The organism is Salinibacterium sp. SWN1162, assembly GCF_015864675.1.
In the GTDB taxonomy this organism is placed as follows: domain Bacteria; phylum Actinomycetota; class Actinomycetes; order Actinomycetales; family Microbacteriaceae; genus Rhodoglobus.
Genome location: NZ_JADYWT010000003.1, coordinates 230,687 through 286,821, shown reverse-complemented (window position 1 = coordinate 286,821; position 56,135 = coordinate 230,687). Strand labels below are relative to the sequence as shown.

58 protein-coding genes and 2 tRNA genes (2 of these 60 running past the window's edge) are annotated in these 56,135 nt (G+C 62.7%); 42 read left to right on the top strand and 18 right to left on the bottom strand.

Features of this window, described 5'->3' with window-relative positions:
- A protein-coding gene (locus I6E58_RS12765; protein WP_197134312.1) for an ABC-F family ATP-binding cassette domain-containing protein crosses the window boundary here: on the top strand, positions 1-1,596 show its 3' portion. 237 nt of this gene lie to the left of the window's left edge; only the last 1,596 of its 1,833 coding nucleotides appear in the window; its start codon lies off the left edge, out of view; its stop codon occupies positions 1,594-1,596.
- Here I6E58_RS12765 and I6E58_RS12760 read toward each other — a convergent pair.
- Both I6E58_RS12760 and I6E58_RS12755 read right to left on the bottom strand, forming a co-directional pair.
- A complete protein-coding gene (locus tag I6E58_RS12760; RefSeq protein WP_197134309.1) occupies positions 1,593-2,735 on the bottom strand; it encodes a cell wall metabolism sensor histidine kinase WalK in 1,143 nt (380 codons plus the stop codon). The two genes, I6E58_RS12765 and I6E58_RS12760, sit on opposite strands and share 4 nt — an antisense overlap.
- Positions 2,732-3,430, bottom strand: coding sequence for a response regulator transcription factor (locus I6E58_RS12755; RefSeq protein WP_197134306.1), 699 nt, complete (start codon positions 3,428-3,430; stop codon positions 2,732-2,734). Before I6E58_RS12755 ends, I6E58_RS12760 begins: the two co-directional genes overlap by 4 nt.
- 162 nt (positions 3,431-3,592) lie before the next feature.
- Between I6E58_RS12755 and I6E58_RS12750 the strand changes: the two genes are divergently transcribed.
- The gene (locus I6E58_RS12750) at positions 3,593-4,060 is read left to right on the top strand and encodes a DM13 domain-containing protein (RefSeq protein WP_129073219.1); all 468 of its coding nucleotides are present in this window, start codon (positions 3,593-3,595) and stop codon (positions 4,058-4,060) included.
- Complete coding sequence (locus tag I6E58_RS12745) at positions 4,057-4,560, top strand: DoxX family protein (RefSeq protein ID WP_197134303.1); 504 nt, start codon at positions 4,057-4,059, stop codon at positions 4,558-4,560. Before I6E58_RS12750 ends, I6E58_RS12745 begins: the two co-directional genes overlap by 4 nt.
- 48 nt (positions 4,561-4,608) lie before the next feature.
- On the opposite strand, the gene I6E58_RS12740 is transcribed toward I6E58_RS12745, so the two are convergent.
- The gene (locus tag I6E58_RS12740) at positions 4,609-5,685 is read right to left on the bottom strand and encodes a YeiH family protein (protein ID WP_197134300.1); all 1,077 of its coding nucleotides are present in this window, start codon (positions 5,683-5,685) and stop codon (positions 4,609-4,611) included.
- Entirely contained in the window at positions 5,678-6,169 is a 492-nt protein-coding gene (locus I6E58_RS12735; protein ID WP_197134296.1) for a MarR family winged helix-turn-helix transcriptional regulator, read from the bottom strand. Before I6E58_RS12735 ends, I6E58_RS12740 begins: the two co-directional genes overlap by 8 nt.
- Before the next feature lie 149 nt (positions 6,170-6,318).
- On the opposite strand from I6E58_RS12735, the gene I6E58_RS12730 reads away from it, so the two are divergent.
- The 5 genes from I6E58_RS12730 (at position 6,319) to I6E58_RS12710 (ending at position 11,355) form a co-directional block, all read left to right on the top strand.
- Positions 6,319-6,390 (top strand) — tRNA-Gln (locus tag I6E58_RS12730).
- 312 nt (positions 6,391-6,702) lie between these two features.
- Positions 6,703-7,038: a hypothetical protein gene (locus I6E58_RS12725; RefSeq protein ID WP_197134291.1), complete on the top strand. Its 336-nt coding sequence runs from the start codon at positions 6,703-6,705 to the stop codon at positions 7,036-7,038.
- 92 nt (positions 7,039-7,130) lie between these two features.
- A complete protein-coding gene (glmU, locus tag I6E58_RS12720; protein WP_197134288.1) occupies positions 7,131-8,567 on the top strand; it encodes a bifunctional UDP-N-acetylglucosamine diphosphorylase/glucosamine-1-phosphate N-acetyltransferase GlmU in 1,437 nt (478 codons plus the stop codon).
- Positions 8,568-8,608: 41 nt separating this feature from the next.
- Positions 8,609-9,586, top strand: a complete 978-nt coding sequence (locus I6E58_RS12715; RefSeq protein WP_129073225.1) for a ribose-phosphate diphosphokinase — start codon at positions 8,609-8,611, stop codon at positions 9,584-9,586.
- A gap of 65 nt (positions 9,587-9,651) precedes the next feature.
- Positions 9,652-11,355, top strand: coding sequence for a long-chain-fatty-acid--CoA ligase (locus tag I6E58_RS12710; RefSeq protein ID WP_197134285.1), 1,704 nt, complete (start codon positions 9,652-9,654; stop codon positions 11,353-11,355).
- On the opposite strand, the gene I6E58_RS12705 is transcribed toward I6E58_RS12710, so the two are convergent.
- Positions 11,352-11,723 (bottom strand): hypothetical protein, encoded by a 372-nt coding sequence (locus I6E58_RS12705; protein ID WP_197134283.1) that lies wholly within the window; start codon positions 11,721-11,723, stop codon positions 11,352-11,354. The two genes, I6E58_RS12710 and I6E58_RS12705, sit on opposite strands and share 4 nt — an antisense overlap.
- 120 nt (positions 11,724-11,843) lie before the next feature.
- The gene (gene gndA / locus I6E58_RS12700) at positions 11,844-13,301 is read right to left on the bottom strand and encodes an NADP-dependent phosphogluconate dehydrogenase (RefSeq protein ID WP_197134280.1); all 1,458 of its coding nucleotides are present in this window, start codon (positions 13,299-13,301) and stop codon (positions 11,844-11,846) included.
- Positions 13,302-13,476: 175 nt separating this feature from the next.
- Between gndA and I6E58_RS12695 the strand changes: the two genes are divergently transcribed.
- Positions 13,477-13,794: a putative quinol monooxygenase gene (locus tag I6E58_RS12695; RefSeq protein WP_197134276.1), complete on the top strand. Its 318-nt coding sequence runs from the start codon at positions 13,477-13,479 to the stop codon at positions 13,792-13,794.
- 46 nt (positions 13,795-13,840) lie between these two features.
- Here the strand turns inward: I6E58_RS12695 and I6E58_RS12690 are convergent, their stop codons facing one another.
- Positions 13,841-14,266, bottom strand: a complete 426-nt coding sequence (locus tag I6E58_RS12690) for a pyridoxamine 5'-phosphate oxidase family protein (RefSeq protein WP_129073228.1) — start codon at positions 14,264-14,266, stop codon at positions 13,841-13,843.
- Between the two features lie 211 nt (positions 14,267-14,477).
- Between I6E58_RS12690 and I6E58_RS12685 the strand changes: the two genes are divergently transcribed.
- Genes I6E58_RS12685 through I6E58_RS12670 form a run of 4 tightly spaced genes read left to right on the top strand, consistent with a single transcriptional unit; the run spans position 14,478 to position 18,315 of the window.
- Positions 14,478-14,999: a gluconokinase gene (locus I6E58_RS12685; protein WP_197134273.1), complete on the top strand. Its 522-nt coding sequence runs from the start codon at positions 14,478-14,480 to the stop codon at positions 14,997-14,999.
- Positions 15,000-15,022: 23 nt separating this feature from the next.
- Positions 15,023-16,432, top strand: coding sequence for a GntP family permease (locus I6E58_RS12680; protein ID WP_197134270.1), 1,410 nt, complete (start codon positions 15,023-15,025; stop codon positions 16,430-16,432).
- Positions 16,433-16,441: 9 nt separating this feature from the next.
- The gene (locus tag I6E58_RS12675) at positions 16,442-17,215 is read left to right on the top strand and encodes an SDR family oxidoreductase (RefSeq protein WP_197134267.1); all 774 of its coding nucleotides are present in this window, start codon (positions 16,442-16,444) and stop codon (positions 17,213-17,215) included.
- A gap of 56 nt (positions 17,216-17,271) precedes the next feature.
- Positions 17,272-18,315, top strand: a complete 1,044-nt coding sequence (locus tag I6E58_RS12670) for an L-idonate 5-dehydrogenase (protein ID WP_197134264.1) — start codon at positions 17,272-17,274, stop codon at positions 18,313-18,315.
- Between the two features lie 106 nt (positions 18,316-18,421).
- On the opposite strand, the gene I6E58_RS12665 is transcribed toward I6E58_RS12670, so the two are convergent.
- The gene (locus tag I6E58_RS12665; protein ID WP_197134261.1) at positions 18,422-19,138 is read right to left on the bottom strand and encodes a FadR/GntR family transcriptional regulator; all 717 of its coding nucleotides are present in this window, start codon (positions 19,136-19,138) and stop codon (positions 18,422-18,424) included.
- A 314-nt stretch (positions 19,139-19,452) separates the two neighbouring features.
- On the opposite strand from I6E58_RS12665, the gene I6E58_RS12660 reads away from it, so the two are divergent.
- The 3 genes from I6E58_RS12660 to mfd all read left to right on the top strand — a co-directional run bounded on the left by I6E58_RS12660 (position 19,453) and on the right by mfd (position 24,488).
- Entirely contained in the window at positions 19,453-20,073 is a 621-nt protein-coding gene (locus tag I6E58_RS12660; RefSeq protein ID WP_197134258.1) for a 50S ribosomal protein L25/general stress protein Ctc, read from the top strand.
- Between the two features lie 26 nt (positions 20,074-20,099).
- The gene (gene pth, locus I6E58_RS12655; RefSeq protein WP_100389665.1) at positions 20,100-20,681 is read left to right on the top strand and encodes an aminoacyl-tRNA hydrolase; all 582 of its coding nucleotides are present in this window, start codon (positions 20,100-20,102) and stop codon (positions 20,679-20,681) included.
- A gap of 120 nt (positions 20,682-20,801) precedes the next feature.
- On the top strand, positions 20,802-24,488 hold the full coding sequence (gene mfd / locus I6E58_RS12650) for a transcription-repair coupling factor (RefSeq protein WP_197134255.1): 3,687 nt from the start codon (positions 20,802-20,804) through the stop codon (positions 24,486-24,488).
- 20 nt (positions 24,489-24,508) lie between these two features.
- On the opposite strand, the gene I6E58_RS12645 is transcribed toward mfd, so the two are convergent.
- The 3 genes from I6E58_RS12645 to I6E58_RS12635 form a co-directional block, all read right to left on the bottom strand.
- Positions 24,509-25,438 carry a CPBP family intramembrane glutamic endopeptidase gene (locus I6E58_RS12645; protein ID WP_197134252.1) on the bottom strand — a complete coding sequence of 310 codons (930 nt, stop codon included), beginning with the start codon at positions 25,436-25,438 and terminating at the stop codon, positions 24,509-24,511.
- Positions 25,439-25,516: 78 nt separating this feature from the next.
- Positions 25,517-26,167, bottom strand: a complete 651-nt coding sequence (locus I6E58_RS14490; RefSeq protein WP_197134249.1) for a thermonuclease family protein — start codon at positions 26,165-26,167, stop codon at positions 25,517-25,519.
- A gap of 82 nt (positions 26,168-26,249) precedes the next feature.
- Entirely contained in the window at positions 26,250-27,062 is an 813-nt protein-coding gene (locus I6E58_RS12635) for an SGNH/GDSL hydrolase family protein (RefSeq protein ID WP_307842139.1), read from the bottom strand.
- Between the two features lie 99 nt (positions 27,063-27,161).
- On the opposite strand from I6E58_RS12635, the gene I6E58_RS12630 reads away from it, so the two are divergent.
- From I6E58_RS12630 to I6E58_RS12585, 10 genes are all read left to right on the top strand, one after another.
- Complete coding sequence (locus I6E58_RS12630) at positions 27,162-27,818, top strand: YabN family protein (protein ID WP_197134247.1); 657 nt, start codon at positions 27,162-27,164, stop codon at positions 27,816-27,818.
- A gap of 288 nt (positions 27,819-28,106) precedes the next feature.
- A complete protein-coding gene (locus tag I6E58_RS12625; protein WP_231595631.1) occupies positions 28,107-28,706 on the top strand; it encodes a TetR/AcrR family transcriptional regulator in 600 nt (199 codons plus the stop codon).
- A gap of 36 nt (positions 28,707-28,742) precedes the next feature.
- Entirely contained in the window at positions 28,743-30,032 is a 1,290-nt protein-coding gene (gene hisS, locus I6E58_RS12620; protein ID WP_197134244.1) for a histidine--tRNA ligase, read from the top strand.
- 27 nt (positions 30,033-30,059) lie between these two features.
- Positions 30,060-31,016 (top strand): CPBP family intramembrane glutamic endopeptidase, encoded by a 957-nt coding sequence (locus I6E58_RS12615; protein ID WP_307842138.1) that lies wholly within the window; start codon positions 30,060-30,062, stop codon positions 31,014-31,016.
- Positions 31,017-31,076: 60 nt separating this feature from the next.
- Entirely contained in the window at positions 31,077-32,357 is a 1,281-nt protein-coding gene (gene eno / locus I6E58_RS12610; RefSeq protein ID WP_129073241.1) for a phosphopyruvate hydratase, read from the top strand.
- Between the two features lie 30 nt (positions 32,358-32,387).
- The gene (locus I6E58_RS12605; protein WP_231595629.1) at positions 32,388-32,894 is read left to right on the top strand and encodes a septum formation initiator family protein; all 507 of its coding nucleotides are present in this window, start codon (positions 32,388-32,390) and stop codon (positions 32,892-32,894) included.
- The gene (locus I6E58_RS12600; RefSeq protein ID WP_197134241.1) at positions 32,891-33,460 is read left to right on the top strand and encodes a DUF501 domain-containing protein; all 570 of its coding nucleotides are present in this window, start codon (positions 32,891-32,893) and stop codon (positions 33,458-33,460) included. The genes I6E58_RS12605 and I6E58_RS12600 overlap by 4 nt, the downstream gene beginning before the upstream one ends.
- A complete protein-coding gene (locus tag I6E58_RS12595) occupies positions 33,457-34,707 on the top strand; it encodes a S8 family serine peptidase (RefSeq protein ID WP_197134239.1) in 1,251 nt (416 codons plus the stop codon). The genes I6E58_RS12600 and I6E58_RS12595 overlap by 4 nt, the downstream gene beginning before the upstream one ends.
- A 39-nt stretch (positions 34,708-34,746) precedes the next feature.
- The gene (locus I6E58_RS12590; RefSeq protein WP_197134236.1) at positions 34,747-36,063 is read left to right on the top strand and encodes an NAD(P)/FAD-dependent oxidoreductase; all 1,317 of its coding nucleotides are present in this window, start codon (positions 34,747-34,749) and stop codon (positions 36,061-36,063) included.
- Between the two features lie 39 nt (positions 36,064-36,102).
- Positions 36,103-36,176, top strand: a tRNA-Leu gene (locus I6E58_RS12585).
- Positions 36,177-36,239: 63 nt separating this feature from the next.
- On the opposite strand, the gene I6E58_RS12580 is transcribed toward I6E58_RS12585, so the two are convergent.
- Entirely contained in the window at positions 36,240-36,662 is a 423-nt protein-coding gene (locus I6E58_RS12580; protein WP_197134231.1) for an arsenate reductase ArsC, read from the bottom strand.
- Positions 36,663-36,725: 63 nt separating this feature from the next.
- The gene (locus I6E58_RS12575) at positions 36,726-37,775 is read right to left on the bottom strand and encodes a metalloregulator ArsR/SmtB family transcription factor (protein WP_231595627.1); all 1,050 of its coding nucleotides are present in this window, start codon (positions 37,773-37,775) and stop codon (positions 36,726-36,728) included.
- A gap of 66 nt (positions 37,776-37,841) precedes the next feature.
- Between I6E58_RS12575 and I6E58_RS12570 the strand changes: the two genes are divergently transcribed.
- Both I6E58_RS12570 and I6E58_RS12565 read left to right on the top strand, forming a co-directional pair.
- Complete coding sequence (locus I6E58_RS12570) at positions 37,842-38,528, top strand: MIP/aquaporin family protein (RefSeq protein WP_197134228.1); 687 nt, start codon at positions 37,842-37,844, stop codon at positions 38,526-38,528.
- A 42-nt stretch (positions 38,529-38,570) separates the two neighbouring features.
- Positions 38,571-38,798 (top strand): hypothetical protein, encoded by a 228-nt coding sequence (locus I6E58_RS12565; protein WP_197134225.1) that lies wholly within the window; start codon positions 38,571-38,573, stop codon positions 38,796-38,798.
- On the opposite strand, the gene I6E58_RS12560 is transcribed toward I6E58_RS12565, so the two are convergent.
- On the bottom strand, positions 38,795-39,097 hold the full coding sequence (locus I6E58_RS12560; RefSeq protein ID WP_197134222.1) for a putative quinol monooxygenase: 303 nt from the start codon (positions 39,095-39,097) through the stop codon (positions 38,795-38,797). The genes I6E58_RS12565 and I6E58_RS12560 overlap by 4 nt on opposite strands.
- 210 nt (positions 39,098-39,307) lie before the next feature.
- Here I6E58_RS12560 and I6E58_RS12555 point away from each other — a divergent pair, with 210 nt between their 5' ends.
- The 5 genes from I6E58_RS12555 to I6E58_RS12535 all read left to right on the top strand — a co-directional run bounded on the left by I6E58_RS12555 (position 39,308) and on the right by I6E58_RS12535 (position 44,775).
- Positions 39,308-40,534, top strand: coding sequence for an amino acid deaminase/aldolase (locus tag I6E58_RS12555; protein WP_197134218.1), 1,227 nt, complete (start codon positions 39,308-39,310; stop codon positions 40,532-40,534).
- 46 nt (positions 40,535-40,580) lie between these two features.
- Complete coding sequence (locus I6E58_RS12550) at positions 40,581-41,966, top strand: D-arabinono-1,4-lactone oxidase (RefSeq protein WP_197134215.1); 1,386 nt, start codon at positions 40,581-40,583, stop codon at positions 41,964-41,966.
- Positions 41,967-42,028: 62 nt separating this feature from the next.
- The gene (locus I6E58_RS12545; protein ID WP_197134212.1) at positions 42,029-43,174 is read left to right on the top strand and encodes an FAD-dependent monooxygenase; all 1,146 of its coding nucleotides are present in this window, start codon (positions 42,029-42,031) and stop codon (positions 43,172-43,174) included.
- A 112-nt stretch (positions 43,175-43,286) separates the two neighbouring features.
- On the top strand, positions 43,287-43,853 hold the full coding sequence (locus I6E58_RS12540; protein ID WP_197134209.1) for a LemA family protein: 567 nt from the start codon (positions 43,287-43,289) through the stop codon (positions 43,851-43,853).
- Between the two features lie 37 nt (positions 43,854-43,890).
- On the top strand, positions 43,891-44,775 hold the full coding sequence (locus I6E58_RS12535) for a M48 family metallopeptidase (protein ID WP_197134206.1): 885 nt from the start codon (positions 43,891-43,893) through the stop codon (positions 44,773-44,775).
- 61 nt (positions 44,776-44,836) lie between these two features.
- Here I6E58_RS12535 and I6E58_RS12530 read toward each other — a convergent pair whose 3' ends face one another.
- Positions 44,837-46,069 carry a winged helix-turn-helix domain-containing protein gene (locus I6E58_RS12530; RefSeq protein WP_197134203.1) on the bottom strand — a complete coding sequence of 411 codons (1,233 nt, stop codon included), beginning with the start codon at positions 46,067-46,069 and terminating at the stop codon, positions 44,837-44,839.
- Positions 46,070-46,274: 205 nt separating this feature from the next.
- Here I6E58_RS12530 and I6E58_RS12525 point away from each other — a divergent pair, with 205 nt between their 5' ends.
- The 6 genes from I6E58_RS12525 (at position 46,275) to ilvA (ending at position 52,783) form a co-directional block, all read left to right on the top strand.
- The gene (locus I6E58_RS12525) at positions 46,275-47,387 is read left to right on the top strand and encodes an ABC transporter substrate-binding protein (RefSeq protein WP_197134201.1); all 1,113 of its coding nucleotides are present in this window, start codon (positions 46,275-46,277) and stop codon (positions 47,385-47,387) included.
- Positions 47,388-47,422: 35 nt separating this feature from the next.
- A complete protein-coding gene (locus tag I6E58_RS12520; protein WP_197134199.1) occupies positions 47,423-48,367 on the top strand; it encodes an ABC transporter permease subunit in 945 nt (314 codons plus the stop codon).
- Positions 48,364-49,224, top strand: coding sequence for an ABC transporter permease subunit (locus I6E58_RS12515; RefSeq protein WP_307842137.1), 861 nt, complete (start codon positions 48,364-48,366; stop codon positions 49,222-49,224). Before I6E58_RS12520 ends, I6E58_RS12515 begins: the two co-directional genes overlap by 4 nt.
- A complete protein-coding gene (locus I6E58_RS12510) occupies positions 49,221-50,324 on the top strand; it encodes an ABC transporter ATP-binding protein (protein WP_197134197.1) in 1,104 nt (367 codons plus the stop codon). Before I6E58_RS12515 ends, I6E58_RS12510 begins: the two co-directional genes overlap by 4 nt.
- Positions 50,325-50,388: 64 nt before the next feature.
- A complete protein-coding gene (locus I6E58_RS12505; protein WP_307842136.1) occupies positions 50,389-51,555 on the top strand; it encodes an AI-2E family transporter in 1,167 nt (388 codons plus the stop codon).
- A complete protein-coding gene (gene ilvA / locus I6E58_RS12500; protein WP_231595625.1) occupies positions 51,545-52,783 on the top strand; it encodes a threonine ammonia-lyase in 1,239 nt (412 codons plus the stop codon). Before I6E58_RS12505 ends, ilvA begins: the two co-directional genes overlap by 11 nt.
- 13 nt (positions 52,784-52,796) lie before the next feature.
- On the opposite strand, the gene greA is transcribed toward ilvA, so the two are convergent.
- Together greA and I6E58_RS12490 are read right to left on the bottom strand one after the other, a co-directional pair.
- Positions 52,797-53,288 carry a transcription elongation factor GreA gene (gene greA, locus I6E58_RS12495; RefSeq protein ID WP_197134195.1) on the bottom strand — a complete coding sequence of 164 codons (492 nt, stop codon included), beginning with the start codon at positions 53,286-53,288 and terminating at the stop codon, positions 52,797-52,799.
- Positions 53,289-53,355: 67 nt separating this feature from the next.
- On the bottom strand, positions 53,356-53,811 hold the full coding sequence (locus I6E58_RS12490) for a DUF4307 domain-containing protein (protein WP_307842135.1): 456 nt from the start codon (positions 53,809-53,811) through the stop codon (positions 53,356-53,358).
- Between the two features lie 96 nt (positions 53,812-53,907).
- On the opposite strand from I6E58_RS12490, the gene I6E58_RS12485 reads away from it, so the two are divergent.
- The gene (locus I6E58_RS12485; RefSeq protein WP_197134191.1) at positions 53,908-54,276 is read left to right on the top strand and encodes a hypothetical protein; all 369 of its coding nucleotides are present in this window, start codon (positions 53,908-53,910) and stop codon (positions 54,274-54,276) included.
- On the opposite strand, the gene I6E58_RS12480 is transcribed toward I6E58_RS12485, so the two are convergent.
- Positions 54,257-55,006 (bottom strand): hemolysin III family protein, encoded by a 750-nt coding sequence (locus I6E58_RS12480; protein ID WP_129073261.1) that lies wholly within the window; start codon positions 55,004-55,006, stop codon positions 54,257-54,259. The genes I6E58_RS12485 and I6E58_RS12480 overlap by 20 nt on opposite strands.
- Before the next feature lie 63 nt (positions 55,007-55,069).
- Here I6E58_RS12480 and I6E58_RS12475 point away from each other — a divergent pair, with 63 nt between their 5' ends.
- Positions 55,070-55,855 carry an isoprenyl transferase gene (locus I6E58_RS12475; protein ID WP_129073262.1) on the top strand — a complete coding sequence of 262 codons (786 nt, stop codon included), beginning with the start codon at positions 55,070-55,072 and terminating at the stop codon, positions 55,853-55,855.
- 182 nt (positions 55,856-56,037) lie between these two features.
- Positions 56,038-56,135, top strand: the 5' portion of a protein-coding gene (locus I6E58_RS12470; RefSeq protein WP_374189197.1) for a PhoH family protein. It continues 1,276 nt past the right edge of the window; only the first 98 of its 1,374 coding nucleotides appear in the window; its start codon is at positions 56,038-56,040; its stop codon lies off the right edge, out of view.

Sequence of the window (56,135 nt, the reverse complement as noted above, 5' to 3'; positions counted from 1 at the left end):
GGCACCAAGACCGTGCACGAGACCGTCATCGGCGATATCGATGAGCACGTGTGGGCGGGCGACCCCAAGGTTCGCGACGTTATTGCGGGCCTTGCTGCTGATATCCCGTGGGAGGCCAAGGTTGGCGATCTCTCCGGTGGTCAGCGTCGACGGGTAGCGCTAGCCGCTCTGTTGATTGGCGACTGGGATGTCATCTTCTTGGATGAGCCCACTAACCACCTCGACGTCGAAGGCATTTCGTGGCTCGCGGGCCACCTCAAGCGTCGCTGGTCGACTAACGCCGGTGGGCTGCTGGTCGTCACTCACGACCGGTGGTTCCTCGATGAGATTTGTACCGCCACATGGGAGGTTCACGATCGCCTGATCGAGCCCTTCGAGGGTGGCTACGCGGCCTACATTCTGCAGCGCGTTGAGCGTGACCGCATGGCGGCCGCCTCTGAGTCGAAGCGTCAGAACCTCATGCGTAAAGAGTTGGCATGGTTGCGTCGCGGTGCTCCCGCGCGCACGACCAAGCCCAAGTTCCGCATCGATGCGGCCAACGATTTGATCGAAAACGAGCCGCCAGCCCGCGATAGCGTCTCGCTGTCGTCGATGGCGATGCAGCGACTCGGCAAGGATGTCGTCGACCTCGAGGGCGTCACCGTCACCTACCCAGTAATCGATCCGGCGTCGGGCGTCGCCAGCGAGAAGACGGTGCTCAACGACGTCACGTGGCGCATCGCTCCCGGCGAGCGCACGGGCATCCTGGGCGTCAACGGTGCCGGAAAGTCGACGCTGCTCTCGCTCGTCTCCGGAACGCTCCTGCCGACCAGCGGTCGTGTGAAGCGCGGTAAGACCATCAAGGTTGCCACCCTCACGCAGCAGCTTGCGGAGCTTGAAGACATCTGGAATGAACGTGTTAGCACGGTCATCGGTCGCCACAAGAGCACCTATGTCACGGGCGGCAAGGAGATGACGCCCACCCAGATGCTGGAGCGCGTTGGCTTCACGAGCACGCAGCTCTCCACCCCGGTGAAAGATCTCTCGGGTGGTCAGAAGCGTCGCCTGCAGCTGCTGCTCATTTTGCTCTCGGAGCCGAACGTTCTGATTCTCGATGAGCCCACTAACGACCTCGACACCGACATGCTTGCGGCCATCGAGGACCTACTCGACACCTACCCCGGTACACTGCTCGTCGTGAGCCACGACCGGTACCTGCTCGAGCGCGTTACCGACCAGCAGTACGCGGTGATGGAGGGCGGCTTCCGCCACCTGCCGCGTGGTGTCGACCAGTACCTCGAATTGCGCACGCAGCAGCTCAAGGGCTCCACGGGTGCGAGCGGTGCTGCCGCAGGTGCTCCGGATGCCACAGCCGCGAAGGCGAAGCCGAAGCTGGGTGGCGCTGAATTGCGCAACTCGCAGAAGGAGCACGCTGCTGCCGCTCGCAAGATGAAGAAGTTGCAAGATCAAATTGCAGATCTTCACCAGCGCATGGCGACCCACGACCAGTCAGACTTTGCCGGTTTGGGTGCCCTCGTGGGCGAACAGCAGGCTCTACAAGAGGCTCTCGACACTGTCGAGACCCGCTGGCTCGAACTCGACGAACTGCTCTCTTAGGCTGCAACCGTCGGCAGAGCGACGTTGAGGCGGAACCCTTCGGGGCCGTTCTCGGCGTTGACGCCGCCGCCGTGCGCTTCGACAATGCCGCGCACGATGGCGAGGCCGAGGCCCGCGCCGCTTGAACCGCTCGACTCTTTCTCCGGGGTGCGCGCTTCGGTCGCGCGCCATCCAATCTCGAACATGCGGCTGAGGTCTTCGCTGGCGACCCCGCTGCCCTGATCGAGCACTGACAGCACCAGACTGGTGTCGTCACGTTGGTCGGCGCTGACGAGAATCTGCGAGTGCGCGGGGGCGTAGCGGATGCTGTTGGTGAGCAGGTTAACGACCACGCGCGTGAGCTCGTGGGGGTCGGCCCAGAGCATCCGCCCCTCCACGCCAGCATGCGTGATCTGGATGCCGCGGGCCGCCGCCAACTGGCTGACGTCGGCAACGGCATCCGACACGATATCGAGCAGTTCCACGTTTTCGGGGCGCAGCTTCAGGGTGCCGCTCTGGATGAGCGAGAGCTCGAAGAGATCGTCGACGAGCCGGTTCATCGTGCCCACCTGAGCGCGAATCTGGCGCAGGTAATCGCTGGGGTCGTCCACGACTCCCGCGTCGAGCGCTTCGGCGAGGGCGCTGATGCCGGTCAGGGGAGTGCGCAGGTCGTGAGAGATCCACGCGAAGAACTGGCGGCGCGATGCATCGAGCCGAGCAATTTCATCGCGGGCCGCAGCGAGCTTTTCGGATGCCTCCGAGAGCTGGGTAGAGACCTCGGCGACCTCTTTCCACGTGCCCGCGGTGGGCTCGACCACGTGGCCAGCACCGACCCGCGCCACGGATTCGCGCAGAGCAGCGAACGCCCGCCGCACGGCTCGCCCACTCACGAGCGCGGCCCCGAGACTCATGAGCGCCGAGATACCGACGACTCCGAGCACGATCTGCAGGTCGTGGCTCGTGAAGTGCATTTGGGCGGTGATCACGACGGTGGAGAGCGCGATCGAGAGGATCGCGGCTATCACGACCACCGTGAACTGGAACGCGATCGTGCGGCGGCGATTGAGGCGCAGCACGAGCATCGCGACCAGCATGACCGCGGCGGTGCAGACCGCGGCGGTAGCGAGAATGAGGAGCCATTCGCTCAGGCTGAGAATCATGCGGCATCCTTCACAGTGAAGCGGTACCCCTTGCCCCACTCCGTGAGGAGAAAGCGCGGGTATCGGGCGTCGGGTTCGATTTTCTCGCGCAGCCGGCGCACATGCACGGTGACGGTGGAGGCTTCGCCAAAGCTCCAACCCCACACCTCTCGCAGGATGTCGTCGCGGCTCAGCACTCGCTCGGGGTTTTGCAACAGAAAGAGAAAGAGCTCGTACTCGCGGGTCGTGAGTGTCATTTCGTTGCCCTCGAGCAAGATCGAACGACGCGCCTGGTCGACGCGAAAAGGGCCGAGCGTAAACGGTTCGGATGACACATGCGAGCTGCGTGAGCGGCGCACCATGGCGTCCACGCGCAGTTGCAATTCCCGCAACGAGAACGGCTTCGCGATGTAGTCATCGGCACCGTGTTCAAGACCATCGATGCGTTCTTCCACGGCATCCAGAGCGGTCAGCATGATGATGGGCAGTTGCGCGGATGCGGCGCGCGCCTGGCGACAAAGTTCGTCGCCGCCGACACCGGGCAGCATTCGGTCGAGGATAAGCACGTCGGGGAGGGGACCGCGCAGAGCATCGCGCGCGTCGATTCCGTCGCTAATGCCCGTAACGGAATATCCCTGGCTGCTCAAAAATTTAGAGACCACCGAAAGCACTGTCGCATCGTCTTCCACGATGGTTACGCTCGCCTTGTTCTCCATAGCCCCAGCCTAGAGCGACCGCCCGAGGGAATACCGGTTTCAATTCTTACGCTCTTGAAACATCCGTCACTTTCGCCAAACGCCCGGCTTAGGTTCGTAACCGTCACCGCGTCATCGACTCGCTGGCTTCATCCACACACTACGAACTTAGGAAACTCCCTCATGAGAAAAACAGCTATTCCCGCCGCCGCCATCCTCGCCCTTTCGCTCATGCTCAGCGCCTGCAGCGGTGCAGCCACTGACACAACCAGCAGCGAATCCACTGCCCCGGAATCGTCGACGACGGAGACAGAGGCCGGCACGGACACTGACGCGGAAATGATGCACGAAGAGCACACCGGAACCTTCGAAGGCGCCGGCGAGCACTCGGTCGCAGGAACCGTAACTGTCAGTGGCACGGAGATCGTACTCGAGGGCTACTCCTCAGACGAAGGCCCCGACCTCAACATCTACCTCACCAACGGCAATGACGAGGACGCCGTAGCGGGTGGCATGCAGATCGACGCCGTCGCCTACGACGAAGCCAGCCAGACCTTCACCTTCGACGCTATGGATGTTTCCGGTTACGACACCGTCGTCATCTACTGCGACAAGGTCAAGGCAATCTTCGGATCAGCACTCCTCTCATGATGAACCGTGCGCTTTCCCTCGTCGCTTCCGTCATCACGGGAGCGGCGAGGGTCGGCCTCGGCATCCTGTGGTTGAACGAAGGTCTCTTCAAGATCAAGGCAGGATTCGACGGCGCCGACATCGGCCTGGTCGTCGACAGCACGGCATCCAACAATCGGGTGGCTGACGGCTTCGAGGCCTTCACCGCCACCTTTCTTGGTGGCGCCCCCGGTTTCTTCGGCTGGGCCATCCCGGCTCTCGAGGTCGGCCTCGGTATCGCGCTCATCCTGGGCGTGCTGACCTTCCCCGCAGCACTGATGAGTGCCGTTACGCTCTTGTCGTACTGGTCAGCCGATCAGCTGATCGAGGAATACCCGATCATGCTGGCGCTCTCGGTGGTTGTGGTGGCGTTCGTGGTTAGTGCTTCTCGGATCTCGGTCACGACGATCATCGAGAAACTCGTGAAGCGAAAGAAGCCCGAGACCCGCTGGTTCTCGGCGCCGGTGCGGCGCTGGCTTTAGCGAGTGCGCTGACTCTGGCGTTCGCTTGCGATTGCGCTCGCGCTGGCGTTAGCCCAGAGCAGCCACTCCTGCGGCGCGGGCAATTTCTACCGCGCCGTAGGAGAGCAGGGCAATAACGGCCCACGAGATGAGCGCGACCACGAGGGCGCGACCACCCGTGCGGATGAGATTGCCAATGCTGATCGAAGCTCCGAGCCCAAAGAGGGCCATGCCGAGAACTAGCTCTTGGCCGTAGCCAGCAGCCTCCAGAAAACCGTCGGGCAGCGGAACGAACGTGCGCACCAGCACCGCCGCCAAGAAGCCGACAACGAACAGGGGCAGGATGGCGGGGCGCTTGACCTCACCGCGATCAGCAGCAGGCTCACCCGCAGCACTCGCGGCCGCAGCCTGCACGCGGTCAGCCCGCGCGGCCACGACGCCAGCGAGCGCAACCATTGGCGCGAGCATGGCGACTCGGGTCAGCTTGACGACAACCGCAACAGCGAGGGCGGTTGCTCCCGCGATTTGAGCCGTAGCAACAACCTGGCCGACATCGTGCACGCTCGCGCCCACCCACATGCCGAACTCGGCAGTATCGAGGCCGAGAAGCGGGCGTAGCGCAGGGAGCAGGGCGATCGCGAGGGTGCCACACAGCGTGACAAGCGCGATCGGGGTGGCCGTGTCAGAGTCCTTCGCGCGCGTAACGCCCGCCATCGCGCCGATGGCCGAGGCGCCACAGATTGAAAATCCGGCTGCTATCAACACCGGCTGCTGGCCAGGCAGGCGCAGCATCCGGCCGAGCCCCCACGTGAAGAAGAACGTGATGACGACAATCGCGACGATCATGCCGAGCACGAGCCAGCCCAGTTCGGCGATGTTCACGAGGCTCAACTTGAAGCCGAGCAAGACAACGCCAATACGCAGTAAGCGGCGAGCGGCGATCGCGAGCCCGGGCTTTACCTCGGCACGCACCGAACCGCGCCACGGGAGAGCGGCGAACAGGATGCCCAGCACCACGCACGCGGTCAGCGTCGGAATAGCCGGCACCAGAAAGCTGATGAGTACAGCGAGAGCGAAAGCGGCAAGTGCTAGACCGAGCCCGGGGGAGTTGCGGCGAAAAGCGGTCGGGACTTGCAGGTTATTCACCGTCGAGGCTCAACTTTCTGAGCAGGGAACTCAATCGTTCTTGTTCTAGCGGAGACATGCGGGCCAGCAGCGCTGTTTCGTCATGCACGAGGGAGGTGATGGCCTCGTCAACGCGCTCGCGCCCGCTCGCCGTCATCATCACGATCACGCCGCGGCCATCGTTGGGGTCGGTGCGACGCTCGACAAGTTTGCGCGTGACCATCCGGTCGATACGGTTCGTCATAGTGCCGCTCGACACCATCGTCTGCTGCACCAAGGCGGTAGGGCTCAACTGGTACGGTGCGCCCGCTTTGCGCAGGGCTGAGAGCACGTCGAACTCCCACGGCTCAACGCCGGCAACAGCGAACGCGGCCTTACGGGCACGCTCGAGATGCTTCGCGAGACGACCGACGCGGCTGAGAACATGCAACGGCGCAAAGTCGAGATCGGGGCGCTCGCGCGACCACGCTTCGACAATTCGGTCGACTTCGTCGCGTTGGGGCATCCGGTTATTATCTCAGCTTCGATGCCCGAATGTGTGCCATAAACGCGCCCCAGAACACCAAAGAAACGTGTGCGAAGCCTCCGAATCGGGCTAAGTGCACGACAGAGTGCCAATGATCTGGCAGAATTGATGCGCGCCTTCGGGTGCGGTCCGCTTTGGTGTAACGGCAGCACGGCAGCCTTTGGAGCTGTCCAGTCTAGGTTCGAATCCTAGAGGCGGAGCTTTATGAGGTTCTAGAAACCCAAGCGCTCCTATTGTCGAAAACCTTTTTGAAGGGTTTCAGGGCAAAGAAAAAGCCGGAACCCGACGTCACGTCGACGTTCCGGCTTTTTGCTTTCCCAGGCCGGTCGGGCGACCTGCGGCGTTTGCTGGGTCGAGGACCGTGCATCCGGCTGCTTCAGGGGTTGCATTGGGGTTGTTGCGCGACCTGCGTTGAACCCTGAGTTGGGGGCTGGCTGATGGCTGAATGCCGCTGTAATCTCTGGATGATTACTGACTCGCTCACCGCTTAAATCCGAGAGGCTTTGCCGCCAATGTATCGCCGCTCTGCTGTTGTCCTGATCGTGGCTGTGCTCGCACTTTCGGGTTGTTCGTCCTATTTCGATAGTCAAGACGGCTATCAACCATCTCCGGAGCCCGTTCAGGCCGAAGGCGAAAACTCCGCAGATCAACAACCCACCGAAAGCGAAGCGAGAGGGGGATGGCTCTGTATCTGGGACCCGACTTATAACGACGACTGGCACGACGACTATGTCTGTTCAAACGGCACAAGCATTGATCGTCCCGACCTGCTTCCGGACGATCCGTTCGTGGAATCGGAGGAGCTCGACGCCGCGGCCGCTGCTTACGAGGACAGCTTGAACCGCTAACCGCGCGAGCCAGAAGAATATCTCGCTTCTCCTCGTTCCCGAGTTTTGGGGCGCGCGTTCTGAGCGCCGCTCATTCAGGGCAGAATAGAACTATGACCGAACACAAACTCGCCGTCATTGTTCTCGCCGCTGGCCAAGGCACTCGTATGAAGTCTGCCAAGCCCAAGGTGTTGCACCGCCTTGCCGGCCGCGAGCTTATCGGCCACGTTGTCGCCTCGGCGCGCGAGCTGAACCCGGATCACGTGATCGCGGTTGTGCGTCACCAGCGTGACGAAGTGGTGGCGACACTCACCGAGCTCATGCCCGACATCCTGATCGTTGATCAAGACGATGTCGCCGGCACTGGTCGCGCCGTTGAGGTCGCGGTCGATTCTTTGCCTGCCGACTTCGACGGGGATGTCGTTGTCGTCAGCGGTGACGTCCCGCTTCTCGATTCGGCCACCCTCGCGGCATTGCTCGAGCAGCACCGCGCGCAGTCGGCCGCAGCTACCGTGCTGTCAGCGATTCTTGATGACGCCACCGGCTATGGCCGCGTCGTGCGTGATGCTCACGGCGGCCTCGATCGCATTGTGGAGCAGAAAGATGCGAACTCTGACGAGCTTTCGATCACTGAGATCAACTCGGGCACGTACGCGTTCCGGGTCGGCCCGCTCCGCGAGCAGCTCGTTCGCATCACGACCGACAACGCTCAGTCCGAGAAATACATCACGGATGTCGTAGGTCTGCTTCGCGGAGTCGGCGCCACCGTGGCGGCCATGCCCGTCACTGCCGGCTGGATGGTCGCGGGAGTCAACGATCGCGTGCAACTGGCCGAGGCCGCTCGCCGCATGAACGAGCTCATTGTGCAGAAGTGGCAGCGCGCGGGTGTCACCATCGAAGACCCCGCCACCACGTGGATCGACGCCGACGTTACGCTCAACCCCGACGTCGAAATTCTGCCCGGCACTCAACTCAAGGGCGCCACGCTCGTGCAATCGGGTGCCATCATTGGCCCAGACACCACTCTGGTCGACTGTGAAGTTGGCGAGAATGCGGTTGTGAAGCGCACGGATGCCACGCTCAGCGTGATCGGCGCCAACGCGTCTGTCGGCCCGTTCGCCTACCTTCGCCCCAACACGAAATTGGGCGTCAACGGCAAGATCGGCACCTTCGTGGAGACCAAAAACTCCACCATCGGCGAGGGCAGCAAGGTTCCTCACCTCAGCTACATCGGCGACACCGAAGTGGGCGAACAGTCCAATGTGGGTGCCGGCACCATCACCGCAAATTACGACGGAGTGAACAAGAACCGAACGGTTGTGGGCGCCCACGTGCGCACCGGGTCGCACAACGTCTTCGTCGCTCCGGTTAGGATTGGTGACGGAGCGTACACCGGAGCCGGCTCGGTCATCCGAAAAGATGTACCGGCAGGCTCCTTGGGCATCACCGTCGCTCCGCAGCGCAATATCAGTGGCTGGGTTGAAACCAATCGCGCGGGCACTGCAGCGGCTCACGCAGCCGCCGCAGCAACCGACGAAAACAACGCCTGACCGAAGTACGCCGTAACCGCGGCAGAGAGCGAGTCCCCCCAGTGGCCAGCATCAAGATCTCCGGTCAAAAACGACTCGTGCTTGTTTCCGGGCGCGCACACCCGCAGCTCGCGATCGACATCGCCGCTGAGCTGGGTAGCGACCTCGTACCCACTGACGCACGCACTTTCGCCAACGGTGAAATCTACGCTCGCTACGACGAGAGCGTTCGCGGTTGCGATGCCTTCGTCATCCAGTCGCACACTGAGCCCATCAATGAATGGCTCATGGAACAGCTGATCATGGTGGATGCGCTCAAGCGTGCCTCGGCCAAGCGCATCACCGTTGTCTCGCCTTTCTACCCGTACGCTCGACAAGACAAGAAGGGCCGTGGCCGCGAGCCGATCAGCGCCCGTCTCATCGCTGATCTCTACAAGGCTGCTGGCGCCGACCGCATCATGAGCGTCGACCTGCACGCTGCCCAGATTCAAGGCTTCTTCGACGGCCCGGTTGACCACCTCTTCGCCATGCCCGTGCTCCTCGAACACTTCCAGAAGCAGCTCGACCCCTCCACCCTCACGGTTGTGAGCCCCGACATGGGCCGCGTTCGCGTCGCCGACATCTGGAGCGACAAGCTCGGCGCTCCGCTGGCCATCATTCACAAGCGCCGCGACCCGCTGGTCCCTAACCAGGTCACGGTTCACGACATCGTCGGTGACGTCGATGGCCGCGTCTGCCTGCTCGTTGACGACATGATCGACACCGGTGGAACGATCGTCAAGGCTGCAGAGGCGCTCAAGAAAGCTGGCGCCCTTAAGGTCGTTGTGGCAGCAACTCACGCCATCTTCTCTGACCCGGCTCCGACAATCTTGCAGAGCGACTTCATCGACTCTGTAGTTGTCACCGACACCCTGCCCGTGCCGGAACACAAGCGGTTCCCCACCCTCACCATTTTGCCGATCGCTCCGCTGCTGGCTCGCGCCATCCACGAAGTATTCGACGATGGATCGGTAACCTCGATGTTCGACGGTGCCGCCTAAATTTCTCGACGTTTTTAGTGCCCCAGATGTAATCGGTTGCACGGTTGGCGGCATACAGTTAAGTCATGACTGAGTTGTCCGATCAACCCTGGTTCTCTAGCTACGCCGAGGGCGTTGCCCACGAAATTACGTTGCCCGAAGGGTCGCTGTACGATCTCGTGGCGGCGACCATTGCGGAGTATCCGCGTGCCGTCGCGCTCGAATTCTTCGGCAACGAAACCACGTACGCCGAACTTGGCGAGCAAATTGACCGGGCGGCTGAAGGGCTGCGTTTGCTGGGCGTGCAGAAGGGCGACACTGTCGCTCTCGTTCTGCCGAACTGCCCCCAGCACATCGTCGCTTTTTACGCCGTGTTGCGCGTCGGCGGCGTCGTCGTCGAGCACAATCCGCTGTACACGCCGCGCGAGTTGCGCCACCAATTTGAAGACCACGGCGCCCGCGTTGTCATCGCGTGGAACAACGTCGTTAACACTCTGCAGGAGATGCCGGTGGATGTCGCGGCCGAGACGATTATCTCGGTCGATGTCACACGAGCCATGCCGCTGAAGACGCGCACTTTGCTGCGCTTGCCCATCGCGAAGGCGCGGGAATCGCGTGCGGCTCTCACCACGACGGTGCAGGGCACCATCGTGTGGGAAGACCTGCTCAAGTCCGAGCGCATCGACGAGCGCATCGCGCGCCCCGTCGCGAGCGATCTTGCGCTCATCCAATACACCAGCGGCACAACGGGCAGCCCTAAGGGGGCGATGCTCAGCCACCTCAACCTCTCGGCCAACGCCGCTCAAGCACGGGCGTGGGTTCCGGCTGTTCCTCGGGGTAGCGCGGTCATCTACGCCGTACTGCCGATGTTCCACGCCTATGGCCTTACGCTCTGCCTCACGTTTGCGATGAGCATGGGCGCGCGTCTCGTGCTCTTCCCCAAGTTTGACCCGGAGCTAGTCTTGGCGGTCATCAAGAAGCGACCGGCCACCTTCTTGCCGGCGGTGCCTCCTATCTTCGAAAGGCTTACAGCCGCGGCGGATGCGGCGGGAGTGTCGCTCAAAGGTATTGAGGTCGCTATCTCCGGAGCAATGCCGCTGTCGCCCTCCGTCGTGCAACCGTGGGAAGCCCGCACGGGCGGCACGTTGGTGGAGGGCTATGGCCTCTCTGAAACGAGCCCCCTTCTCATTTGCAATCCGGTGGGCCCCACACGGCGCCCCGGCTCCATCGGGCTGCCGCTACCGAGCACCGAGATTCGAGTAGTCGACCCGGAGAATCCCACGGTCGACCGAGCACCGGGGGAGGAGGGCGAGTTGCTGGCCCGTGGTCCGCAGGTGTTCTCCGGCTATTGGGATAAGCCAGAAGAGACAGCCGTGGTCTTCGTGAAAGCGACTGACTCAGGCTCAGACTGGTTCCGCACCGGCGACATCGTCACGGTCGACCCGAGTGGGTTCGTCCGGATTGTCGACCGCATCAAAGAGCTCATCATCACGGGTGGTTTCAACGTGGCGCCGAGCGAGGTCGAGGAGGCCCTTCGGCAGCAGCACGGCATCGCCGATGCCGCCGTTGTCGGTCTGCCGAGCGAACACAGTGGCGAAGATGTCGTCGCCGCGGTCGTGCTGGCGCCGGGAGCATCGCTCGACGAGAGTGCCGTGCGCGAGGCGTTGCGACGTAACCTCGCGGCGTACAAGGTTCCCAAGCGAATCGAGATTGTGGATGAACTGCCGCGATCCCTCATCGGCAAGATTCTGCGTCGTGAAGTGCGAGAGCAGCTGCTCGCGAACGATTAGCTGTTGTCTGCCGGGCTCGTCGGAAGAACGGCGGGGCCGGGGATGAGCCCGAGCGAACGCAAGAGTGTCTCGCCACCGTTGAACGATATTGCGTAACACTTCCAACCCGGATCGCCATCTCCCGTGAGCTCGAAGCGAACGTCGTAGGACACGGCTTGGGGCGCAAGGTATTCGGTGTAGACAGCGCACGTTCGATGCGCAGTGTTGTTCGCGGTGCCTGCTGCCGAAACGATGCCGGGAACGACGAGGCCGATGAGGCCAAGAACAACTACGACCCGCATCACGGACTTGAAGGCGCGTGATCGTAGCGGGCGTTCTCCGTGGGGTACGTAGCCGTCGAGTTCGGGGTTTTCGTCAGACAAGCTCATGGTCATGCCATTCTGTCACTGACCGCTGAGGATCGCCCCGCGCGGCCGCTCAGAAACGGGGATGGCGGCGAACCGAGGTTCGCCGCCATCCCCGCTAGTGCAGGTAGTGAGTGAACCCGCTTAGTGCGAGTCCGTCGCTTCGATTTCGCTACGGTCGCCCGACCACAGCGTGTGGAAGGTGCCATCCATGTCGACGCGCTTGTAGGTGTGAGCGCCGAAGAAGTCGCGCTGTCCCTGAACGAGGGCAGCAGGCAGGCGCGGTGCGCGCAGGCTGTCGTAGTAGGCAAGCGACGACGAGAATGCGGGGGTCGGGATGCCTGCGGCGGCAGCGCCACCGACAACACGGCGCCAGGAATCCTGCGTGCCTGCCATCGCGTCGGTGAAATACGGCGCGGTGACCAGAGCCACCAGGCCCGGGTTCTCGGCGTAGGCCTCGGTGATGCGGTTCAAGAAGCGCGCACGGATGATGCAACCACCGCGCCAGATCTTGGCGATCTCGCCCTTCTTGATGTCCCAGTTGTACTCTTCAGCGCCGGCGACGATCGCGTCGAAGCCCTGGCTGTACGCGATGATCTTCGAGGCGTAAAGAGCCTGGCGAACATCCTCAATGAAGGCTGCCTTGTCTTCGATGGCGGGCACCGAACTCGGGCCGGGCAGCGCTGCGGCTGCCGCACGCTGAGCAGGCTTCGACGAGACGGCGCGAGCAAACACAGCTTCGGCGATGCCCGACACGGGCACTCCGAGGTTGAGGGCGGTCTGCACTGTCCACACGCCGGTTCCCTTAGAACCAGCCTGGTCGAGAATGATGTCCACGAGGGGCTTGTCGGTCTTGGCGTCGACCTGGCGCAGAACCTCGGCGGTGATCTCGATGAGGTAGCTCTCGAGCTCGCCCTTGTTCCACTCGGCGAAGATGTCGGCGATCTCGGCCGGGGTCGCGCCGGTGCCCTGGCGGATGAGGTCGTAGGCCTCAGCGATGAGCTGCATGTCGGCGTATTCGATGCCGTTGTGAATCATCTTGACGAAGTGACCTGCACCGTCGGTGCCCACGTGGGTAACGCAGGGCTCGCCTTCGGCAACAGCGGCGATCGACTTGAGGATCGGGCCGAGGGTCTCCCACGCTTCTGCGGAACCGCCGGGCATGATCGACGGGCCGAGCAGTGCGCCCTCTTCGCCACCCGAGATTCCCGCACCGACGAAGTTGATGCCGGTTTCGCGCACTGCCTTCTCGCGGCGGATGGTGTCGGTGAAGAGCGCGTTGCCGCCGTCGACGATGATGTCACCGGGCTCAAACGCTTCGGTGAGAGCGTCGATTACGGCATCCGTGCCCTTGCCGGCCTGCACCATGATGATGGCGGTGCGGGGCTTCGACAGCGACGCCGCAAATTCGGCGTAGTCGGATGCCGGAACGAAGTTAGCTTCGGGGTGCTCGGTGAGCAGGGTCTCGGTCTTCGAGTAGGAGCGGTTGTAGATGGCAACGGTGTTGCCCTCACGGCTCGCGAGGTTGCGGGCGAGGTTAGAGCCCATAACTGCGAGCCCTACTACGCCAATGTTTGCGGATGCTTGCTCAGCAGCGGTCATATCGTTCACTCCTTGACTCTGGGACAAAGTGGCGGGCCGATTCAGAATGGCTGGCTGGCCCAGTGATCAAGCCTAGGGCACACCGCGCAGCAGGCTCGCGGCATCCATTCAGCCTTCCTCGTCGTCGTCATACTTACCTTGCGGAAACGCAGGGGGCGAGGAGTAGCGTGGCACCATGACCCAACCAGTGATCGTTACCGCTATTTTTCACATTCGCCCCGACAGCAGGGATGCGGTTGTTGCCGCGCTCCACACCGCGCTTCCTCTCGTGCACGACGAGCCCGGCTGCGAGCTCTACGCCATTCACGAAGCGGCGGATGGCACTCTCGTCATGATCGAAAAGTGGGAGTCAGAAGCGCTTCTCGACGACCACGGCAGCAGCCCCGCTGTCGCTGCTCTCGTCGGAGAGATTGGTCAGTACCTGACTGCCGAGGTCGCTGTCACTCGCATGACCGCGATTCCGATCGGCTCGACGGGCAAGGGCGCGCTCTAGGTCGCAGCGTGCCGGGCGCCGAGGATGCGGCGCCCACTATCAGCCGCTAGTAGCGCTCGGGCTCCGGCCCGAGCGTGAAGCGTCGCCCAGAAACTTCCGTCGGCGTAATTTCTACCCAGACGTATTTCAGCGTCGGGATCAGCGGTGTCAGCGGTAGTTGGTCGGCGTCGTAAATCTCATCTTGAGATTCGACGATGCGCGCCGTTCCCTTGGCCACCACGCTCCACGCAGTGTGCGGGCCCACGTAGTCGGTCTCGAAAGCGACTCGATCATTGATCGTGAGTTTGAGCAGCTTGGTTCCCTGCGCCGTTCGTAACATCAGTCGATTGTCGACGGCGATGAAATTCACCGGGGTTATCTCAGGCTCTCCCTGAAAGCTCACGGCGATCCTGCCCAGAGTGGCGGTGCGCAGCAATTCCCAGCAGGTCTCCGGTGTGAGTTGCTCCACCGGATCGTTCAGGTTCTCGCTCATAGCAATTCCTTCCCTTGCCTCATTCTCCCACCGCGACCACGGGTAAGCCAGAAGTTTCTGCGGCAGAACCCTGCGGTCGGGCGGCGGTCGGCAGGGCGTCCGAAAGCAATCTTCGGAGATATTTGCTCAGATAGTTTGTAATAAGTCTGTTTTAAGGCACACTGGTCAGATTGATATCAGACGTAACGATGCGTCCAATGTTAGGAAGACCGTGGCTTCACAATTTCCACCCCTCATCGTGATGGGTGTCTCTGGATCAGGTAAGTCGACCGTTGGCGCTGCCCTCGGCGCTGAACTGGGCATGCAGTTCATCGACGGCGACGACCTTCACCCTCGCGCCAACAAAGCGAAGATGGCCGCCGGTCACGCGCTCAACGACGAAGACCGCGCCCCGTGGCTGGAGATCATCGCCGAACGCATCGGCGCCGAACTCGCTGACGGTAACCCCATCATCGTCGCCTGCTCTTCGCTCAAGCGGTCTTATCGCCGCATGCTGACCGCTTACGCTCCCACCACAGTTTTTGTGCACTTGAACGGCGAACGCGAAGTCATCGCCGAACGCCAGTCGCACCGCAACCACGAGTACATGCCCAACAGCTTGCTCGATTCCCAGTTCGACACGCTCGAACCCCTTCAGGACGATGAGCGCGGTGTGCTCGTCGACCTCACCCAGACTCCGGACGACATTGTCCGGTCCATCAAAAAAGACCTCATCGACGCGTTCGTCGCCTGAGCTGCACAAAAGAAGTTAGGACAATGATGACCGACCTCCAACTGCTGTGGGAGTTGCCCACGTGGGGCCTCCTCCTGCTAGCCGCCGGCGCAATTGCGCTGCTGCTGCTGCTGATCATCGTGGGCCGCGTTCACGCGTTCCTCTCGTTGATCATCGTCAGCCTCGTGACTGCCGTGGCTGCCGGTATCCCGACGAACCAGATAATCCCGACTCTCACGTCGGGCTTTGGCGGCACTCTAGCGAGTGTTGCGCTGCTGGTCGGTTTGGGAGCCATGCTCGGGCGGATGCTCGAAATGAGTGGGGGAGCGCAAGTGCTCGCCGACTCGCTGATCGGTCGTTTCGGTGAGAAGCGTGCACCGTTAGCGCTCGCTGTCGCGTCTCTCATGATGGGTTTCCCCATCTTCTTCGACGCCGGCCTTGTGGTCATGTTGCCGATCATCTTCACCGTGGCACGTCGTCTCGGTGGATCGCTGCTCTTCTACGCCTTCCCCTCGGCTGTCGCATTCTCGGTCATGCACATCTTCGTTCCGCCGCACCCCGGCCCCGTCGCCGCCACCGGGCTGCTCGGTGCCGACGTCGGCCTCGTCCTCATCTTCGGTCTCATCGTTGCCCTGCCCACCTGGTACGTCGTTGGTTACAAGTTCGGCACCTGGACCGGTAAGCGCTTCGACATCGCGATTCCCGACATCCTCTTCGGAAGTCAGGATGACGAGAAGGCTGCCCAGTTCAAGTCGAACCCCAAGCTCGGCACGATTCTCTTCCTGCTCCTGCTGCCCCTCGTACTCATCTTCATGAACACGGGTCTTAACGCGCTCGCTACTGCTGGCGTCGTTGATATCGAAAGCCCGCTCGTTCAGGTTCTGCGCCTGCTCGGTGAAACCCCGATCGCACTACTCATCACCGTGGTCTTCGCCATGTGGCTGCTCGGCTGGAAGCGCAACAAGGAGCGCACGCTCATCGAGACGATCGTCGACAGCGCGCTCGGCCCGGTTAGCTCCATCATCCTCATCACCGGTGCCGGTGGAATGTTCGGTGGCGTACTGCGTGCCAGCGGAATCGGCGCCAGCATCGCCACCTCGCTCGAGTCGATTGGCATGCCGCTCATCGTGGCCGGCTTCGTGATCGCTGCGATTATCCGTGTTGCTCAGGGTTCGGCCACGGTCGCGCTCACCACGGCGGCAGCGCTCATCCAGCCCGTTGTTCTGGCCGACGCCAGCCTTAACCCGGTCGAACTGGCAGCCATCGTGCTCGCACTCGCCGCTGGTTCAGTGTTTGCTGGTCACGTCAACGACTCAGGCTTCTGGTTGGTCAGCCGCTTCTTCGGCATGGACACCCAGACCACCCTGCGCACGTGGACCGTTGGTCAGGCACTCGTCGGTGTCATGGGCTTCGCGATCGCGTTCGTCATTTTCATCGTCGCCGGAATGTTCTAGGAGATAGCTGTGGCATCCACTCTGTTTGACCTCACCGGGCGCATTGCCCTTGTTACCGGATCCAGCCGAGGAATCGGGCGCGTCATCGCCCAAGCCCTCGCCGAAGCCGGCGCAACAATCGTGCTGAACGGTCGCGATGAAGAGCGGCTCGCCGCCACTCACGCCAACTTCAGCGCCGAGTTTGGGGCAGAACGCGTCTACGCTCGCGCGTTTGACGTTGCGGATGCCACGGCTGTCGCCACCGCAATCGCCGAGATCGAGGCATCCATCGGTGCGATCGGGGTGCTCGTGAACAACGCGGGCATCCAGCATCGCGAGCCGATGCTCGACCTCGACGTGGAGGACTGGAACCGAGTCATCTCCACCAACCTCACCAGCGCGTTCCTCGTCGGGCGCGAAGTTGCCCGGCACATGCTGCAGCGCGGCGAGGGCAAGATCATCAACATCGCTTCGGTACAGACCGACCTTGCGCGACCGACCATCGGGCCGTACACGGTCTCGAAGGGCGGCATCCGCAATCTCACACGGGCGATGACGGCGGAGTGGGCGAGTGGCGGGCTGCAGATCAATGCGATCGCTCCCGGCTACATCCACACTGAGATGACGCAGGCGCTCGTCGACGACGACACCTTCAACAACTGGATTCTCGGGCGCACGCCGGCCGGTCGCTGGGGAACTCCCGCCGACCTGGGCGGCCCCGCCGTGTGGCTCGCCTCGAGCGGCTCTGACTACGTCAACGGTCAGGTCATCTTCATCGATGGCGGTATGACGGTCGTCGTCTAACACCCTGTTTCACCGCCGCGCGTCGCTGCCGGCACCGTTCTATAGAAAAGATTGTCATGACAAGTGCAGCCCCCGCCGAAACTCTCGCGGTCACGATTCACGCTCAAGATGACTTGCGCGTGGAAAGCATTCCGTTGGCCGCTCCGGCCGCCGACGAAGCCGTGATCCAGATTGCGTTCGGCGGGGTCTGCGGGTCTGACCTGCACTATTGGTCGCACGGTGCAGCGGGGGAGTCGATTCTCAAGGCGCCCATGATCCTGGGCCATGAGGTTGTCGGCACAGTCATCCAGCAGGCTGCCGATGGCACGGGCCCCGCAGCGGGAACAGCCGTGGCCGTGCATCCGGCAACCCCCGGTGGTACCGAGCCGCGCTGGCCAGAAGACCGCCCCAACCTCTCGCCCGGCTGCACCTACCTCGGCAGTGCCGCGCGCTTTCCGCACACCGAAGGTGCCTTCGCCGAGTTCGTGACGTTGCCGAGCCGGATGCTGCGAGCACTCCCTAACTCGTTGACCCTGCGCGATGCCGCTCTCGTCGAACCCGCCAGCGTGGCCTGGCATGCCGTTTCGCGTGCCGGCGACGTTCGCGGAAAACGTGCTCTCGTTATTGGCGCCGGCCCGATCGGCGCGCTCATCGTTGCCGTTTTGAAGCGCGCCGGAGCGAGCGAGATTGTGGCCGTCGACATGTTCGTCGGCCCTCTCGCCATCGCCCGCCAGGTTGGTGCAACTGAGACTCTTCACGCCACCGATGCGGATTCCATCGCCGCCGTCGACGCCGACATCGTCTTTGAATCCTCGGGCAGCTACCGCGGTCTCGAGTCTGCCGTGCGCGGTGCCACCCGTGGCGGCCGCGTCGTCATGGTGGGGCTTTTGCCTTCCGGTCAGCAGCCCGCGCTCATCTCGCTCGCCATCACGCGCGAGCTCGAGCTCGTCGGCTCCTTCCGCTTCAACGACGAGATCGACGACGTCATTGCGGCGCTCGCCGACGGCAGCCTCGTCGTCGGGCCGATCGTGACGCACGAGTTCGCGGCATCCGATGCTCACGAAGCCTTCGCCGTTGCTAAGGATTCGGAGAACAGCGGCAAGGTGCTGCTGCGCTTCTAGGTCGCTGCGCTTCTAGGTCGCTGCGCTTCTAGGTCGCTGCGCTTCTAGCGTGCTGCGAGTCGGTTGAGCTGCGCTTCTAGGGTGCTGAGCGTGGAGAGCGCGGCCTCTAGTCAAGGAAGATGCGGGGTTCGCCATCCCAGATGCGTTCGACTTCTTCGCTCGTGCGGCTCATGATGCGTTCCATCGCGGCGTAGGCGTCGTCAGGACGCTTGCCTTGGATAGCGTCCGCGACATCCACATGTAACTGCAGCGCTTCTTCGTGCGGGGTCGCTGGCATAAGGCCGCGATTGGTGCGACCCGTGAGTACTTCGGCGATCACGCGGTCGAGGCGGGCAAACATTTCGTTGCCACTCGCGGCAAGAACGAGCGAGTGAAAGCGGATGTCGAGCTCGAGAAACAATTCGAGGTCGCCTGAGCGGCCCACGGCCCGCATTCGCGCGGCCAGTGCCAGTAGCTCGCCGGCGGCCTCGTCGGAGGCATGCAGCGCGGCAAGTTTCGCGGCCTGAGGTTCGATCGCGCTGCGCAGCTCGGTGAGCGAGCGCAACTGGCGTCCGTTCTCGACCTGTTCAAGGCGCCAGCGAATCACGAGGGGGTCGTAGAGACTCCACTCCGACATCGGCTGAACGCGCATTCCGACTCGCTTGACGGAGGCGACCATGCCAAGCGATTGCAGCACGCGCACGGCTTCACGAACGACCGACCGGGAGACGCTGTACCGCTCTTCAAGCTGTTCGGCGAGAATCGTGGATTCGGGGGAGATCTCGCCCGAAACGATGCTGAGCCCGACATCGTTGAGCACGCGTGCGTGAAGACTTCCGGGCATGCTTCAAGAGTAGTGCTTCTGTAGCGCTCATTGAGTGGCCCTGCGATCCCGAATTCGTGGCTGACAGCCGGCGCAAACCGTGTAAACTCGGCAGTTGAACTTCGGCGAGGGAACCATCCGGTTCCGTTATCGACGCGGCGGGCAAGTCTCAGGGTTATTTCCTGACAGGGCTTTTCCTCACGCGGCAGACCACTGGTTTGTCGGCGTTCGAGTTGAACTACAGATAATGATCTGGGCACTGAACCCGCCACGAGCACTCCGTTCGTTGCAGGCGCTGAGCCCACAACAGACTTCGGTCTAAACAGGAGATAACTATGGCTAAGCCAGGCGTAAACCACGTTGTTACAGATGCTCGTGAATCCTTCGGTAAGGGTGCTGCTCGCAAGCTCCGTGCCCTCGGCAAGATTCCTGCCGTCATCTACGGTCACGGCACCGACCCCATCCACGTTGCCCTCCCGGGTCACGAGATCGGCCTCATCCTCCGTAAGTCGAACCAGATCTTGGACCTCGACATCAACGGCAAGAGCCAGCTCGCCCTCGTGAAGGACGTTCAGAAGGACCCCGTTCGCCAGATCATCGAGCACATCGACCTCGTTGTCATCCGCAAGGGTGAAAAGGTCATCGTTGACGTGCCGATCCACATCACCGGCGAGTCGGCTCCGGGCACCCTTGCCAACCTCGACGCACCGACCGTTTCGGTTGAGGCTGAAGCAACTCACATTCCCGAGTACTTCACCGTCGACATCGAGGGCCTCGAAGACGGCCAGCACATCTACGCCAAGGACGTCACGCTCGTCGAGGGCTCGAACTTGCTCTCCGACCCCGAGCTTCTCGTTATCGCTGTCAGCACCCCGCGTGCTGCTGCTGACGCTGCTGAGGGCGACGCTGCTGAGGGCGAAGCAACTGAGGCTGCATCCGCAGAGGCTGCTGAATAATCAGATTCTTCCGTAAGCGAGAAATCGTGGATGACCAATGGTTAGTAGTCGGGCTCGGTAACCCCGGGCCCGGCTACGCCGGTAATCGCCACAACGTGGGGCACATGGTGCTGGCCCACTTGGCTGACGAATTGTCGGCCACTTTCAAGAACCACAAAGCGAACGCTGCCGTGGCAGAAGGTCGCAGCTTTGGGGATGGACCCAAGCTGATTCTGGCTAAGCCCAATTCCTTCATGAACCTGTCGGGCGGGCCTACCGCCGCGCTCATGCGGTTCTACAAGATTCCTGTCGAGCGCCTCATCGTCGTGCACGATGAACTCGACATCGACTTCGATACCGTGAAGCTCAAAACCGGTGGCGGTCACGGAGGCCACAACGGCATCCGCGATATAGCTGCCGCTGTCGGTTCTCCCGATTTCACGCGTGTTCGCGTCGGTATCGGCCGCCCGCCCGGCCGCCAGCCGGCCGCTGATTTTGTGCTCCGAGACTTCTCCGGCGATGAGCGCAAGGTTCTGCCGAACCTTCTTGGTGACGCCGCGGATGCCGTAGCGATGGTTGCTAAAGAAGGTCTCGAAGCAGCGCAACAGCGCTTCCATAGCCCGCGCTAGTTCTGCCGGCGCGAGCCCGTCTCGTGCCTAGCGACTGCGTCGCTCGGTGCCCCGCGTACTTCTGCTGCGCTGTGGGTGAACTCTCATCGCAGCGTCGGTGGCCGCGAGTAGAGTAAACCGGTGACTCTCGACGGAATTATCTCAGCACTTTCGCGCGCCCAAACCGTAGAGAGCGCCCTGCGGTACTCCGAGCGCAGCGCCGACTTCTCGCTCGTCGAAGGGCTACGGGCGCCCCTCCTCGGCGGTCTACTCACGGCATCCGATTCGCCGCGCTCGATGCTCGCGGTGACCGCTACCGGCCGCGAATCTGAATCGCTGCGCCGCTCGCTCGCGAGCTACCTTCCTGACGCCCAGATCGTGGAGTTCCCCGCCTGGGAGACTCTGCCGCACGAACGCTTGAGCCCCAGCGCCGAAACAGTCGGCAAGCGGATGCAGGCGCTGCGCGACCTGGCCAAGTGGCAGGCGAACCCGGTGGGCCAGTTTGTGCTGGTGGCCTCCGTTCGAGCAGCACTGCAACCTATTGCCGACAACCTCATCACGATCGAACCGGTCATCCTCACCAAGGGCGGTCGCAACTACGACCTCTCCGCGTTATCAGCGCGACTCGTGGCACTGGCATATTCCCGAGTCGACATGGTTACTCGTCGCGGTGAGTTCGCCGTGCGCGGCGGCATTCTCGACGTGTTTGCTCCCAACCACGAGCATCCGCTTCGTCTTGAATTCTTCGGTGATGAGCTTGAGCAGCTGCGCGAGTTCTCGGTGGCTGACCAGCGTTCAATCGACGGCGACATCGAGTACGCCGAGCTTGTGCCGAGTCGTGAACTGCTGCTCAGCGATTCGGTGCGCCAACGTGCCCGCGAAATGCAGCACGAGTTCCCGAGCCTCTCCACAATGCTGGCCAAGATTGCCGAGGGTATTCCCGTCGACGGCATGGAGTCCCTCGCGCCCGCTCTCGTTGACAAGCTCGTGCCGCTGACGCACTACCTTCCCGCGGACTCTGCCATCGCGGTTCTCTCGCCCGAGAAAGTTTCTTCGCGTGCAGTGAACCTCGCCGAGACCAACCAAGAATTCTTGAGCGCGGCATGGAATGCCGCGACCGCCGGTGCCGAAGCGCCCATTGATTTGGATGCCGGCGACTTTGTCACTCTGAACAAGCTGCGCGCCTCCGCCGGGGATCGTCCCTGGTGGACCCTCAGCACCTTTGATTCGGGTGAAGCGGATGCCGCGAACCTGATCGACGCCGCCGAAGAAGCATCCGAATACGTGCGTATCGATGCCACCGCCACGCCCTCGTTCGCGGGAACCCTCGATGGTGCCCTCGACCATGTGGGCACGCTGCTCGCCGACGGCTGGACGGTCGCGATCGTCGCCGAAGGTGCCGGGCTCGTGGAGCGCACCGCCGACCTGCTGGGGGAGCGCGAGATCTCCGGCCGCGCGGTTGAGGCATTCCCCGAGACCTCGGAACCCGGCGTTGCGTATTTACTTCGCGCATCCGTCGACCATGGTTTCGCCATGCCCGAAGCCAAGCTCGCGGTGTTGAGCGAGGGCGAGTTCTTCGGCCGATCGGTCGGCTACGCCTCGCGCCCGGCGCGCAAGCTCGCCACTCGCCGCAAGAACGTCGTTGACCCGCTGCAACTCAAGAGCGGCGACCACGTCGTGCACCAGACTCACGGCATCGGCAAGTTCATCGAACTCGTCACGCGGCAGGTCAGCACGGGCGGTCGCAACGCGGTCAAGACTCAGCGCGAGTTCTTGGTGCTGGAGTACGCGCCCAACAAGCGCGGGTACCCCGGTGACAAGCTCTACGTGCCCACCGATCAGCTCGACCTGCTGTCGCGCTATGTTGGCGGTGAGGCACCCTCGCTCAACAAAATGGGAGGCACCGACTGGTCGGCGGCCAAGAGCAAGGCGCGCAAGGCCGTTCGCGACATCGCTGTTGAACTCGTCAAGCTCTACAGCGCACGCATGGCCAGCAAGGGCCACGCCTTCGGGCCGGATACTCCGTGGCAGCGCGAGCTCGAAGAAGCCTTCGCCTACGCCGAAACTCCCGATCAGTTGACGACAATCGACGAAGTCAAAGCCGATATGCAGAGCCCGGTTCCGATGGACCGCCTGCTCAGCGGTGACGTCGGTTACGGCAAGACCGAGGTCGCCGTTCGCGCCGCGTTCAAGGCCGTTCAAGATGGCAAGCAGGTCGCGATGATCGTGCCGACGACCCTGTTGGTGCGCCAGCACATGGAAACCTTCGCCGATCGCTTTGCCGGCTTTCCCGTGCACTTGCGGGCGCTCAGCCGTTTCCAGACCGAGAAAGAGTCGCGCGAAACCATTGCCGGCCTCGCTGACGGCACCGTGGATGTTGTCATCGGCACCCACCGCCTGCTCTCCAAGAGCGTCGCGTTCAAAGACCTCGGGCTCGTCATCATCGATGAGGAGCAGCGTTTCGGTGTTGAGCACAAAGATGCTCTCAAGAAGCTCAAGACCAACGTCGACATCCTGGCAATGACGGCAACCCCGATTCCGCGCACGCTCGAGATGGCCGTCACAGGCATCCGCGAAATGTCGACTCTTGCGACGCCGCCCGAAGACCGGCATCCGATTCTTAGCTTCGTGGGCCCGTATTCCGAGCGTCAGGTTGGCGCGGCCATTCGCCGTGAGCTGCTGCGTGAAGGCCAGGTCTTCTACGTGCACAACCGCGTGAGTTCGATCAACCGGGTAGCGGCGAAGATTGCCGAACTGGTTCCGGATGCTCGCATCGCGATCGCCCACGGCCAGATGCCCGAAGCAGCGCTCGAACAGGTGATGGTCGACTTCTGGGATCGCAAGTTTGACGTGCTCGTCTCGACGACGATTGTGGAAACCGGGCTCGACATCCCGAATGCCAACACGCTCATCATCGACCGTGCCGACAAGTACGGCCTCAGCCAGCTCCACCAGTTGCGCGGGCGAGTGGGTCGTGGCCGCGAACGCGCCTACGCGTACTTCTTGTATGACGAAGAGAAGCCGCTGAGCGAGACCGCGCACGAACGCCTCGACACGATTGCCGCGAATAACGAGCTCGGCGCCGGTATGCAGATCGCGATGAAGGACCTCGAGATTCGTGGTGCCGGTAACCTGCTCGGTGGCGAACAGTCCGGCCACATCGCCGGTGTCGGCTTCGACCTGTACTTGCGGATGATCGGCGAAGCCGTCTCCACCTTCCGCGGCGATGTCGCCGAAGGCCAGACTGAGTTGCGGCTCGAACTGCCGGTGGATGCCAGCATCCCCGAAGACTACGTCGAGAGCGAGCGACTGCGACTCGAGGCCTACCAAAAGCTCTCCACGGCCAGCTCGCCCTCGGCATCCGCCGACAGCATCGATCGTGTGCTCGACGAGCTGACCGACCGTTACGGTGAGCCACCCGAGGAAGTGAAGCACCTCATCGCGGTGTCGCGTCTGCGTCGGATGTCGCAGCGCTTGAAGCTGAGCGAAGTGGTCGTCATGGGAGACAAGTTGCGCATCGCGCCGGCCGATCTTCTCGACTCGAAGCAAGTGCGATTGCAGCGCATGTACCCGGGTTCCAAGTATCACTCGGCGGCGTCGACCGCGATCATCCCGCTGCCGACCGGTGCCGATGATGGCGCCCTCATCGAGTGGGCGAAGGAACTTTTGGTGTCAGTGTTTGGCGCTCAAGACACCGTCGAAGAGCTCAAAGAAGTCGCACTCGCGGCAGAGGCTGCCGAGAAGCTTGCCGTCGACAAAGCGGCAGCGAAAGCGAAAGAGGCGAAGGAAAGCAAGGATGCCGGCTCCGCATCCGCACCGAAGAAGTAGCTGACCGGTAGCGGTGTCAGCTAGGGCGTGGGCTCTGCGGAGATAGGCTCCGCCGGTGCGCCCTCCACGGAGACGGGCGCCGGGGCTGCATTAGTCGGCGTTGCCGAGGTGGAAGCTGCGGCATCCGGCTCGACATTCCCGGGCTTCGGCTTCGGCGTAAACGCGAGCGGATTGCGGCGACCATCAATGCGATGAACGCCCCCGATGGCCATCGGGATAAGTACGAGCGAGCGCAGGTCGATCAGTGCGTGGGCGATGATCGTCACGAGAATACTGCCGGTGAGCACGTAGATGGCCATGAAGATGGCGCCGAGCACCGTGGTCACAATGATGCCTGCCAGACCTTGGTACGAGTGCATGAGGCCGAACAGCACAAGGCTAGCGACGATCGCGACGACGGCGTTGCCAGTGGTAGCGAACAACAGCGCGGGTAGCGCGAGGCGAAAGAGTAGTTCTTCGACGACTCCGGCGTTGATCGATAGCAATCCGCCCAGCACGAGCTCTTGGCGGTTGCGCGGGAGGATCGCTTGAACGTCGCCGACGGCCACGACTTCCTCGCCCTCGTTGCGCACCGAGATGATTGCGAGAACGGTGACCGCAATGAACCCGATAGCGAGCCCGATCAGCACCCCAGCGGTCAGGGTGGGACGAGCGGCAAACACGTCGAGCAGCCAGGACACCCAGGGCCAAGCCTGCACCTGGCGCAGCAGGGGAGTAGCGAATGCTCCACTTGCCAGCAGCGCAACCAGAGCGAGACCGCCGAACAGTGAGAACGAGATCAGCAGCCAGCGACGCAACATGAGTTGGCGACGCTTCGTGGTGCGAAAGCGCTTGAAGCGACGATATTCGCGTTGGTCACGACGAAACGTTCTTATCGCAAGGGTTGCAAGGACTCCGAGGAGCACGACCCACAGCAGGGCGAGCATGAGCGGGTGTGCGGGGTCAAGCATGCACCAATCGTGCCACGGACTGGTTGGATGCTCGACCCGGTTCGCGCGCTCCGTCTGAGTCGTGCGTGCAGGCGGAGGTTAGCAGGCGCCCCACATGCCGAGCTTTGCGGCGTAGGCGTCGTCTTCAGCGTCGCGCAGCTCGGGCCAAAAGCGGTCGTTGAGCCCGACCTTGAGAGCTTCGGCAGCGCCGAGTTCAACCATGGCAAGGTTCACGAGCGTGCCGTCCTGAAGGTAGACGTACAGGAGCGAGCGACCGTAGCGGTCCTCGGGCTCACGGTCTTCGAGCGCCCATACGTCCGTGCCCTCCGGGAGAAAGTCGCGCAGGAGGTCCCGGGCTTCGATTCCGTAGCATTCTTCGGCATCCGGCTGCTGTTGGCTGGCGAGTTCGGGGGTGTCGAGCCCGATCATGCGTACCTTCAGCTCCTCGGTGCCGTCGTCGAGGTAGAGGGTGTCGCCGTCGTGCACATAGGCGACGGTCGCCGCGAAAGCGCCCGAGGGGACGTCGTTTCCGCTCGTGGCTTCAGCTTCGCTCGCGGCGGTATCGGTGGCGGATGTCGTCGGTGCTTCGGATGCCGAACCTGAGCTCTCTGTGTTGCCCGCCAGCGATGCGCCATCGCTCGTTGCACCCGGCAAGGTGGCGCCGGAATAGGCGGCAGCGGCCGCGCCGCCCACGAGGGCGAGAACGATGATGACGCCCACGAGGCGAGTACGTTTTTGGGGAGCAGACACGCCACGATTCTCGCACGCGCGCGGGCTCAGCGGCGCGAGTAGGGTCACCCTGGCCACGTAACGTTACCGACTTGTCGTTCCGCTAGTCCGCGTCCCTAATGCCGCGACCGCTTCCGAGGTGGGAGGCAAGGGCAAGCGCCGCAGTGGCGCCGAGCTGTTTGCCCCACAGCGAATGAACCGTTCTCCAATTGAGGCTGTCTTGAATGAACTCGGTGCAGGTCTCGAGGCTGGGAAACGGTGAGTAGCTGATACCGGGAATGCTCTCGGCGAGGGCGAGCGAGGCTCGGTTGAGGCGAGTAATTTGCAGCGCGAGAAGCCGTTGAACGAAGCGAGGCATAGCCCGAAAACGGTACATCGGCGGCACCGCGGCGATGACCACGGGGCAATCCGGATGTCGGCCTCGGCGCACGGTGTCAATGATGGTGTGCAGTCCGGCACTCCACTCGGTGGCGGTAGTGCCGAGGAGTACATCGGGCGGACCGAGCACAACCACGACAACGTCGACGTCGAGGTCAGCGTGAGCGATCTCCGTGGCGGTGCGAGCCATGGTGAGTTCGGCATCAGTGATGGTGGTCCACGTGCATCCTGAGGCTAGCTCGCGGGCAACATTCCGGGCCGTTTGCGAGACGACTCCGAGGCCGTGATTGAGTACCCCGTAGCTCGACGCTGCGGAATCTCCGACGAAAAGCATCCGAACAGGTGCGGGTGCGTCAACTTCACCCGCGGGGATCCCGATCGGGAAGAGCGCGTTGGCAGTGTCGACACGATACGCCAGCAGATTGACCTTCAGCAGCGGCCGAAAAAGGTGGATGAAGCCGGCGACCACACGACGCGTCAGAGGAGCGGACGAGGGGACGCTGGAGGCGCGCTCGGGAGACGTGTTCTTCGGGTCCACGTTTCATATAGTGACCGACAATGGGCGCGGTTGGCCTCGCGACATACCCCTTTGGTGTTCGTGATTTCCTCTTACTTTCGAGAGTGGGAGGATGGATCTATGACCGAGCCTGTTGCGCCCCATCCTGAACTCGACACCCTCATCGCCACGCTCGAGCGGCTGAGGGCCCCGGGCGGGTGCGCGTGGGACCGCGATCAAACGCATGAGTCACTCGTGAAGCATCTCGTGGAGGAGACGTACGAACTCGTCGAGGCGATCGAAAGCGGTGACGACGCTGACATGGTCGAAGAGTTGGGCGACGTGCTCTATCAGGTGCTCTTTCACGCCGACATCGCGGCTGAGGCCGGGCGCTTCACGCTCGAAGATGTGGCCGCGAACATGACGGCCAAGATGGTCGGTCGGCACCCGCACGTGTTTGGCGACACCACCGCAGAAACCGCGGATGACGTGATCGCCGTGTGGGATGACCTCAAAAAAGTCGAGAAACCACACCGCACGAGTGTCACCGACGGCATCCCCGCGAAGATGCCCGCGTTGGCGTTGGCCGACAAACTTCTGGGCCGCGCTCACAAAGTGGGGCTTCTGGATGCCACGGCTCCCGGCGCGATCAATGTCACGGAAGAAGACGAACTGGGCCCGCTGTTGCTGGCGATTGTGGCATCCGCGAAAGCTAATGGCTTGGATTCAGAACGAGCGTTACGCACGGCTCTTCGGCAGCTGACTGAGGAGATCAAGGAACACGAGACGTCGAGCTAGGTCTCGACGCTCCCCGAAACCCGGATGGGTGGTGCCCCCCTTAACCCGAATAAGGAGGGCACCGGCGCAATGCCAGCAAACGAGACATGTGATCGCACGTCGATCGTTTACAGAATGGCATCGCGCGTTGATGAATCGGTAGGATTACCCGTCCTGCCGATCCAGCGCTGGAGAAGCCCTTGGTGAGAGGGTTTCACGTTGTTGTGGTGCCGATAACAGGTTTCTGGCACAAGGAGAAATCATAACTGTTGCTTCGTTCATTAGCAAACAACCGTTATGTTAATAACCATGGCACGCAGACCCGACCCGACGCGCAAGCCAGCCCTTGTTCAGCAAATTATTGCCCATCTTGCTGACAAACCGCTGTCTAGCCTCACATTCCGTTCGCTCGCGAAAGCGCTCGACGTCAGCACCTTTACGCTCGTCTACCATTTTGGAACGCGGGCCGAGCTCATCCGCGAGATCGTTCACGCCAACGCGCGTGGGGCGAGCCCCGAGGAAGCTGCCGGGCTGCCCGTTCACACCCTCGACGATTACTTCAACAGCCTGTATCTGTCGTGGCAATGGACGCAGCTGCCCGAAAATTTGCACCGCCAGCGTCTCGAACTCGAAGCGGGGCTGCTCGAGGCTGTTGAGCGCGACGAGCTCAGTGTGACGCGCCCACTGTTCGCCCAGTGGATCACGATGGGCTCTGCAGCGCTCGTCGCGTTCGGCCTCACCGAAGAGCAAGCTCAGCTCGAGGCACGGCTTCTCGTGAACATGTTCCACGGCGTGCAGTTCGACCTCGTTCTCAATCAGAACCGCGAAGCATCCGCCGCCGTCTTTAACGCCGCAGTCAGCCACCACCGTCAGCGAATCGAGCAACTGCTCGCTGAGGTTGCGCGGTAGCAGCGAACCCCTGTCGCGTGCGAGAGAATAGGAATCATGGCGTCAACGGTTAATCCTCCCCGCGGTATGCGGGACTTCCTTCCGGCAGAAAAGGCTCAGCGCGAGCGCGTTCTCGGCGTGATCCGGAGCAGCTATCGCGCGCACGGGTTCGACGAGATCGAAACCCCCGTGATGGAGGACAGCTCACGGCTGCATGCTGGCCTGGGCGGTGACAACGAGAAGCTTGCTTTCGCCGTGATGAAGCGCGGGCTTACGGCAGAGAAATTGCAGGCGGCATCCGACGCTCTCGATCTTGCTGACCTCGGGATGCGGTTCGACCTCACCGTTCCGCTTGCTCGGTTCTATGCGACCCACCGTGCTGAACTGCCTAAGGTGTTCCGTTCCATTCAGATGGCGCCCGTCTGGCGTGCCGAACGCCCGCAGAAGGGCCGCTACCGCCAGTTCGTGCAGTGCGATATCGACATCATGGGCGAAGCGGGCCCCAGCGCTGAAATCGAACTCATCACCGCTACGGCGGCGACCCTCGACGCTCTCGGAGTAGAGGGCTGCACCATCCGTGTCAACGACCGTCGCTTGCTCACGAGCTCGCTCACCATCCTCGGGTTCCCGGCCAAGGAGCACGAAGCGGTGCTCATCACCGTCGACAAGCTCGACAAACTCGGTGCCGACGGAGTCATTGCTGAGCTTCGCGAGCGCGCTTTTCCGGACGCTCCGGTGGCGGCGCTCGCCGAATTCCTTCGGCGCCCGGCGCCCGAAACCCGTCCTCAGTTCAATGCGGATGCGATCCGTGCCGCGCTGCCCGCTGGAGTCACCGAAGAGGTCATCCTTGAACTCGCGGCGATCGGTCACGCGGTTGAAGCGGGTCGCGGCGATTCCGGCTCGCTCATTGAATTCGACCCGTGGTTGGTGCGGGGGATGGGCTACTACACGGGCGCCATTTTTGAGGTCGCGCATCCGGCACTCGGATATTCGCTCGGTGGCGGCGGGCGCTACGACGGAATGATCGGCCGTTTCTTGGGCAGTGACGTTCCCGCTGTGGGGTTCTCGCTTGGTTTCGAGCGCCTGGTTGACCTCGTTGAGCTTGGCGCGGCAACCGACGACGATCAAGTCGCCCTCGTGTACGACGCCGACGTTGAGGCGGCGACACTCGTGCGTCTGCAGGCCGTGTTGATCAAGGACGGCAAGCGAGTGCGGCTCGAGGCGCGGCCCAAGAAACTGCCGCAGCTTCTCGACCAGCTCCGGGATGCCGGTTTCACCAGTTTCGCGACGGTCCGTGCAGAGAACGTGAGCATTGATAGCCTTGAGTTCAAGCCGCTGGGTGGTTAGATAGCACCCGCTTTTCGAGGGAGAACAGTGAACGCTCAGGTCAAACCGATTCTCGTCTTTGTCTCTCTGAGTTTTGGGCTCGCGTGGGTGTTCGCTCTGCCGTTGTGGTTCACCGGCGGTCTCGAAAATCCGTTCTTCCCGGTGTTCGCTCTCGCGATGATGTTTACGCCCGCGATTGCCGCGCTTGTTGTCGTCTTCTTTGTGGAGAAGCATCCGGATGCCCGCTCCCGCCGTGCGGCGCTGGGGCTCGGTTCGGTGCGCCCTATCGGCAGGTTCCTGCGCTACTTGGCGCTAGCACTCGTCATTCCACCCGCTCTCATTCTGGCGGCGCTCGCCGTCGGAGCGCTTGTCGGCGTCTACCCGGCCGATTTCGTTAACTTCTCCGGTTACCAGACGATGCTCGACGGCCAGCTTGAGGCGCTTGGCCAAGCACCGCTAGCGGTTCCGATCGGGCTGCTCGTGGCGGCACAGTTCCTCAACGTGGCGATCGGTGCTGTCATCAACACCATCCCGGCACTGGGAGAAGAACTCGGCTGGCGCGGCTGGCTGCTGCCCAAACTGCTGCCCCTCGGCATCGTTCCCGCCATCATTATTTCGGGAGTGATCTGGGGGCTCTGGCATGCGCCCCTCATCCTGCTCGGCTACAACTATCCGGGCGCTCCGGGGTGGCTCGCGCTCGCGGCCATGGTCGGCATGACCATCGTCGTTGGCGGCGTTTTTGCGTGGCTGCGCATCCGATCTGTATCTGTCTGGCCTGCCGCGCTCGCACACGGTTCGTTCAATGCCGCTGCCGGGTTTTCCTTCGTCTTCATCATGGTCGGTGAGAGTTTCGACCCGCTTCAGGCCAGCATCCTGGGCTGGACCGGATGGCTCGTGCCGCTCGTTCTCGTGATCGTACTGATTGCCACGGGACAGTTCCGCCCCGCCCCGCCGCAGCCCACCGTGCCTCGTAACGAGTCAGCGCCTGTCGCTGGCGCGGAGTAGGCTTTCACACGGACATCCACCACTAATAGTCCAAACAATCTTTCTTAAAGGAGATCCCCTGTGGCCTTGATCGAAGCAGTTGGCGCCCGCGAAATTCTTGACTCTCGGGGCAACCCGACCGTTGAGGTCGAAGTTTTGCTCGACGACGGTGTGGTTTCCCGCGCCGCAGTTCCCTCGGGAGCATCCACTGGAGCATTCGAGGCTTACGAGCTTCGCGATGGCGACAAAGGCCGTTACCTCGGCAAGGGCGTTCAGAAGGCCGTTGACGCGGTTATCGACGACCTTGGCCCCGCCATCGAAGGCCTCGACGCCTCCGACCAGCGTCTCGTCGACGCTGAGCTCATCGCGGTTGACGGCTCCGAGAACAAGAAGAACCTTGGCGCCAACTCGATTCTCGGTGTGTCGCTCGCCGTGGCGAAGGCTGCTGCTGACTCGGCAGACCTGCCCCTCTTCCGCTACCTTGGCGGACCGAACGCTCACGTGCTCCCCGTGCCGATGATGAACGTCATCAACGGTGGTTCGCACGCCGACAGCAACGTCGACATCCAAGAATTCATGATCCTCCCGCACGGCGCCGAGACCTTCAGCGAAGGCCTCCGCTGGGGTGTTGAGACCTACCACGTGCTCAAGGACCTTCTCAAGAGCAAGGGCCTCAGCACTGGCCTCGGCGACGAGGGCGGCTTTGCCCCCGACCTCTCGAGCAACCGTGCCGCACTTGACCTCCTCATGGAAGCAATCGAGAAGGCTGGCTTCACCCCCGGCAAGGACATCGCCGTTGGACTCGACGTCGCTGCGACCGAGTTCTACAAAGACGGTTCGTACACCTTCGAGGGTGCCTCGAAGTCGGCTGGCGAGATGAGCGCGTACTACGCCGAGCTCGTTGCTGCGTACCCGCTCGTGTCGATCGAAGACCCACTCGACGAAGACGACTGGGAGGGCTGGGCTCAGCTCAACGCCGAGATCGGTTCGAAGACTCAGATCGTCGGAGATGACCTGTTCGTCACCAACCCGAAGCGTCTCGCCAAGGGAATCGAACTCGCCACGGCAAACTCGATCCTCGTGAAGGTGAACCAGATCGGTTCGCTCACGGAGACCCTCGATGCTGTGTCCATGGCTCAGCGCGCTGGCTACACCGCTGTTATCTCGCACCGTTCCGGCGAGACCGAAGACACCACGATCGCTGACCTCGCGGTAGCGCTCAACACTGGCCAGATCAAGACCGGTGCACCAGCTCGCTCCGAGCGCGTAGCGAAGTACAACCAGCTGCTGCGCATCGAAGAAGAGCTCGGCGATGCCGCAGTTTACGCTGGCCGTTCCGCCTTCCCGCGGTTCAACGGCTAGCACTCACTAGCGTCGTCTAGCATCGAACGCATGGCTAGGCGAGTACGAGCAAAAAAGGTAGCGGTGTCGTTGCCCGAGGAGAGCGCGCCAGAACACTGGCTGCGCACGATTCGCTTCTCGGGCTTCACCGTGCTCATGCTTGGTTTGCTCATACTCGCCGTCGTCGTCCTTGCGCCGAACCTGCGCATCCTGATCGAGCAACAGCAAACGATCGCGCAGCTTCAAGCGCAGGTCGACGAAGCGCAAGAATCCGTCGACGATCTCGACGTGAACGTAGCGCGGTGGGATGACCCCGCGTATATCGAATCGCAGGCTCGGGATCGGCTGTACTACGTGTACCCGGGCGAAGTGAGCTATCTCGTCACCGGCGACGCCGATCAGGTCACCACAGCAGATGGTGTGCCAGTGAGTGCGAGCATCCAAACGACCCAGATCGATTGGGTGCAATCTCTCGTGTCGTCCATCTACACTGCTGGTCTCACCGACAAAGCCCCCGACGACCTCACCGACCCCGCAACTGAAGGATCTGAGCAATGACCACCCCACCGTTTGACGCCGTCAGCGATGAAGATGTGCGCATTGTGTCGCTTCAACTCGGGCGCCCTGCTCGCGATGTGATCGGTATCGCTGCGCGCTGCGTGTGCGGTGCTCCCACCGTCGTGTCAACGAAGCCGCGCCTGAGCGATGGAACGCCGTTCCCCACTATCTATTACCTGTGCCACCCGGCCGCGACGGCATCCGTCTCAACGCTCGAGGCTGAAGGCCACATGCCTGAGCTCGCCGCGATGCTGGAGGGTGAAATCGGTGCTCAGTATCAGGCGGCGCATGAGGCGTACATCGCTGACCGCGATGGAATCGAAGTTGTTGCCGAGCTTGCCGGCGTTTCAGCCGGTGGCATGCCGACTCGAGTGAAGTGCCTACACGCCCTCGTCGGGCACACGCTCGCGGCGGGGCCGGGCGTCAACCCCATCGGCGATATCGCTCTTGAGCGCGCCTCGTGGAACCCCGCCATTTGCCAGTGCCCCGACTACTCGGAGGCCGCTGAGGAGAGAGCCGCTGAGCAGAATGCCGCAGCGGGCAAGGCGGCGGAGAGCGGCCAGTGAAGCTCTGGGCTGCCGGCCTCGTCGTGATGGCGAGTTTGGCATCCGTATTGGTAGCGACACCCGCGCACGCGGATGCGGTGCGCGACCAACAGTATTGGCTTCAGGAATACGGCATCGAGGCTGCCTGGAAAACCACCAAGGGTGCCGGAGTCACGATCGCCGTCATCGATACCGGTGTTGACGGCACGGTGAAAGAACTTGTCGGCGCAGTCACCGGGGGAACAGATTTTTCGGGCGAGGGCGCCCCCGACGGGCAGAAGGCTGTCGGCGAAGACAACCCGGCCCACGGCACGCTTGTGGCGTCTCTGGCCGCGGGGCGAGGCACCGGAACGGGTGCTGGCGTGATCGGCGCAGCTCCCGAAGCCAATATTTTGGCGATCTCGATCGGTTTCACGGGCGGCCCCATTAGCTCGGATGACCAAATTGCTCAGGCAGTTCGTTACGCGGTCGATCAGGGTGCCGACGTCATCAACCTCTCGCTCACTCGCGAAACTCTGGACTGGCCCACGAGCTGGGACAGCGCCTTCCTGTACGCCATGCAAAATGATGTGGTCGTCGTTGCTGCCGCCGGTAACCGTGGCAGCGGCACGACCTCGGTCGGTGCTCCCGCCACAATGCCGGGAGTGTTGACCGTCGCCGGCGTCGATGTGAATGGCGTCGCCAGTTTTAATGCTTCAACGCAGGGCATCACGATCGGTGTTGCAGCTCCGAGCGAAGATCTCGTCGGTGTCGCGCCCGGCGGATCACACGTGCTCTGGAACGGCACCAGTGGAGCAACGCCGATTGTTGCTGGCATCGTCGCACTCGTGCGTGCTGCGCATCCAGAACTGGATGCCAATAATGTGATCAACCGCATCGTGGCTACCGCGCACGACACGGGTACTCCCGGCACCGACGCTATCTATGGTTTTGGATTGATCGATGCTGAGGATGCCGTGAACGCCAACGTGCCCTTGGTTGACGAGAACCCGATGGGAAGCCTCGCGGAATGGATCACGATCTACCGCCGCGCACAATCAACTCCCGCCCCGGTGCCGACGTTCAGTCCCACGCCGCAGCCGGTCCCCGAGAACGACACGACGACCATTGCGGGCCCGGCAAGTCCCTTGGGAACGCTGTTGCCGACCGTCAGCATGCTTCGTAATGTGGGCGTTCCGCTCGCCGTTTACGGTATTTTCTTCCTCATTTTGGCTGGTTCCGGCGTTCTCGCCTGGCGCCGGTTTAGGAGTCTGCGCGAGAGGGAGTAAGTTTGGTGGCGAACTTCCCCTTTTAGGAGACTCTAACTCGTGCCAAAAATCTTGATTGTCGGCGGCGGTTACGCCGGTTTTTACACTGCTCGTAAGCTCGAAAAGTGGCTACGCCGCGGCGAAGCTGAGGTCACCATGGTTGACCCTCTTCCCTACATGACGTACCAGCCTTTCCTGCCCGAGGTTGCTGCAGGCTCGATCGAGCCTCGCCACGCGGTTGTTCCTCACCGTCGCCACCTGAAGACCACCAAGGTCGTCACGGCGAAGGTCACGGGAATCAACCACGCGACAAAGACCGCAACGATTCAGCCCGAGGTGGGCGACTCGTGGGAGATGGAATACGACCTCGTTGTCGTGACCGCCGGTGCCGTTTCGCGTACCTTCCCCATCCCCGGTGTTGCTGACGAAGCCATCGGTATGAAGACGATCGAAGAGGCAGTGGAGGTGCGTGACCGCATCCTCACCAACTTCGATAAGGCATCCAACTTGCCTGCTGGCCCCGAGCGCGACCGTCTACTGACGTTCGTTGTTGTCGGTGGCGGCTTCGCCGGTATCGAAGCCTTCGGCGAAATGCGCAGCCTCGCCTCATCGCTGCTGGCGCTCTACCCGAACCTCAAGTTCGAAGACACTCACTTCCACCTCATCGAAGCTATGGGTCGCATCATGCCTGAGGTTTCGCTTGAGACGAGCAAGTGGGTTATCAAGAACCTCGCTGACCGTGGCGCTCAGATTCACCTCGACACCCAGCTGAAGTCCGCTGTGGATGGCGTGGTTGAGCTGTCGACCGGCGAAAGCTTCGAGTCAGACACCATCGTGTGGACCGCTGGCGTTATGGCGAACCCCGTGGTTCGTGCCACCGACCTTCCCATCGAGGAGCGTGGCCGCATCCGCGTGCAGGCTGACCTCCGTGTCATCAACGACGACGGAATCGTCGAGGGTGCTTGGGGTGCTGGCGACGTGTGTGCTGTTCCTGACCTCACCGGTGGTGGCGTTGGCGGCTTCTGCGTTCCGAACGCTCAGCACGCTGTTCGCCAGGCCAAGCTCATGGCCAAGAACATCGTGGCTTCGCTGCGCGACGAAGAGCCCAAGGACTACTTCCACAAGAACCAGGGTGCGGTTGCCGGTCTCGGCCTGTACCACGGTGTCTTCCAGTCCGGCAAGATCGCGATCAAGGGCTTCCCAGCCTGGTTCATGCACCGTGGTTACCACGGCATGGCGATGCCGATGTTCGAGCGCAAGGCTCGCGTCTTCAGTAACTGGATCACGAACTTCTTCTGGGGTCGCGACACTGTCTCAATCGAGGCTCGCGTAGAACCGCGTCGCGCGTTCGAAGAGTTCGCGTCACGCCCCAAGTAGTGTGACTGCAGGCTCTGCGCGCAAGCGTGGAGCCTGCGTGCCCCGATAGCCCAATTGGCAGAGGCAGATGACTTAAAATCATCACAGTCAGGGTTCGAGTCCCTGTCGGGGCACTATCTGCTTAACGAACTGAAGGCGGTCGCAATGCGGCCGCCTTCAGTTGTTTAATCGGGTATCTAGGCGGGCAGAATTTCTGCCAGTAGCTTCTGGATGCGCGCCTTGATGTCGTCACGGATGGGGCGCACGTCTTCGATGCCCTTACCGCGGGGGTCGACGAGCTCCCAGTCTTCGTAGCGCTTGCCGGGGAAGATCGGGCAGACGTCGCCGCAGCCCATCGTGATGACGACATCCGAGGCCTGCACCTGGTCGGTGGTCATGAGCTGGGGGACCGCCTGGGAGATGTCGATGCCCTCTTCGGCCATCGCGGCGACGGCGGTGGGGTTGATCTCGTTGCCGGGCTCCGAGCCGCCCGAGCGGACCTCGACGGCACCGTGCGAGAGCGCCGCCATGTAGCCGGCGGCCATCTGGGAACGACCCGCATTGTGGATGCAGACGAACAGGACGACGGGCTTAGCGGTGGGGGCAGTCTCGGTAGTCATAGGCAAAGCATAGATGAATGTCTATGCTTTGCGCGAGCGCTGCGGGTGCAGGAACGCGATAGTTCACGCAGCGTTCACCGGCGGCAGCGAGCGAAGCAGCTCGCGCACTCGGGTGTCGATGTCGTCGCGCACGGCACGCACGCCATCCATCGCCATGGCGGCGGGGTCGGGCAATTCCCAATCGAGGTAGCGGCGGCCGGGGTAGATCGGGCAGGCGTCGCCGCAGCCCATCGTGATGACGACATCCGCGCCGCGCACGACCTCATCGGTGAGGGGCTTCGGGTATTCGCCATCGACCGAGACGCCGATCTCATCGAGCGCGGCCACAATCTTCGGGTTGATTGACTCGGTCGGTTGTGATCCCGCGGTCAGCACGCGAACTCGATCTCCGGCGAGGGAGCGCAGGATGGCAGCGGCCAGCTGGGAGCGACCGGCATTTTGCACGCACACGAAGAGCACGCTGGTCGGGCGGGTCGCGCCGGGGGCTGCGGCCTCTGCCGGATCCTCGGCTGGCGCGTCGCTGGATGCTGGCGAGTCTGCGGTTGCTGTGGTGTCGCGGTGAAGCTGAGCCGCTTCCAGTGCCCCCAGACGGTCGGCCGCAAACCGCGATGTATGGGACGACAGATGGCGATCCCGCGGTGCTCCCTGCTGGAGAAGCTCATAACTGCTCGCGACATAACCCGCGATGGTCTCGCGGGAGAAGGTGCCAGCGAATCGCATGGCGAGGTCGCTGCTGATTCGTTCGAGAACGGCAGGGTCGACGCTCACGGGCACGCCATCGCTGGGGGAGCGTTGCACAAAATCAAAGACATCGGCAAGGCGCGACGGCACGAGGGAGTACCAGACCTGGCGCCCTTCCTGAGTGCTCTGCAGGATGCCGTCAGTCGCCATGATGCGCACGTGGTGGCTCACAGTGGGCTGGGTGAGGCCGAGGCGAGCAGCAAGGTCGGTGACTCCGCGGCGGCCGTCGGGGGCATCCATGAGTAGGCGCAGAATCTGCACTCGGGTGGGGTCAGCGATCGCACGCATGCTCTGGGCGATGCGTTCGGCTACCGCGCGTTCGCTTTCGGGAGCGGGAGCGGGAGCGGGAGCGGATGACTCGGTCGCAGGCATGGCACTCAGTCTAAGCGAGAGCGCATGATTCATAGACAGTTATCAATGTTTCGGTATGATCGCCGAATGACCGCGCCTCGCACTTTCGCTCTTGCCCGCCGACTGACCGCTGAATTTATCGGCAGCGCCGGCCTCGCCGCGGTCGTCATCGGTTCCGGTATCGCTGCTCAGCAGCTTTCGCCGGGCGACACGGGGCTGCAACTTCTCGAGAATGCTCTCGCGACGGCCTTCGGGCTTGGCGTGCTCATCCTCGTCTTCATGACCGTTAGTGGCGCTCACTTCAACCCGGTCGTTTCGATCGTAGACTCGCTCAGCGGGCTGCGGTCGTGGCGCGATACCGCGTTCTACATCCCGACCCAAATCATCGGATGCATCGTCGGCGCGATCCTCGCGAACGTCATGTTTGGCCAGGCTGCCGTGACGTTCAGCACGACCGTGCGCCTCACGCCAAGCCACTTTCTCAGCGAGGTCGTCGCGACCGTCGGCCTCATCGTCGTGATCTTCGCTCTCGTGCGAACCGGCCGTGCCAACCTCGCGCCGATCGCTGTGGGCGCGTACATCGGCGGGGCGTACTTCTTCACGAGCTCCACGAGCTTCGCCAACCCTGCCATCACCATCGGTCGGATGTTCAGTGACACGTTTGCGGGAATCGCCCCCGGCTCGGCCCCCGGCTTCATCGCGGCCCAGCTCATCGGCGCCGCGATCGGTTTCGGCCTCGTGCGGTGGGTGTTCCCCGAGCGTCGAATCGCGTAACCTCAAGCAGATAGATTCTCAATTTATGGCGATGGGGTCACGATGATCGACAACTTCAGTGTGTGGCACCTCGTCATCGTCGCGACGCTGATCCTGCCCTACGCTGCGAGCGTCTGGGCCATCATCGTCACCGCCCGCGAGACGACCCTGTCGATGTTCTTTCTGCTCGTGTGGGCGGTCGTGCTGCTCGCGATTCCCTATTTTGGGCTCATTGCATGGGTGTTCTGGTGGAACGCCGGAAAACGTAGTCGCGCGAACCGCAGTTCTTAGTCGCGCAGCGGCGAACCGACAACCTCGAAGCGGTGGCCGCCCATCTCGCCGCTCAGCAGCGGCATCGCTTCTTTGATCGCGGCCTGCACGCTCGCCAGCTGTAACGAGAGGGCGTGGGCCTCGGCCGATTCCCACAGCTCAGAAACAAACACGGTGTCGGGCTGCTCGTCGCTTACCCCAACCTCGTAACTGAGGCATCCGGCGCTATCGAGGTCGGTGCTGCGCCGCGTGAGAATGGCGACGACCTCATCGCGGTGGCCGGGCTTCACTCCAAGGGTGCCTACGTTTACGAAAGTCATGATTACACTCAACGCCACCGACGCGCGACGGTCAAGCGGCCATCCGCGAGAAGCACCGAGGCCAGCGCACCGGCTCAGCATGAGAGCCGCAATCCTGCGCGGCCCGTTGTGCTGCGCGCGCAGTTCTGGGAAAGTTGAGCCACCACGGCGCCGCTGCCCACCCCGGTCGCGCTGTGCCTCGACAACCGCCGCCGTGGCCCAAAGGAATCCGTGAAGCTGCTCAGCACCCCCGCAACGCCTTGGCACGCCCCCGAGCACTATTGGCAGACGCTCGCCGACGCCACGCACGCGCTCGATGCTCCCTATGGCGTGCTCTCGCTTGAAGCGCTCTCGCACAATGCCGCCGACATGGTTCGCCGGGCATCCGGAGTGCCGATTCGGGTGGCGAGCAAGTCCATCCGCGTTCGTGCGGTCATGGACGCGGTGCTCGAGCTTGACGATTTTCGGGGCGTTCTGGCCTACACCCTCACTGAGGCGCTGTGGCTGGCAGAGACCATCGACGATGTTGTCGTCGGCTACCCCTCGGTGGACCGCGCCGCCATCGCCGCGCTCGGCACGAGCCCGGCGCTCGCCGAACGCGTGACGCTCATGATCGACTCGGTCGAGCACCTCGACTTCGTCGACTCGGTGCTGTCGCCGCAGCACCGCGAGACCATTCGGGTGTGCATCGATGTGGATGCCTCGTTCCAGTCCCCGCTGCTCGGTCACGTCGGAGCACATCGCTCGCCAGTGCGCTCGGCGGCGCAAGCGCGCACTCTGGCCAGTGCAGTGGTCGACCGTGCCGGCTTCACGCTCGTCGGGATCATGGCGTACGAAGCGCAGATCGCAGGAGTCGGCAACAGACCGCCTCACAAGGCTGCGTTCGGTCGCCTCCTCGATGTAATGCAGGCGGCATCCGCCAAAGAACTTCGCGAGCGTCGCGGCGAAATCGTGGCGTCGGTGAGCGAAATCGCCGAGCTCGAATTTGTTAATGGCGGCGGCACGGGCTCGCTCGAATCTACCGCCGACGACACCGCGGTCACGGAGATCGCGGCGGGCAGCGGCCTCTTCGGCCCGCACCTGTTTGACAACTACAGTCACTTCACCCCAGCCCCGGCGGCAGCATTCGCGCTCGCCGTCGACCGCAAATACTCGCTCGATATCGCGACGGTGCACGGTGGCGGGTGGATCGCCTCGGGCGAAGCCGGCGTCGACCGGATGCCCCAGCCCGAGTGGCCCGAAGGCCTCAAGTATGTGCCGCGCGAGGGCGCCGGCGAAGTGCAGTCCCCGTTCACGGGCCCCGCTGCGGAACACCTTGAGGTGGGCGACCGCGTCTGGTTCCGCCACGCGAAAGCCGGCGAACTGTCGGAGCACCTCAACGAATTCGCGGTCGTCGCCGATGGTCGCATCGTCGACACAGTGCCGACCTATCGCGGCGAGGGTAAAGCCTTCCTATGACGACATCGAACCGCGGCAGTGCTGCTGCCCCGCAGAACGCCGCACGATGACAACGCCCGAGTGGATGCCGCCCGCGGCTGCAAGCGCCGCGAGCACGGTTCCGGCATCCCTCCGTCCCGGCTCCGGCTGGCGCAATTGGGGTCGTTCTGAGAGCGCGCATCCTGAATTTGCGGCTCGCCCGGAAAGCATCGACGAGGTTATCGCGGCGGTGAACTTCGCACGCGACTCAGGCGTAACGGTCAAGGCCTGGGGTGCCGGTCACAGCTTCACCTCGATTGCGGCAACCGACGGCCTGCACCTCGACGTGGGCGTGATCGCGGGCGTGATCGCGGTCGGGGGCGCCGACGGCACGCAGCCCACTCACGTCACGCTCGGGGCCGGCACGAACCTCTACGAACTTCCTGCGCTGCTCGAACCGCTCGGGCTCGCGCTCGCCAACATGGGCGACATCGACCGCCAGACAATCGCCGGTGCTATCTCCACGGGCACCCACGGCACGGGGGCCCGCTTCGGCGGCATCGCCACCCAAGTGCGCGGTGTCACCCTCGTCACGGCGGCGGGCGAGGTGCTGCGCGTGAACGCGAATGAGAACCCGCAGCTGCTGCCTGCCGCTGCGCTCAGTTTGGGTGCCCTCGGCATCCTCGTCGACGTCACGATCGAATGCGTGCCGACATTTCTGCTGCACGCGGTGGAGCGCCCCGAACCGGCCGCCGTCGTGCTCGATGAGTGGCTGCAGCGCAGTGCCGAAACTGATCACTTCGAGTTCTTCGTCTGGCCGCACACCACGACGGCTCTGACCAAGAGCAACACGCGTCTGCTGGGTGATGCGCCGCGGCATCCGCTCAGCCGGTTTTCGCGTTGGTTTGATGACGAGTTCATGGCCAACGGAGTCTTTCGTGCCATCAGCGCCGCCGGCCACGCAGCGCCGGCGATTATCCCGCCGATCAACCGGCTCGCCGTGAAGCTCTCGGGCAATCGCGAGTTCACTGACGTGTCGACCAGCGTCTTCGTCACCGATCGCACGGTTCGGTTTCGCGAAATGGAATATGCCCTCCCTCTCGAAGCGGTGCCGGATGCCGTGCGCGCCATCCAGAAATTGATCACCGATCGAGGGTGGAGGGTTTCGTTTCCGATCGAGGTGCGCTCGGCGGCGGCGGACTCCTTGCTGCTCTCTACCGCGTCGGGGCGCGCCACCGGATATGTCGCGGTGCACCGGTATTGGCGCGAAGACCCCGCCGAGTATTTTCGCGAGGTCGAGGCGATCATGATGGCTCACGACGGCCGACCTCACTGGGGAAAGTTGCATAACCGGCCAGCCGAATCGCTCGCGACGGCGTATCCGCGATTCAATGAGTTCTTGAGTATTCGCGACCGGCTCGATCCCGGTCGCGTATTCGCGAACGATTATCTGCGCCAAGTGTTGGGGCAGTAGCTGCCTGGGGCCGAAGTCAGGCTCACTACAAGTAGCGAGAGGGCACGATTATCAAAGCCATTGTGTGTGGAGCAGGAATTTCGGGGCTCACGGTCGCCGGTCAATTGGCCGAGCGCGGCTGGGAGGTCACGCTGCTCGAGGCTGCGCCCGAACGTCGTACGCAGGGCTACATGATCGACTTCTTCGGACCCGGGTACGACGCCGCCGAGAAAATGGGCATTCTGGAGCGTTTGCGCGAGCTGAGCTACTCGATCACCGAGGCTCGCTTTGTGCGGCCCAACGGTCGTAGCCAGTCGCTCGATTACGGAGTTGTCGCCGCCAATGAGGGCGGCAAACTTCTGAGTCTCATGCGTCAAGACCTCGAGCTGACACTCTTCGAAGCTCTGCCCGACTCCGTCGATGTGCGGTTCGGCAGTGCGGTCACCGCGGTGGAAGATCGCACCGACTACGTCACGGCGGTGTTGGCCGATGGCACGCGCATTTCGGGCGACATTGTGGTCGCGGCCGACGGCATCCACTCGGCAGTTCGTTACAGCATCTTTGGCGATTCGGCGGCGTTCGACCGTCAACTCGGCATGCACACCTGCGCCTACACGTTCGATTCACCGACGTTGCACGCCAAGCTTGGCGACAGCCTGATTTCTACTGACGAGCTGGACCGCATGGTCGGGCTTTACGGTCTGCACGACGGCCGGGTAGCGCTCTTCGCCGCGCACCGTGTCGAGGACACCGTGCTGCCCGCTAACACCCGCGAGGCCATTCAGGCCGCCTATGCGGGCATGGGCGACGACGTGGCTGAAGCGTTAGCGAAGTGCCCGGAGCCGGCCAAAATTTACTACGACCAGGTTGCACAGATTGAGCTTCCCGTGTGGAGCCGCGGTCGAGTCGTCTTCGCGGGGGATGCCTGTCAGGCGGTGTCACTGCTCGCCGGGCAGGGCGCATCCTTGGCGATTGCCGGCGGGCTGCTGTTGGCCGAGAAACTCTCGGGCGATCGCGAACCGAGTGCGGCTTTCGCCGAATACGAAGAAGAGTGGATGCCGGTGGTCGCCGATAAGCAGGCCGCTGGTCGTCGTGCCGCGAACGGCTTCCTGCCGCACACCACGTTTCAGTTGTGGAAGCGTCGCGTGGGACTCGCGCTTCTCACGACGCCGGTCATTGGCAAGTTCGTTACGTCATCTGTTACGGGGACAAAAGCACTGAATCAGTGAGCGATTCGCTCTGCAGGGCCCGCGTTGGGCGGCGGTTGTCGACCCGCGATTGGGGGCCGCGAGCGGCTCGTTTTCTCGGTGGAGGCACAGCAGCGCGTTCTATAGTTAACGTATGGAATTCCTGATCGTAATCGGCGTCATCGTTCTGCTCGTAGTCATCGTTGGTATCTACTTGTGGACGACGTATAACGCGCTCGTCACCCTCAACGTGCGGGTTGATGAAGCGTGGAGCGACATTACGGTGCAGCTCAAGCGTCGTGCTGACTTGCTTCCCAACCTCATCGAGGCGGTCAAGGGCTATGCAGCTCACGAAAAGGGTGTCTTCGAGTCGGTGACCAAGGCCCGCGCCGAGACACTCAGCGCTCAGGGTCCCGTCGATGCTGCTGCTGCTGAAAACCACATGCAGTCTGCCCTCAAGAGCATTTTCGCGGTCGCTGAGGCGTACCCGCAGCTGCAAGCCAGCCAGAACTTCCTGCAGCTTCAGGGCGAACTTGTCGACACGGAAGACAAGATTCAGGCCAGCCGCCGCTTCTACAACGGTGGCGTGCGTGAGCTCAACACCAAGATCAAGATCTTCCCGAACACGTTGTTCGCTCGAAACCTTGGTTTCCACGAGCGCGAATTCTTCGAGGTTGCGGATGCCGCTTCCATCGCAGAGCCGCCTCGCGTTCAGTTCTAATTCTTCGTCTTTCTAACGGCGTGACCAGGATGTCTAGATGTATCGCGCGATAGCGAAAAACAAGCGCAACACTGTTCTGATTATCATTCTGTTCGTCATCCTTATTGGGTTCCTCGGCTTTGCGCTGAGCTTTCTGATGGGTGGCGATCCGATGACGATCACGATCGGCACGATCATTGGTGCGGGTGTGTTTACCCTCATCCAATACTTTGCGGCGGGCAGTCAGGCTGTCGCGATGAGTGGTGCGGTCGAGATTCAGAAGGCCGATAACCCGCGGCTGTATCGCATCGTCGAAAACCTGTCGATCACGACCGGTATGCCGATGCCGAAGGTGTACATCGTGCACGATCCGGCGCCGAACGCGTTCGCTACTGGGCGGGATCCCGAGCACGCGATTGTGGCGGCAACAACCGGTCTGCTCGACATCATGACGGATGCCGAACTTGAGGGCGTCATGGCGCATGAGCTCGGTCACGTGCGCAACTACGACATCCGCGTGTCGATGATCGTGTTCGGTCTCGTCGTTGCGGTTGGTTTCATCTCGGATATCGCGCTGCGCTTCACCCTGTTCGGTGGCCGCGGCAATAACCAGAACAGCAACCCGATCATGATTGTGATCGGGCTTGCGGCGTTACTCATTTCGCCGCTGGTCGCCGCAGTGGTGCAGGCGTCGATTTCGCGTCAGCGTGAGTACCTTGCCGACGCGACCGGGGCGCTCACGACGCGTCATCCGGATGCTCTGGCCAGCGCCCTGCAGAAGTTGGGCGACTACGGCCGCCCGATGGTGAAGCAGAACTCCACCATGGCTCACATGTGGATTTCTGATCCGACGAAGCCCGGCATCATGGATCGTCTGTTCAGCACTCACCCGCCGATCGCGTCGCGCGTGGAGCGGTTGAGCAAAATTGGCGGCGGTTTCTAACTAACGCTGCAGCTCTGCCGTGCTGTGACTGTGCGGTTCGCCAACTCGCGCTGGCGGGGAGCTAGCGCTGCAACTCTGCCTCGATAGCGGGGGAGAGGGTGCCGCGGCCGGTTACGGCAATCTCGCCCATGCCCTGCCAGTGCGCGATCTCGCGCAGGGTCGGCACGATTCGTTCGGCGAGGGCTCCGGTGCCGCCCGGCAGGGCGTCGAGCCCGGTTTCGTGCCACGCGGATTGCACGCGCAGCACACCCGACTGCCGATCGGTCTTGAGGTCGATGCGGCCGACGAGCGCGTCATCCACGAGTACGGGCAGCGAGTAGTAGCCGAACTGACGTTTCGGTTCGGGCGTGTAAATCTCGATGCGGTAGTGGAACCCGAACATGCGCTCGGCACGCTTGCGGTCCCAGACCACGGGGTCGAAGGGTGAGAGCAGTGCGACATGCTCGATGCGGCGGGGGATTCGCGCCTCCCGGTGTAGCCACGCGGGCTGGTCCCAGCCGCGCACGGTCACGGGAACGAGCTCGCCGGCATCCACGAGTTCGTCAATGGCCGGGCGCACATCGACTCCCTTGAGCCGAAAGTAGTCGGCGAGGTCGGATGCCGTGCCGACTCCCAGCGCTCGTGCCGATTCAGCAATCAGGGCGCGATGCGCGTCGGTGCGGCTCACCTCACGCTCGCGCAGCTCGGTCGGAACCACGTGCTCGGTGAGCGCGTAGGTGCGTTCGAAGCGGGTGCGGCCGGCGGTGACGACGTCGCCCCAGCGGAACAGCATCTCGAGCCCTTGCTTCACATCAGACCAACCCCACCAAGGGCCGGTGCGACGGTTGGCGTCGTGCTCGATCTCGCGAGCGGTGACGGGGCCGGTGGTCGCGAGTTCTTCACGCAGCCACTGCAGCATGGGCTGGTTGTCGCGCACCCATTCGTAGCGCTCGGCGTCGCGTTGGCGCAGCGAGTCCATCTTCCAGCGCCACAGCGGCCACGACTCGAGCGGAATGAGCGCGGCTTCGTGAGCCCAATACTCGACATACCGGCCGGGGCTGCGCGGCGTTGGCTTGCGGAACGTCAGGGCATCGAGCGCTGCTTTGTCGTAGTGCCCGAGGCGGGCGAACACGGGTTGGTAGTGACTGCGCTCGAACACGTTCACCGAGTCGAGTTGCAGCAGCCGGAGACGGTCGAACAGCAGGTTGAGCTGGCGCGTGCCCGCGGGGGTCGCCGCACTCGCGGTGCCGCGCCCGAAGCCCTGGGCAGCGAGCAGCACTCGGCGCGCTTGCTCTGCAGAGAGGGAATCGGCCACGCAACTGACTCTACCGAGCGGCGGCGACATCCACAGTGGCCGTGCTGAGGGAAACTCTAGACCCACTGTGTTTGTGTCGTTCACGGTTCGTTTACCCGGATGACAGGGAGCGACGCATCCTGCTGCGTACCGTCAACTCCAGATCGTTTCGGTACCCTCTGCCCGCACACAGCGCGGGCGGCCGAGGTGGTCTTTGGAGGAAGTCTTGTTCACTAAGCGCACCCTCGCCGTCGTTGCACTCGTTGCAGCATCGGCGATCTCACTCAGTGGTTGCAGCACCACCGAGGCAGCAGCAGGCGATGTCGACGCATCGACCGCCACCACCGCCGAAGACTTCGGTGGACTGGACGCTCTTATTGCAGCCGCTCAGGCTGAGGGCGAACTCAACGTCATCGCGTTGCCCGACAACTGGGCAAACTACGGCGAGATCAAGGCTCTCTTCGAAGAGAAGTACGACATCATCGTCAACTCCGCTGACCCCGACGTTTCCAGCGCCGAAGAAATCGCTGCTGCGGACAACCTCAAGGGCCAAGACACCGCGCCTGACGTCTTCGACCTCGGAACTGCTGTTGCGCTCGACAGCCTCGACTACTTTGCTCCCTACATGGTCGCCAACTGGGATGAGATTCCCGCTGACAACAAGGAAGCAACCGGCCTCTGGTACAACGACTACACCGGCAGCATGTCGATCGGTTATGACTCCAACTCGGTTCCCGAGCCCACGAGCCTCGACGACCTGCTCAAGCCGGAGTACCGCGGCGCTGTAGCGCTGAACGGTGACCCCACGCAGGCCGGAGCCGCGTTCGCTGCTCTCGGACTCGCTACGGTTCACCGCGGCGGAACGCTCGACGACTTCACTCCCGGTATCGAGTTCTTCAACGAGCTCAACGCCGCCGGCAACTTCATCCCGGTCAACGTCACGGGAGCGACCATTGCTGCCGGCGAGACCAAGGTTGCCTTCGACTGGAGCTACAACAACCTCGCTGCGGCAGCAACGGTTGACGGCTGGAAGGTCACGACTCTTCCCGGCGCCGTCTACACGAGCTTCTACAACCAGGCCATCAGCGTGGATGCTCCGCACCCGGCTGCTGCTCGTCTCTGGCAAGAATTCCTGTACAGCCCTGAAGCGCAGAACCTCTTCATCGTCGGCGGCGCGTACCCGGTCACGATTCAGGCTCTGCAGGATGCCGGAACGGTCGACACCTCAGCACTCGACGCCCTCGGCGCTCTCGAGGGTGAACTCGTCACGCCCACCCCGGAGCAGGCCGAGAAGAACGCAGAGATCCTGGCTGAAAAGTGGACTGTGGCAATCGGCTAACGCTGATTCCCTCGAGCACTCTTAGCTAATACATCGTGTCGCTAGCCACCGCGCCAGCGCCCGCTCAGGATGGTGTCGAGCTCACCGCTCGGCACCATCCTCGCGTGGCCCCGGCCAAGAAGCCGTCGAACCGACGTCGTCGCCTCGCTTATGCGGGGCTGACGCCGTTCGCAGCCTACGTTCTCATCTTTCTTGCCCTCCCGACCATCCTTGCGGTGGTCACGGGCTTCTTCTCCGACGACGGTTCGCTGACGTTCGACAACATCACCGGGTTGTTCACCCCGACCATCCTCGCCACCTTTAGCAGTTCGTTCTGGCTCTCCGGGGTCACCGCTGTCATCGGTGCCGTAGTCGGCGCCCTCATTTGCTACGCAATGCTCGGCACCAAGGTGGGCGGCCTGCTGCGCACGATCATCGAGTCGGCGGCCAGCGTGCTCGCCCAGTTCGGCGGCGTAATGCTCGCGTTCGCGTTCATCGCGACGATCGGCGTGCAGGGCCTCGTTACCGTCATCCTGCGCGACACTTTCGGCATCGATATTTTTGCGGATGGCGTCTGGCTCTACCAAGTGCCCGGCCTCATCCTTCCCTACGTCTATTTTCAGGTTCCCCTCATGGTGATCACCTTCTTGCCCGCCCTCACGGCGCTGCGCCCGCAATGGGCTGAAGCCAGTGCCACGCTCGGCGGTACTCGCTTCGCGTACTGGCGCCACATTGCGGCTCCCGTGCTCGCCCCGGCGTTCCTCGGTTCGCTGCTGCTGCTCTTTGCGAACGCGTTCTCGTCGTTCGCGACGGCCGCCGCGCTCATCAGCCAGGGTTCACAAATCGTGCCCCTGCAGATTCGTGCCGCCCTCGTGAGCGAAACCGTGCTCGGCCGCGAGAACATGGCGGGTGCCTTAGCGCTCGGGATGATCGTGGTCATGGTTGTCGTCATGTGGGCGTACTCGGTGCTGCAGTCCCGCACCTCGCGGTGGCAGAAGTGACCGCCGACGTGACCGCGCCGCTGAGCTCGCGCGCAAAGAGCGCGAACCAGGCGGTGCGCATCGGGGCCGAACCGAGCCCCCTCGTCCGCCGCCTCATCCTCGGCATTATCGGCGCGACCTTCCTGATCCCGATCGTTGCGATGATCGAGTTCACCTTCCGCAACGGGCTGGCCGGCGACTACACGACGAGTCACTGGACGGGACTCTTCAGCGAAGACAGCGCCCGCACCTACCGCGGTCTATACCAAGCGATCGAGAACTCGCTCGTGCTCGCTGCCGTCACCGTCGGCATCGTGCTCGTGCTTCTGCTGCCGACGATGGTGCTCGTGCATCTGCAGTTTCCGCGCCTCAAGCGCACTCTCGAATTCATCTGCATCATCCCGATCACGGTGCCCGCCATTGTGCTGGTTGTGGGGCTCGCGCCGGTCTATTCGGTGGTCGTGCAAGTACTCGGCGGCTCCACCTGGACTCTCGCCTTCGCATACGGCATCACCGTGCTGCCGTATGCCTATCGCGCTATCCAGGGCAACCTCGACGCGATCCCGGTGAAGACCCTCAGCGAAGCGGCGAGCACCCTCGGTGCCGGCTGGCTGACCGTGCTGTGGACAATCCTGCTGCCCAACCTGCGTCGCGGAGTGCTCGCGGCATCCTTCATCTCGATCGCCGTCGTGCTGGGCGAGTTCACCATTGCGAGCTTGCTTAACCGCCGCAACCTGCAAACCGCGCTGCTGCAAGTGTCGCAATCCGACCCGTGGGTTGCTGTGATCTTCGCGCTCGCCGCCCTTGTTCTCGCTTTCGTCTTGCTGCTGATCATTGGCCGCCTTGGCACAGCTTCGCCCTCTAGGAGAAAATCATGACCGCCACGTTCACCCTGACGGGCCCCACGCCAACGTCCGATCCTGCCAACACCGCACCGCCCACGGGAGCGACGGTTCAACTCAGCGCGGTCGTCAAGGCCTTCGCCGGGCACACCGCCCTCAACAGCATCGATCTCGAAGTCGCCCCCGGCGAACTCGTGGCCCTACTCGGCCCCTCAGGGTGCGGCAAGACAACAGCGCTCCGCACGATCTCGGGGCTCGAGAGCATCGACAGTGGCGGCATCCTGATTGACGGTGTGGATGTCGCGGACACTCCCACCAACAAGCGCGACATCGGAATGGTCTTTCAGGCTTACTCGCTCTTCCCGCACATGACGGTGCTCGAGAACGTGGAGTTCGGTCTCAAGATGCGCAAGGTCCCCGCTGCTCGCCGCCGCGAACGTGCCCTCGAAACCTTGGAGATGGTCGGCCTCATGAAGCACAGCGAACGCTTCGCCCATCAGCTCTCGGGCGGCCAACAGCAACGTGTCGCCCTCGCCCGCGCGCTTGTCACCCGCCCGCGCGTGCTGCTGCTCGATGAGCCGCTCAGTGCCCTCGATGCCAAGGTGCGGGTGCAACTGCGCGAAGAGATCCGTCGCCTCCAAACAGAGCTCGGTATCACAACCGTCTTCGTTACGCACGACCAAGAAGAGGCGCTCGCCGTCGCCGATCGTGTCGCCGTCATGCGAGACGGTCGCATCGAGCAAATCGGCACGCCAGAAGAGCTCTACGCGACCCCCGCCAACGCTTTCGTCGCCGACTTCGTTGGCCTCAGTAACCGGATGCCCGCGGAGCTGATCGACGGCAAGGTGCACCTCCACGGCTGCACCCTTGACCTTCTCGGCGATCCCATGCCCGACGGCCCCGTCCTGGCGCTCGTTCGCCCGGAGGACATCGCCCTCTCCACCGAGGGCATCGCCGGCACGGTTATCTCGTCGAGCTTCTTGGGCTCCCTGCGCCGCACGCGCGTGCGACTCGACGACGGCACCGTCGTCGCGATCCAGCACGAAGTGGAACGGCATCCGCTGCCCGGCGAAGCGGTCACGGTGCGCCTGAAGGGCGCCCCGGTGAGCGCGCTGCCGCCCAAGGCGAAGAAATAACGGCCAGCGCTCGTGGCATTTCCAGCGCATCAAGTGCACACTCCAGCACAACTAAGATAGGCACGTGGTATTCGGTCGACGGGATAAATCAAACAGTCGGGTCCAGTCACGCGCCAGCACAACAGACGCCGCTGAGGTTCCCGCCGGGCTTTCAATAGCTGCTGCCTATTCGTGGCGCATGCTCGTGGTTCTCGGCGTCGTTGCCGTTCTGATCTACCTGGTGATCACCCTCAAGTACATCGTGATCCCGTTCCTGATCGCGATCCTGATCGGGGCGCTGCTCGTTCCCGTCGTCGGCTTCTTGGTGCGGATAAAATGGCCACGCTGGCTTGCCGTCACCGTTGTACTCGTCGCCTTTTTCGCTGTCGTCAGCGGCCTTGTCGTGGTCGTCGTTGGCCAAGTGCGCGCGGGATTGCCCTCACTGCAGATTCAGTCGGCGGCTGCCTACGAGAACCTGCGGGAGTTCTTGCGCAGCTCTCCGCTGCAGCTCAGCGATGCCGACCTTGACGGCTACCTCTCTGAAATCGTGGATGTCGTGCAGCGGGATTCCGAAGCCCTCGTCTCGGGCATCCTCTCGGTGGGTTCCACCGCTGGACATGTTCTGACGGGCGCACTGTTGAGCCTGTTCGCCACGATCTTCGTGCTGATCGACGGCAAGGGCATTTGGGCCTGGACCGTTCGACTGTTCCCGCGCCGCGCGCGCACCGCGGTCGACGGCGCGGGGGTTGCCGGCTGGCTCACCCTGACGACCTTCGTCAAGGTGCAAATCTTTGTTGCCGCCGTTGACGCTATAGGAATCGGTGTTGGCGCCTGGATCCTCGGGTTGTTCTACGGCGGCTTCCCGCTGGTCATCCCCATCGCCGTCGCAGTGTTTTTGGGATCGTTCATCCCCGTCGTCGGTGCTCTGGTTACCGGCGCGCTCGCGGTCTTCATCGCGCTCGTCTTCTTGGGCCCGCTCCCCGCCGTCATCATGCTGGGAATCGTCTTGCTGGTGCAGCAGCTTGAGGGCCACATTTTGCAGCCCCTCGTGATGGGGCAGGCCGTGAAGGTTCATCCCCTCGCTGTCGTCTTTGCGGTGGCCGCCGGGTCCTTCGTGGCGGGCATTCCCGGCGCGCTGTTTGCGGTGCCGCTCGTCGCTGTCGTCAATGTCATGACCAAATACATCGCCAGTGGCAACTGGCGAGTTCACGGTCGCCCTACGATCTCGGATGTGCTCGGAAATGGTAAATAACCGGATGCCCGGCCCCACGCTTGCTGACTACGAAGCAGCACGCGTTCGGGTGGCCGAAGTGGCCGATGTCACCCCCATGCAGACTTCGCGTTTTCTCGCGGAAATCCTAGGCTCTCCTGTCTTCTTGAAGTGCGAAAACCTTCAGCGCACGGGCTCGTTTAAGCTGCGCGGCGCGTACAACCGTCTTGCCGGTCTCACCGACGAAGAGAAAGCGCGGGGAGTGGTGGCCGCCTCGGCGGGAAACCATGCTCAGGGCGTCGCTTTTGCGGCTCGCGAGCTGGGCATCAAGTCGACCATCTTCATGCCCGTAGGCGTGCCCCTGCCCAAGCTGCAGGCCACGCGGGACTACGGGGCTGAAGTCATTTTGCGCGGCCACACGGTCGAGGAGCCGCTGCGCGCGGCCGCTCGCTTCGCTGAAGAAACTGGCGCTGTGCTCATTCATCCCTTCGATCACGAAGACGTGGTGGCTGGCCAAGGCACTCTGGCACTCGAGGTGTTCGATCAGGTACCGCAGGTCGACACCATCATTGTGCCGATCGGTGGCGGCGGACTCGTTTCCGGGGTAGCCGGCGCGATCAAGCAGCGTGCCCGTCTTGAAGGGCGCAACGTGCGCGTCATTGGTGTGCAGGCCGCTAACGCCTCCGCCTACCGACCTTCGCTCGACAAGGGTGAAATTGTCGAAGTTCGAACCACCCCGACGATCGCCGACGGTATCGCCGTCAGTCGCCCCGGCGTACTCAACTTCAGCATGGTCCGCGACCTCGTGGACGAAGTGGTCACCGTCTCTGACGACCAAATCGCGTACGCGGTGCTCGTTCTTCTCGAGCGCGCCAAACAGGTTGTTGAGCCTGCCGGTGCTGTCGGAGTCGCGGCTATCCTCGCGGGTGCTATCGCTCCGAGCGGCAACACTGTCGTGGTGCTCAGCGGCGGCAATATCGACCCCATGATGATGGAACGCATCATCAGTCACGGTCTTTCGGCATCCGAACGCTACCTGCGTCTGCGCATCCCGCTGCCCGACCGCCCCGGTCAGCTTGCGCGTATCTCAGCCCTCGTGGCGGAAGCGAGCGCCAACGTCGTCGAGGTGCTGCACTCGCGGCACAACAGCAAAGTGCAGTTCAGCCAGGTTCAGCTCGAACTGCACATTGAGACCCGAGGCCCCGAGCACGCGGAGTCAGTGCTCGCGCGGCTCAGGGACGAAGGGTTTGACCCTCAGGTCGACTTCTAGCCAGACCGGTTCGTTAGCCGGAGTAAGTTGCGATCTTAATGATCTTGACGGTGATTTCTTTACCGTTGGGCGCGGTGTACTTCTTGGTTTGCCCGACCTTGAGGCCGTTGATGGCCAGGCCAAGCGGGCTCTTCTCGCTGTACACGTCGAGATCGCTATCTTCGGCCACGATTTCGCGGCTGCCCAACAAGAAAATGCTCTCTTCGCCCATGATTTCGGCGGTGACCAAAATTCCGGGCTCAACGACACCATCGTCGTCTTGAACGTCGCCGACTACGGCGTGACGAAGAAGCTGCGTGAGAACGCGGATGCGGGCCTCAATTTTGCCCTGCTCTTCCTTGGCAGCGTGGTAGCCACCGTTCTCCTTGAGGTCGCCCTCTTCGCGCGCCGCTTCGATCTTCTTGGCAATGTCGTACCGCGCTGCGCCGGTGAGTTGTTCCAGTTCGGCGGTGCGACGATCGAACGCCTCCTGGGTCAACCATGTGACATCGTTATCTGCAGCCACTGTGTTTCTCCCTATACAAAAGAGAAACCGGCCGAGAACGACCGGTTTCGAGATGATTTGCTACAGCCTAGGTGAGCCAGCACCGGTAGATCAAGCCTGACACTGCTTGTTCTGTTGTGAGCACGGTCGTGCTCAAGTCGCGGTTGCGCTGATCGCTCGCCGGAACGTCGACAACCTTCCAGCCAATAATCGCGAAAGTGGAGTTGAGTGCCTGAACCGCGCAGCGCGCATCCGTGTTTTCGGGAACGTTGAATTGCCAACGGACATCGACCGCGGTGTCATCGATGATTTCGTACCCGGTGTCTTTTGCCTCGAACTGGGCAGGTGCTTCGAGCAGCCCGCCCCACACCAGCCACGCGGCGAAGACCACGACGAAGCCCACTGCGGCGCCAATCACGATGATGCGATTGTTGCGTTTGGCTTTCGGGCTGCGACCGTAGCGGGCATCCAAGTCGGTGGATGCGGTGCCGGCAGTTGCGGCGCTGTCAGCGGTGCCAGCGGGGTTACTGGATGCTTCGGGCACGCGGGGCTCCTTCATACGACGGTATTCTTGTTACTACAAGGCTATTCGCAAACTCGCGTGATGAAATCATCGAGTGAACACCCCAGAGGACAACAGTTGATTTCTTTCACTTCGCTCGCAACCAGCGCGATTCTCTGGACGGCTACCCCGACCCCAGAACCGACGCTGTACCCGGCGTTCGAGGGCGACCCCAACTCGGTCACGCCCGGAGTCATCGGCTTTCTGGCAACCGCATTCATCGCCATCGTTACCGTGTTGATCATCGTTGATATGAACCGCCGCGTTCGCCGTGTTCGCTACCGCGAGCTTGCGCAAGACACGATTCGTGCCGAGCAGGATGCTGCGGCCTCCGACAGCGCTGCCAAGCTGGGCACTGCGGTCGATGCCGACCCCGATCTCAACGCCGATGCCGATCTGAGCGCCGACGCCCGCGACGGCGACACCCCTACACAACGGGTGGATTAGTCGCGACGAGAAAGATGCCGACCCAGTGGCAGAGGAACGCCAGTAGCGTCAGCGTGTGAAAAATCTCGTGGAAGCCGAAGACCCCGGGAATGGGGTTGGGTCGCTTCATGCCGTAGACCACGGCGCCCACGGTGTAGAAGAGCCCACCGGCCAAAATCAGCGTCATCATGATCCAGTTGGCTTGAAAGAAGTCGACGACGAACATCATCGCGGCCCAGCCCAGCAGAACGTAGAGCGGAACGTAGAGCCAGCGCGGGGCGCCCACCCAAAAAATGCGAAAGCCGATGCCGAGAGCGGCACCGCTCCACACGAGCCAGAGCAGCAGAGTTGCCTTCTCGGGAGGCAGGGCCAAAACCGTGATGGGCGTATAGGAACCGGCGATAAGCAAGAAGATGTTGGAGTGATCGAAGCGCTTCAGCAGCATCCGCGTCTTATCGCTCCAATTGAAGCGGTGGTACAAAGCAGAGATGCCGAACAGCATGAGCGACGACGCCACGAACACGGCTGAACTCACCTTGGCCGCCGTACCGTCGGCCATCACGATCAGGATGACGCCCAAGGCAATGGCGATGGGGAACGTGCCAGCGTGAATCCAACCCCGCCACGTGGGCTTCTGGTCGGCAGGGTCGTTCAGCATCACATCGTCGACGAGCGGAATCTCGGGCAGACGCGACGCATCTTCTTGTTCGACGGCCGCTGCGGCAGCTGAATCGGCAGCATTCTGGTTCATCCTCACAGTTTACGCCCGGGCAGGTTTGACTTGCTGGGCACCGCAGTGGTCTAACGTAGTCCCGTGAGTAAGCGACAGTCACCATTCGGTCGCGGTTTTCTCTATGGTCTGTACCAAAAGAAACTGCGTCGCCAACTAGAGGGCCAGCAATTGCCGCGCCACGTAGCCATGATCATCGATGGCAACAGGCGTTGGGCCAAGCTGAAAGACCTCGAGACCGCAGCGCACGGCCACCGCGCCGGAGCCGCGAAGTACCGCGAGTTTCTCGTGTGGTGCGACGACCTCGACATCTCAGTAGCAACGCTCTACCTACTTTCGACCGATAACCTCACGGGGCGTTCGCCGGAAGAACTCACCGAGTTGTTCACGATCATCGGTGACCTTGCCGAAGACCTCTCGCACTTCAGAGACTGGCGCGTTCAGCATGTGGGGTCGGATGCCGGACTCCCGGATCAACTCAAAGCTCAGCTCACCGCAGCTCACGATCGCACCGCCACGAACACGGGCCTGCACGTGAACCTCGCCATCGGCTACGGCGGTCGCCACGAGATCGCCGAAGCCATGCGCCGTATCGTGCGCAAGCACAGCGCCGAGGGGCACAGCCTCGAAGCGCTCGCCGAACTGCTCACGCCCGAACTGATCGGCGAGCACCTTTACACGAAGGGTCAGCCCGACCCCGATCTGGTCATCCGCACCTCGGGCGAGCAGCGGATTAGTGACTTCATGCTGTGGCAGTCTGCGCACAGCGAGTTGTACTTCATGGAGGCCCTTGGCCCCGATCTGCGCGAGGTCGACTTTTTGCGCGCACTGCGAGACTTCTCACGCCGCAATCGCCGCTTCGGCGCGTAGGGGCCAGCGTCTCGCGAAAGTGACGCAATGGTGTCCAGTGGCGTGTCGTGGCGCCCACAACGTGCGGCAGGTTTAGCGTTCAAGACATCAGGTATGGCGCCTGATCGAGACGGCCACGTAAGTTCGTTTTCGTAAAGTACTGGCCGTCTTCGCAGACTGGATCCGAGTGCTCGCACTCGGGGATGGAGTGCACGTTGGCCGACCTAGCAACCCCCAAGACCACGATCACCACGTCAAAGGCGGGAGGTCGAGCTCAGCGGCAAGCCGAACGTACCTACGT

What these genes read in the sequence shown, in the direction of transcription:
- I6E58_RS12565 (WP_197134225.1), top strand. Translation starts at nt 38,571, where the DNA reads ATGATCGACAACTTCAGTGTGTGGCACCTCGTCATCGTCGCGACGCTG.
- I6E58_RS12665 (WP_197134261.1), bottom strand. Translation starts at nt 19,138, where the DNA reads ATGCCCGGAAGTCTTCACGCACGCGTGCTCAACGATGTCGGGCTCAGC.
- I6E58_RS12695 (WP_197134276.1), top strand. Translation starts at nt 13,477, where the DNA reads ATGACCCAACCAGTGATCGTTACCGCTATTTTTCACATTCGCCCCGAC.
- I6E58_RS12570 (WP_197134228.1), top strand. Translation starts at nt 37,842, where the DNA reads ATGACCGCGCCTCGCACTTTCGCTCTTGCCCGCCGACTGACCGCTGAA.
- I6E58_RS12760 (WP_197134309.1), bottom strand. Translation starts at nt 2,735, where the DNA reads ATGATTCTCAGCCTGAGCGAATGGCTCCTCATTCTCGCTACCGCCGCG.
- I6E58_RS12560 (WP_197134222.1), bottom strand. Translation starts at nt 39,097, where the DNA reads ATGACTTTCGTAAACGTAGGCACCCTTGGAGTGAAGCCCGGCCACCGC.
- I6E58_RS12540 (WP_197134209.1), top strand. Translation starts at nt 43,287, where the DNA reads ATGGAATTCCTGATCGTAATCGGCGTCATCGTTCTGCTCGTAGTCATC.
- I6E58_RS12630 (WP_197134247.1), top strand. Translation starts at nt 27,162, where the DNA reads ATGACCGAGCCTGTTGCGCCCCATCCTGAACTCGACACCCTCATCGCC.
- I6E58_RS12625 (WP_231595631.1), top strand. Translation starts at nt 28,107, where the DNA reads ATGGCACGCAGACCCGACCCGACGCGCAAGCCAGCCCTTGTTCAGCAA.
- gndA (WP_197134280.1), bottom strand. Translation starts at nt 13,301, where the DNA reads ATGACCGCTGCTGAGCAAGCATCCGCAAACATTGGCGTAGTAGGGCTC.
- I6E58_RS12755 (WP_197134306.1), bottom strand. Translation starts at nt 3,430, where the DNA reads ATGGAGAACAAGGCGAGCGTAACCATCGTGGAAGACGATGCGACAGTG.
- I6E58_RS12670 (WP_197134264.1), top strand. Translation starts at nt 17,272, where the DNA reads ATGACAAGTGCAGCCCCCGCCGAAACTCTCGCGGTCACGATTCACGCT.
- I6E58_RS12535 (WP_197134206.1), top strand. Translation starts at nt 43,891, where the DNA reads ATGTATCGCGCGATAGCGAAAAACAAGCGCAACACTGTTCTGATTATC.
- I6E58_RS12605 (WP_231595629.1), top strand. Translation starts at nt 32,388, where the DNA reads ATGGCTAGGCGAGTACGAGCAAAAAAGGTAGCGGTGTCGTTGCCCGAG.
- I6E58_RS12680 (WP_197134270.1), top strand. Translation starts at nt 15,023, where the DNA reads ATGATGACCGACCTCCAACTGCTGTGGGAGTTGCCCACGTGGGGCCTC.
- hisS (WP_197134244.1), top strand. Translation starts at nt 28,743, where the DNA reads ATGGCGTCAACGGTTAATCCTCCCCGCGGTATGCGGGACTTCCTTCCG.
- I6E58_RS12575 (WP_231595627.1), bottom strand. Translation starts at nt 37,775, where the DNA reads ATGCCTGCGACCGAGTCATCCGCTCCCGCTCCCGCTCCCGCTCCCGAA.
- I6E58_RS12550 (WP_197134215.1), top strand. Translation starts at nt 40,581, where the DNA reads ATGACAACGCCCGAGTGGATGCCGCCCGCGGCTGCAAGCGCCGCGAGC.
- I6E58_RS12735 (WP_197134296.1), bottom strand. Translation starts at nt 6,169, where the DNA reads ATGCCCCAACGCGACGAAGTCGACCGAATTGTCGAAGCGTGGTCGCGC.
- I6E58_RS12645 (WP_197134252.1), bottom strand. Translation starts at nt 25,438, where the DNA reads ATGCTTGACCCCGCACACCCGCTCATGCTCGCCCTGCTGTGGGTCGTG.
- ilvA (WP_231595625.1), top strand. Translation starts at nt 51,545, where the DNA reads ATGGTAAATAACCGGATGCCCGGCCCCACGCTTGCTGACTACGAAGCA.
- I6E58_RS12510 (WP_197134197.1), top strand. Translation starts at nt 49,221, where the DNA reads ATGACCGCCACGTTCACCCTGACGGGCCCCACGCCAACGTCCGATCCT.
- I6E58_RS12750 (WP_129073219.1), top strand. Translation starts at nt 3,593, where the DNA reads ATGAGAAAAACAGCTATTCCCGCCGCCGCCATCCTCGCCCTTTCGCTC.
- I6E58_RS12600 (WP_197134241.1), top strand. Translation starts at nt 32,891, where the DNA reads ATGACCACCCCACCGTTTGACGCCGTCAGCGATGAAGATGTGCGCATT.
- I6E58_RS12690 (WP_129073228.1), bottom strand. Translation starts at nt 14,266, where the DNA reads ATGAGCGAGAACCTGAACGATCCGGTGGAGCAACTCACACCGGAGACC.
- I6E58_RS12725 (WP_197134291.1), top strand. Translation starts at nt 6,703, where the DNA reads ATGTATCGCCGCTCTGCTGTTGTCCTGATCGTGGCTGTGCTCGCACTT.
- I6E58_RS12580 (WP_197134231.1), bottom strand. Translation starts at nt 36,662, where the DNA reads ATGACTACCGAGACTGCCCCCACCGCTAAGCCCGTCGTCCTGTTCGTC.
- I6E58_RS12745 (WP_197134303.1), top strand. Translation starts at nt 4,057, where the DNA reads ATGATGAACCGTGCGCTTTCCCTCGTCGCTTCCGTCATCACGGGAGCG.
- I6E58_RS12710 (WP_197134285.1), top strand. Translation starts at nt 9,652, where the DNA reads ATGACTGAGTTGTCCGATCAACCCTGGTTCTCTAGCTACGCCGAGGGC.
- I6E58_RS12480 (WP_129073261.1), bottom strand. Translation starts at nt 55,006, where the DNA reads ATGAACCAGAATGCTGCCGATTCAGCTGCCGCAGCGGCCGTCGAACAA.
- glmU (WP_197134288.1), top strand. Translation starts at nt 7,131, where the DNA reads ATGACCGAACACAAACTCGCCGTCATTGTTCTCGCCGCTGGCCAAGGC.
- I6E58_RS12705 (WP_197134283.1), bottom strand. Translation starts at nt 11,723, where the DNA reads ATGAGCTTGTCTGACGAAAACCCCGAACTCGACGGCTACGTACCCCAC.
- I6E58_RS12660 (WP_197134258.1), top strand. Translation starts at nt 19,453, where the DNA reads ATGGCTAAGCCAGGCGTAAACCACGTTGTTACAGATGCTCGTGAATCC.